The following is a 57,671-nucleotide window of genomic DNA, read 5'->3' as shown; positions in this document are numbered from 1 at the left end:
AGATTTCAAAAAGGTTATTCAAACAGGTGAAAATTTGGCCAATCGTGAAGGGTTTTATGCTGTTACAATTGCTTCATTAGCCAAAGAATTAGATGTTCGCCCTCCGTCTTTGTATAATCATATAAAAGGGTTAGAAGAGCTGCGCAAAGAACTGGCTTTAAGCGGACTGCAGCAGCTACACTATCTTCTAAAAAGTGCTGTTGAACATGCTTCTGCAGAAGACGCTGTTTATCAGCTAAGTAAAGCGTACGTTTCATTTGTAAGAAAGTCTCCCGGAATATACGAAGCAACGGCAACGGTGGCACCAACGATACAGGATGAAGAAGTACAAAAAGCATCTGATAACATCGTATTTTTAGTGCTGGAGGTGTTAAAACCGTATCATCTTCCGGAAAGTGAAGCCCTTCATGCTGTTAGAAGTCTCCGCAGCATTTTACATGGATTTTCTTCTTTGGAGCAAAAAGGGGGATTTGGCATGCCGTTGAGTACTGATGAGACACTAGATTTTTTAATTCGTACGTTTGTATTGGGGCTACACCGGTATGAACAGACTCCATAAATTTCATTAATGCCACTAAGCCTAACGCTTTAATGGAAATTGAAAAAAAACAGAAAGAATGATAGATTACAAATAAAGACATTTATTCCTATTGTTTTAGGGTTGTTACTGATGAAGCAGGCAAAACCTAAGCTGCAAGGACAGAAAAGGTAGTTTCTGTTTGTTGCTGTTTAGGTATTTTTTGCTTTTGTTTAAAATAACCAGCTCTTTTAATTTATTTTATAAAGGGGAAATCTTCTGAGAATGGAGAGAAACAAACATGCTTAATTCAAGAATGATCGTCATATTAAGAGAACTAATGTCCGTACAGTCTACATTATCAACCGTTACGAGCGAATATTTAGCAACAGTAAATCAGGTATCTTCTCGAACTATTCGAACGGATATAAAACAGTTAGATGACATGTTGTCTCAGTACGGGGCCAAAATTAAATCAGCTCGAGGGACGGGATATGAACTTAGCGTTTTAGATGAAAAACAATTTCATCAGCTATTAAAAGAACTTTCGGCTAATCAATTATTTGATTCAACTTCTATTCCAACCGTTCCTGATGACCGCGTGCATTATTTAATTAAAAGACTGCTGCTAGCAGACGGATATTTGAAGCTCGAAGATTTAGCAGACGAGTTATATATTAGCAAATCAACGGTTCAAAACGATTTAAGAGATGTTAAAAAACAGCTGTGTAAGTATGATATTCTTTTAGAAAAACGTCCTAACTATGGCTTGAAAGCTAAAGGGGACGAAATGAAAATGAGATTTTGTATGTCTGAGTACATATTTAACCGAAAAGATAAAGAAGTAGATATGGTATACAATGAAATATCCATCCTGCCCCAAGAATCAATCTTAACGATTAAAGCCCACATTTTAAATCAAATAAAACGATACAATATTATGGTTTCAGATATTGGATTAAATAATTTAATCATTCATTTAGCAATAGCTTGTAAGCGAATACAAGAAGAAAATTTTATCTCTTTGTATTCAGAAGACTTGCTTGAAATTATGGAGCATAAAGAATATGAAGTAGCAGCTGAAATTGTGAGGGAAATTGAAAAGGCATTCAAGATTCGTTTTCCGAAATCAGAAACAGCGTATATCGCCATTCATTTGCTAGGTACAAAAATGCTCAACAGTAGCAATCATGAAGACAAAGAAGTGAAGCAGTTTATTGCCGCAGATATTTATGAATTAACAGCGGCTATATTAGAAGCAATTGAAAAAGAGCTTCATTTAGGAATTAGTGAAGATTCAGAGTTGATTCTTGGCATGAGTTTGCATTTGAAACCGGCTATCAACCGCTATAAATATGGAATGAATCTGCGAAACCCGATGCTTGAAGGAATTAAGAGTCATTACCCTCTTGCTTTTGAAGCTGGAATTATTGCCGGGAAGGTTTTAAAAAATCGCCTTGAAATTGACATGCATGAAACGGAAATTGGCTATTTAGCTTTACATATTGGAGGGGCCATTGAACGTCGGAAAATTATCAATCAGCCTAAGCGCTGTTTGATTGTATGCGCATCGGGAGTAGGGAGTGCCAAGCTATTATCATATAAGCTGCAGGCTACGTTTGGATTAAATCTTACTATTTTAGGAACAACTCAGTATTATAAGCTTCACCAAATGTCGCTGCACTCTTTAGATTTTATTGTTAGTACCATTCCAATTCCAGAGGATTTCCTGTTCCTGTAGTACAAGTAAGTACAATTCTAGGAAACAATGATTTTAAAAAAATTGAATGTTTAATGAAGAATAAACCGCAGTCTTCGTTAGAATACACGAAAAAAGAATTAGTATATTTACAGCAAGAATTTCAAACAAGAGAAGAAGTGCTTCATTTTTTAGGAGAGAAATTAACTCATCTAGGACTAGTTCCTTTTCAATTTATAGAATCTGTTTTTGAAAGAGAAGCTGCATCCCCAACAAGTTTTGGCAATCTCGTTGCGATTCCGCATCCTATGGTTCCTCAAACCGATACGACGTTTTGGGCCATTTGCACGTTAAAAAAACCGATTATGTGGGAAGGAAATCTTGTGCAATTTATTTGTCTTTTAAGTGTAAAAGCGAATAATCAAGGCGATTTGCAGAAGATGTACAGTTTGTTGGTTCGCGTTGTGGATGACAAGCAGGTCGTGCAGCGCTTAGTAAAGTGCAAGGATTATGAGGAGTTTATAGAGGTATTTATGAAAAATATTAGATAAAAGAAGTCCAAGAGAGGGGCTTCTTCTTTTATCTGAATGTTCAAACATAATTTTTCCGTTACTAACGGAAAAAGGTTGTGTATAAATGTAAGCGCTTTTATTTTAAGATAAAACTATCAACAAAACAGATAGCAAAATAAAAAAACGGGGGAATGACAGATGAATATTCTATTATGTTGTGCAGCTGGAATGTCTACAAGTTTACTAGTAACAAAAATGGAAAAAAGTGCTCAGGACCAAAGCACGGAGTATAAAATTTGGGCAGTTCCTGGTGACTCTGTTCGCAATCATATTGATCAAGCAGATGTACTGTTATTAGGACCTCAAGTGCGCTACTTGCTGCCGCAGCTTAAGAAGCTAGGTGAAGAAAAAGGAGTGCCAGTTGACGTTATAAATCCTGTTCACTACGGAACGTGTAATGGAGAACAAGTGTTAAAATTTGCAGCTCAACTAGTTTCAAAATAGGAGTGTGGACTACATGAGCAAATTTAATAGTATGCTTGAAAGCAAAGTAATGCCTATCGCCGGAAAAATGGCAGGTCAACGCCATTTACAAGCACTTCGAGACGGTATTGTTCTAACAATGCCGCTCATTATTATCGGTTCCGTATTTTTAATACTATCGAATTTACCGATACCAGGTTACAACGACTTTATGGCAGGGATTTTCGGAAAAGAATGGGCCACAAAAATGGCGTATCCAGTTGGAGCTACATTCGATATTATGGCGCTGCTTGCTTGTTTCGGAATAGCCTATCGATTAGCTGAAAAATATGGAGTAGACGCTTTGTCCGCAGGTGCTATTTCACTTGCTGCCTTTTTACTTGCTACTCCGTATAAAGTGTCGTTTCTCCCAAGCGGCGCTAAAGAAGCTATTTTAGTAGACGGCGGAATTCCAACCGCTTTAATGGGAAGTAAAGGACTTTTCGTAGCAATGATTGTCGCGATTCTCTCTACGGAAATTTACAGATGGTTTATTCAAAAAGATATTGTCATCAAGATGCCTGATGGAGTTCCACCCGCTGTTGGAAAATCGTTTGCCGCTCTTATTCCTGGCTTCACGGTAATAGCATTTATTTGGATTTTACGTTTGTTAGTAGAACAAACGCATTTTGGAAGTCTGCATAATATCGTTGGAGAATTGCTTGGAAAGCCTTTAGGTGTGTTAGGCGGCAGTTTAGGCGGTACGCTAGTTGCCGAGCTTGTTATTATGCTCATGTGGTCTTGTGGACTTCATGGAGCGAATATTGTCGGTGGAATTATGGCTCCAATTTGGTATGGAGCTATGGATGAAAACAGAATTGCATTTGCTAACCATGAAGTATTACCCAATATTTTCACACAGCAGTTCTTTGACATTTGGATTAATATCGGAGGCAGCGGAGCGACACTAGCTCTAGTCGTTGCCATGATTTTAAAAGCGCGCAGTCAACAAATGAAGCAGCTTGGTAAATTAGGAATAGGGCCAGCTCTTTTTAATATCAATGAGCCGATTATCTTTGGACTTCCGATGGTGATGAATCCAATGATGCTTATTCCGTTTATTATTACCCCTCTTGTGACGGTAGTAGCAACCTATATTGCCATGTCGACAGGACTGGTAGCAAAACCAGCAGGTATTGCGGTTCCTTGGACCATGCCTCCGATTATTTCTGGCTATTTGGCCACAGGAGGAAAATTATCGGGTGCAGTTATGCAAGCTATTAACATCGGCATTTCTGTTTGCATTTATTATCCTTTCTTTAGAATGTGGGATAAACAAAAATTCACTGAAGAACATGGTATACAGCCTGCAGTTGAAGGGGTACCAAGTGATACACAGAAAGATATTGTGTGAGGAGGGATAAAGAATGGAAAGCGTTCAAGAATATATTTTTAAATTAATCTTACACGGTGGAAACGGCAGAAGTTCAGCAATGGAAGCGATAGCGGCTGCCAAAAAGGGAGATTTTTCAGAAGCGCGTGAAAAGCTTACACAAGCTTCTGAAGAATTAAATGCTGCTCATCATATCCAAACGTCGTTAATTCAAGGAGAAATTAGAGGGGATAGCACAGAAATTTCTCTGCTCATGATTCATGCTCAAGATCATTTAATGAATGCGATGACGGTAAAAGAAATGGCTACTGAATTTGTAGATTTATATGAAGCAATCAAAATTTCTGGGGGGATTACATTATGACAAAAGGTATTAAAATTGTAACGATTGGCGGAGGTTCAAGCTATACGCCTGAACTAATAGAAGGGTTTATTAAACGATATGATGAACTTCCAGTTCGAGAACTGTGGCTAGTAGACGTGGAAGAAGGAAAAGAAAAATTAGAGATTGTTGGAAATTTAGCGAAGAGAATGGTGAAAAAATCAGGTTTGCCAATCGAGGTTCATTTAACGTTAAATCGAAGAGAAGCACTAAAAGATGCGGATTTCGTAACAACTCAATTTCGCGTTGGCTTGTTAGATGCACGAGCGAAAGATGAAAGAATCCCGCTTAAATACGGGGTGCTCGGTCAAGAAACAAACGGACCGGGAGGATTATTTAAAGGACTTCGCACCATTCCCGTTATTTTAGATATCTGCCGTGACATTGAAGAGTTATGTCCAGAAGCTTGGCTGATTAACTTCACAAATCCTGCTGGCATGGTAACAGAAGCTGTGCTTCGCTATAGTAACATTAAAAAGATTGTAGGACTTTGTAATGTGCCAATCGGAATGGAAATGGGGATTGCTAAGCTGCTTGATGTAGACCACTCTCGCATTCGAATTGATTTTGCTGGTTTAAATCACATGGTCTACGGATTAGATGTATATGTAGATGGTGTAAGTGTCAAAGATCAAGTTATTGATTTATTGAGTGATCCAACTAACAGCAGCTTTGTGAAAAATGTAGCAGGACTTGGATGGGAGCCAGAATTCACAAAAGCGCTAAATGCGTTAACGTGTCCATATCACATGTACTATTATAAAACGCGTGAAATGGTAGAAAAAGAGCTTGTTAATTATGAAAAAGGTGAAACCAGAGCAGAAGTCGTGAAACAGTTGGAAAAAGAGCTGTTTGAACTGTACAAAGATCCTAACCTAGACATTAAACCGCCTCAATTGGAACAGCGCGGAGGTGCTTATTATAGTGATGCAGCGGTTCGATTGATTACATCCATTTATACGGATAAAGGCGATATTCAACCTGTAAACACAGTGAACAATGGCGCTATTGCAAGCATTCCAGCTGATTCTGCTGTAGAAGTAAGCTGTATCATTACAAAAGATGGTCCAAAGCCAATTTCAGTCGGCAATGTCCCGTACCTGTCCGCGGTCTTGTTCAAACCATTAAGTCATTTGAGCGGATTGCAGCTGAAGCAGCAGTGACAGGAGATTATGACAAAGCTATTTTAGCATTAACCATTAATCCTCTTGTTGCTTCTGATAAACTAGCTAAACAAATCGTCGATGAGATGTTAGAAGCTCATAAAGATTACTTGCCTCAATTTTTTAAAACGGTTCAAGCTTAAAGTCAAGCTGTTCGAATACAGTACGTATTCGAACAGCTTTTTTGTATAAAAGATATCTATTGTTTTTACTCTTTTCCATTTATACTAAGACACAAGACTCAGGGGGGATACAGCGTGAATAGGAAGAGAGAAGAACTAAATAGTATTGATGAAATAGCGGATGGAGAATTAAAAACTATTTTTGATATTTCTCATGATGCTATTTATATGTCTGATGGAGAAGGAAGAACATTAAAGGTAAGTTCGGGGTGTGAAAGGATATGGGGATACAAGGAAACAGAGTTGCTTGGAAAAACGGTTTATGAGTTAGAAAAAGAGGGGGCATACAGTCCATCGATTACGAGGCTTGTGTTAGAAAAGAAAGAAAAAGTATCAATGATTCAAGTTACAAAGTTGGGAAGGCGATTAAAAGTAATAGGTGCACCAATAAAAAATACGAAGGGGGACATTATTCGAGTCGTTAATATTTCAAAAGATATTACGGAACAGAACCAGTCTTTACAAAACGAAAAAAAAATTGCTCCATTTGAACATCTTCCTCAGGGTCAGATGGAAAGGTTGAATAACAAAAAGGTAAAGCAGATGTACATTTTGAGCGAAAACGAAGAAATGAAAACAGCGGTTTCTAGAGCTGAGAGAGCAGCTTTAGTAGAATCTAGTGTGTTAATCCATGGAGAAAGTGGAGTTGGTAAAGAAACCATGGCATATTTCATTCACGAGCGTAGTCCACGGAACAAAGGGCCGTTTGTAACAGTTCGTTGTGGTGCAATTTTATTATCTAATATAGAAAAGGAGATTTTTGGGCAAGGGGAGGGAATAGGAGCAATTGAAAAAGCCGGCGGCGGTACGGTTTTTTTAGATGAAATTGATTTATTGCCTTTGCCACTACAGCTGAAGTTATCTTACCTCGTAGAACAGCAATTAACATCCTCATATACTAGTGCTCGGTTTATTACGGGGACTTCAACTAATTTAACGGAAAGTATAAAAATAGGGAAATTTAGAAAAGAGCTGTATTATCAGCTAAGTATTATCCCTATTCAAATACCTCCGCTTCGAAACAGAAAAGAAGATATTATTCCATTGACGTTACATTTTTTAGAGAAAATTAATTTCTTGTATGAAAGTAAGAAAAAGCTACATCCTAGGCTGTTGAAAAAACTACAAAACTACTACAGCTGGCCAGGAAATGTTCGAGAGCTTAAAGCGTTAGTAGAGCGATTATTTGTATTAACAGAAGGAGAGTGGATTCAAGAAGAACAGTTAATGAGTGACATACTAGTAAGTGCAAAAAATGAAAAGAAAATTGAAATTCATGAGCTAATGCCTTTAAAAGCCGCGGTTCATTTAGTAGAACAAGAATTGCTGAGAAAGGCTAAGAAGAAATATAAATCCACTACACAAATAGCAAGAGCGCTGGGCGTTAATCAGTCTACAATTAGTAGGAAGCTAAGCCGCTTTTAATCGAAATAAAATGCCTATGCAAAAGTGCATAAATTATAAAAGGAGGGAGATAAACTCTGTAACTATCAAATTTTTATAAGAAATACGTTCACAAAAACTTATGCATAGACGCATAAGTTTCTTTTTTTATGAGATTGAATTTTCAGAAAATAATTGATATTAATAATAAAGTAGAGCAGTTTTATAGGCAGCATATTTTTCGTAGGGAGTGAGGAAAATGAGAGGAAAGTACAGATATTTTATTATGGGTATGATCGTATTTATGACCGTAGTGAATTATATCGACCGAGGTGCTATATCGTATGCACAAGAAGCAATTATAAGCGAGTTTAACCTAAATCCTAAAACATGGGGAGGGATATTAGGCTATTTCGGATATGGTTATATGTTTGGTGCATTATTTGGCGGAGCGTTAGCTGATAAGAAAGGACCTAAATTTGTATGGATTGTAGCAGGTATGGCTTGGTCCGTATTTGAAATAGGAACGGCTTTTGCTGGTGAAATAGGGATGGCCTTGTTTGGTGGGTCTGCTATTGCTGGATTTGCTGTTTTCCGGGTTTTATTTGGATTAGCGGAAGGGCCTACTTTTTCAACCATTAATCGTACAATGGCTAACTGGGCAGCTCCGAAAGAACGAGGATTTGCTGCTTCTATCGGATTACTTGGTACGCCGCTTGGTGCACTGTTAACTGCTCCAATTGCAGTAGCCCTGCTGTCTTTTACAGATTGGAAAACGATGTTTATTATCCTTGGGTGTATTGGTCTTGTATGGATTACGATTTGGATTAAAGTATTTACTAATCAGCCGGAAGAAAATAAAAGAGTTTCTCAAGAAGAATTAGCCGAAATACGATCCAATCAAGGTTTGCTAAAGTTTGAGAAAGAAAGTGGACAGAATGAAGAAACTGTTCCTTGGTATCACTTCTTTAAAAATCCTACGTTAGTCATGAACGCTATCGGTTACTTTGCTTTTCAATATGTGAATTTTTTAATTTTGACTTGGACTCCTAAGTATTTGCAAGATACATTTGATTTTCAATTAGGGTCACTATGGTATTTAGGTATGATTCCATGGACAGGAGCTTGCATCACCGTGCTGTTAGGAGGGAAAATATCTGATTACTTACGAGAAAAAACAGGAAGCCTGCGCATAGCAAGGTCTGGATTAGCCGTTGTCTCTCTATTTTTTACAGCTCTCTGTTTTATTTTCATGCCTACGGTTAACAGCGTAGCAGCAGTACTGACGCTAATGACAATTGGAAATGCATTTAATTTCTTGCCCAACTCTGTGTATTGGACAGTAATTATTGATACAGAGCCGTCAAAAGCAGGAACGTTTGGTGGTGTTACGCACTTTTTTACAAATATCGCCACGATTGTAGCACCGACATTAACAGGTGCGTTAGTAGCTGCTAGTGGATACGGAGCGATGTTTACTGCAGCTGCCGTAGCCGCTGTTGTTGGAATGATAGCCATGATTTTTGTGAAGCCAGGAAAGCGTATTATTAAGCCTATCATTCCTGTTAAACAAAGTAGCTAACCTTATATCATAGTAAAAAGAGGAGGCATATACTTATGCATTCAGATTCTATTTTAAACATGGATATAACAACGTTATCCTTAAAAATAAAAAATAAAGAGATCTCTCCGGTAGAGATTACAGAGTGCTTACTAGATCGTATTAAAGATATTAATCCTGCTTTAAATGCTTTTATAACGATAAACGAAGAGGCAGTAAAGCAGGCGAAAATAGCAGAAAAAGAAATTATGAATAACGAGTATAAAGGAGCGCTTCATGGTATTCCAATTGGCGTTAAAGATCTTGTATACACAAGAAATATGAAAACGACGATGGGTTCTAAAATTTATCAACATTTTACGCCGGATTATGACGCAACCGTGGTAGAGAAGCTTCATCATGCAGGAGCGATTACGATTGGAAAACTTAATACACACGAATTTGCGTATGGGCCAAGCGGAGATGTTTCATATTATGGAGCCGTAAAAAATCCGCACGATACGAAGAGGATTTCAGGAGGTTCGAGCAGTGGTTCTGGGGCAGCTGTTTCAGCTGGATTATGTTATGGAGCGATTGGTACAGATACAGGAGGATCTATTCGTATACCTTCATCTGCATGTGGCATCGTAGGGATGAAGCCAACGTTTGGTCGAGTAAGTAAGCATGGTGTTTTTCCACTTGGCGAAACGTTGGATCATGTAGGACCGATGACGCGAACCGTTTCAGATAATGCTTTATTTTTAGAAACAATTGCCGGCTATGATACAAAAGATCTTTATTCAGTAAATAAGCCGACCGAACATTTTAGTAGATTCATTGGTTCTTCTATTTTAAAAAAAACGATTGGCATACCTTCTAATTTTTACTTCGATGCTTTAGATTCAGAAGTTGGGAATGCTTTAAAAGAGGCAGTGAAGTGTTTGGAAGAGCTAGGTGCAAGTGTAAAGTCTATTGAGCTTCCTATGCTGTCACAAGCATCTTGGGCACAGTCGAAAACGATTCAAAGTGAAGCCTATATGGTTCATGAGAAGCGAATGAAAGCGTATAGACAAGACTATCAGCTTCCCGTTCTTGAGAGGCTGGAAGAAAGCCAAAAAGTAACGGGATATGAGTATGCAAAAGCGCAGCAAATTCGCTTACAAGCTCAGAAAGAATTTCAGGACGTATTTGAAAGTGTAGATGTGTTAATTGCTCCGACGCTACCGATTCTACCTCCTTATATGGGAGAAGAAAAAGTAAGAGTTGATAATCAGATGAAGTTAGTTCGTTCGGAGCTCCTTCGCTTAACAGAACCATCTAACTTACTTGGTTTGCCTACGCTGTCGTTACCATGTGGTTATTCTCGTGAGGGGCTACCGATTGGAATGCAGCTCATAGGACCACATTTTGCTGAAGCTGCTCTCTATCAAATCGGATACGCGTTTGAACAACATCGCCATATCCCTACACTAAAATGGAATATTCAAACACAGCCAACGTTAAGCTAAAGAAAAAGGTTCATTTTTGAACCTTTTTTCTGTTTGTTCAGCTAGATTTCTGCCACCATCAATGTAACAATATAAAATAGAAACAGACAGCAAAGGGTGGCTAGAAATGATTCATTTATTAATTATGATGGTAGAACGAGTCGGAGTTATTGTCATTATAGGTTTTTTGCTAGCACATACAAAAGTTTTTCGGCAATTTCTCCGTAAACAGCAAGGTTATAAGGGAAAAGCTGTACTTATTTTTATTTTTTCTCTTTTTAGCATTATTAGCAACTACACTGGAATTGAAATTCAAGGAACGATTATTCGAAATGAAGATTTATTATTAAAAGTAAATCCATCAAGCTCGATTGCAAATACGCGAATTATGGGTGTGGAAATGGGCGGTCTGCTTGGCGGTCCTTTTGTTGGTTTAGGAGTAGGACTACTTGCCGGCGTTCATCGCTTTATGTTAGGTGGGAGTACGGCGTTTAGCTGCGCTGTTTCATCCGTTTTGGCAGGAGTGTTAACTGGATATATCGGTTATGCCTACCGGAAAAAACATCGAACGATTACACCGCGCTTTGCTGCACTTGTAGGCATAGCGATGGAAACGCTTCAGATGCTGATTATTTTATTATTTGCTAAACCGTTTGATTCGGCATGGACGCTAGTGAGTATTATTGCTATTCCAATGATTATTGTAAATGGTACGGGAAGCTATATTTTCTTATCTATTATTCAGTCCATTTTACGGCAAGAAGAACAAATGAGAGCGCTTCAGACACACAAAGTATTATTAATCGCGGATCAAACTCTTCCGCATTTTCGGCAGGGTCTCACTAGTGAATCATGTGAAAATGTTGCAAATATTATTCATCGCTTCACAGGTACGGACGCTGTTTCGTTAACGGATACGCACAAAATTTTAGCTCATGTGGGAGAAGGAATTGATCACCATGTTCCTTCGCACAGTTTAATTACCGGGCTGTCTCACGAAGTGCTGAAGACGGGAAAAATTATGAAAGCAAAATCGAGAGAACAAATTGATTGTCAGCATAAAGACTGCCCGCTTCATGCCGCAATTGTAATGCCGCTTACTTCTCACGGTACTACCATTGGAACACTAAAAATGTACTTTAAAGATGCGAGTGGGTTAAGCCGGGTGGAGGAAGAGCTGGCAGAAGGATTGGCCAAACTTTTTTCAACTCAGCTAGAGCTCGGCGAAGCAGAGCTTCGAAGTAAATTGCTAAAAGATGCGGAGATTAAAGCTTTACAGGCACAGGTGAATCCTCACTTTTTATTTAATGCCATTAATACGATATCGGCGCTGTGCAGACAGGACGTAGAAAAAGCCAGAAAGCTGCTACTGCAGCTAAGCATTTATTTTCGTTCCAATTTGCAAGGTGCAAGGCAACTGCTGATTCCGTTATCAAAAGAGCTTGATCATGTTCACGCGTACTTATCGCTTGAACAAGCCAGATTCCCTAATAAATACGAAATTGACATGTATATTGAAGAAGGACTAGATGATGTCTTGCTTCCGCCGTTTATTCTTCAAGTACTTGTGGAAAATGCCATTCGGCACGCGTTTCCGCGCAAACAAAAACACTGTCGCGTAGAAGTTTATATTGAGACAAAAGATAAATATGTATATGTAAAGGTAAAAGACAATGGACAAGGTATAGACACAAAACGATTGGAACTGCTTGGCAATGAGCCTGTTTTTTCAGAAAAAGGAACGGGGACGGCTCTTTACAATATTAAACAACGTTTACATGGATTGTTTGGAAAAGAAACGACACTGGAGTTTGACGTAACAGAAGGAACAGCAGTTTCGTTTGTTATACCAATTGAATTAAAAAGCGAGGGTATGTAATATGCTGCGAGTACTAATAGTAGACGATGAAATGTTAGCGCGAGATGAATTAAAATATTTACTCCACCGAACGAAAGAAGTAGACTTCATTGAAGAAGCTGAAAGTATCGAAGAGGCGTTGGATAAAATGATGGATGAAAAGCCGGATTTATTATTCTTAGATATACAATTGTCAGATGACAGCGGTTTTGATATTGCGAAAAGACTTAAAAAAATGAAAAACCCGCCTGCTATTATATTTGCAACTGCGTACGATCAGTACGCTTTACAAGCCTTTGAAGTAGATGCAATTGACTATATTTTGAAGCCTTTTGATGAAGAAAGAGTGGTGCAGGCCATTCATAAATATAAAAAAATGCGTGTTCCTCATCACGCTGTTAAAGAAGAAGAACCGATAGGAGAGTCTTCTTCTCAAACGGGAAAGTTAGCGATTTCTGTAGACGATTCAATTGTGTTAGTAAATATAGAGGACATCTTGTTTGTAGGGCTAATAGAAGGAGAAGTTACCATTCAGACCATAACCGAATCCTATCATACTGCAGATACGCTGGCTATGCTAGAAAAAAAGCTCCCTTCTCAGTCGTTTGTTCGTGTGCACCGGGGTTATATCGTCAACGTACATCATATTTCCGAAGTACAGCCATGGTTTAATTCCACGTATAATTTAGTGATGAAAAACGATAAGCGAGTTCCTGTCAGCCGTACATATGCTAAAGAATTGAAGAAGCGTTTAGGAATTTAAGTAAGAAACAGCTTGCTTATGCATTTTAGCAGGCTGTTTTTTGCATTTCAAGGCTCGATTTTTGTAAGTGAGCACAAATATTCGACTCTTTGATTTGAAAACGCTTTCTAATGTGTTTTCATTTTATATAATGAAGTCAACAAACAGAGAGAGGTGAAAGAAATGAGTGCTAAAAAAGTGTATGGCTTTTTAACACAAGCATTTATTTTTTCCGTAATTATGTTGATTTCAGATTTTATTGCAGAGCATTTGCCTTTTCCGATGCCAGCTTCAGTCATTGGACTTGTGCTGTTATTTCTTGCACTCTGCTTGAAGATTATTAAACTAGAGCAAGTTGAATCACTGGGAACGGCTTTAACTTCTTTGATCGGATTTTTATTTGTACCAGCAGGTATTTCTGTTATGAATTCATTAGGTGTTATGCAGCAGTACGGCATTCAAATTTGTTTAGTTATCATCGTGGCAACGATTATTTTGTTAGGCGTTACAGGCTTATTTTCACAGCTTATACTTGGCATGACAAAAGATAATAAAGCAAAAGAAGAAATAAAAGATGTAGATATGAGTGAAAAAACAAAAAAACAGGGCATTGCGTAATATCAATTATAAAGAGACAAGGTGGTTGGAAAGATGAATCCGTATTTTGGAATCGTGGTTTCTTTAGCTGCGTACGGTATTGGAACGTATTTATTTAAAAAGTCAAAAGGGTTTTTCTTATTTACTCCTTTATTTGTGGCAATGGTACTCGGGATTGCTTTTTTGAAACTTGGTCACTTTTCTTATGAGGAGTACAGTAGCGGCGGAAAAATTATCAGCTTCTTTTTAGAACCGGCAACAATTGCTTTTGCCATCCCTTTATATAAGCAAGCCGATAAATTAAAAAAGTACTGGTGGCAAATTCTTTCTTCTATTGCAGTAGGATCAGTTTGTTCAGTAGCGATTATTTTTGCGATTGCTAAAGGTATTCATATGGATGAAGTCGTGATGAAATCAATGCTCCCACAAGCAGCTACAACAGCAATTGCACTGCCATTGTCTCAAGATATTGGAGGGATTCCTGCTATTACTTCCTTTGCCGTTATTTTTAATGCAGTCATTGTATATGCACTGGGCGCATTATTTTTAAAAGTATTCAAAGTGAAAAATCCAATTTCAAAAGGATTAGCGCTGGGAACGTCCGGGCATGCGCTAGGAGTAGCCGTAGGGATTGAAATGGGAGAAGTAGAGGCAGCCATGGCAAGTATTGCAGTCGTTATTGTAGGTGTCGTCACAGTTGCCGTTATTCCACTTTTTGTTCAGCTAGTCATGTAATAAAAGCCTGAAGATGTCAGAAAACCTCTGACTTCTTCAGGCTTTTATTTGTTAATACACCACTCCAAAATGTCGTGATGCGCAGTTTTGGCAGGTTGTATGGTCAAAAAGACTCTCAGGAATGATAAATTCAAAACAAAATTGACATTGTTTGAATTGACTTTGTCTATAAAACATTGTCTCTAAGAAAATAGCTGTAATGTGTTCGGTTATACGCTTATGGGAAAGTTGTTCTAAAGTGGACCACGGAATAGACTGATGCTCTATGTAAATCGGAGAAGAAGTATAGGGTGTATCCCATTGAATGGCTTGATATCCAAACGTAAGGCCATGACGTGCTGCTGATGTAAATATGATCAGGTTTTGATGGAATTCTGGTAGAGGTAATTCTAGTTTTTGATCTTTAAGCGATCTCGTTTTGGAATGAAGGTTATACAATTTAATTTGAAAATGAATCCACTGAGTGGCGTGAACGGTTATTGACATGTTTTAAACCTCCAATTCAGACTCTTTCTTTTATCATAATTGATTCCAAAATAAATAAATAGTAGGCAAAAAGAAGATAACAAAATTTTATATAGAGTACTTATAAAGCGTAGAGAAAGGTAATGCAAGCACAGCATCCTTTTTTCTACCCCTTTTTAAAGCAGATTAATCTTCTATATAAAAGCCTGCTTTCAGCGAAAGGTATCGGCGTATTCATACGCTTTAAACAGATTTTAATGTTAGAAGTTATAACAAGGTTCATTTCTTTTAGAGAAGTTTATGAAATAATAAAAAATGTATATTTTACGGTCTGAATCTATGTGTTGGAGGTTTTTATATGACGAAACAAAAGCTGATAGTAATCGGAAACGGAATGGCGGGAATGCGCTGTGTTGAAGAAATTCTTATTCATTCTCCAGATTGTTTTGATATTACTGTTTTTGGAAGTGAGCCTCACGTTAACTATAATCGAATTTTATTATCAACCGTTTTACAAGGCAGTACAAAGCTTGAAGATATTAACATTCATTCTTTTGCATGGTATAACGAAAATAATATCACTTTATTTAAAGGAGAAAGTGTTACGCACATAGACACCAAGAGAAAAATAATAAAAACAGATAAAAACAGAGAGACGATGTACGACAAGCTTATTATTGCTACCGGTTCGAGCCCGTATATGCTCCCCGTTAAAGGGGCTGAAAAAGAAGGGGTCCTCGGTTTTCGTACCATCGAAGACTGTCGGAAAATGATTGAAATTTCTAAACGGTATAAAAAAGCAGCGGTTATTGGAGGGGGTCTGTTAGGGCTGGAAGCTGCTAGAGGACTATTAAATTTAGGAATGGATGTTCAAGTTATTCATCATTCGGGTTTTTTAATGGAGCGACAGCTAGACAGAGCAGCATCTGCTATGTTAAGAGAAGAATTGGAAAAGCAAGGCATGAGTTTTCTATTAAACAAACATACGGATGAGATTATAGGGGAAAACCGAGTAGAAGGGGTCCGATTTAATGATAACAGCAAAATTGCAGCTGATTTAGTTGTAATGGCTACAGGAGTGAGGCCAAATGTGAATCTCGCTAAAAAAAGCGGAATAGCAACAAATAGAGCAATTATCGTAAATGATTATTTGGAAACGAGCATCCCGGATATCTATGCAGTAGGTGAATGCGCTGAACATCGGGGGATGACATACGGCCTTGTTGCTCCTCTTTACGAACAAGGAAAAGTCTTAGCGCGACACCTTTGCCAAATGAAAAATGAAGGTTATGGCGGGTCCGTTCTTTCCACTCAGTTAAAAATATCAGGAATAGACGTTTATTCGGTCGGAGAGTTTAAGGAAAATCAAGGTGCAAAAGCTATTACGATTTCGAATATGTTAGATGGTATATACAAAAAAGTAGTTTTTCGCGAAGGGAGAATAGTGGGAGCCGTTCTTTTTGGGGATACCAGTGAGGCTATAAAGCTATCACAAATGATTAGTGAAAAAAAGGATTTGTCGCAAGCGGAAAAAGTACAATTATTTCCTTCTCAATATGAAAAGGAAAATGCAGCAGCTTCTATGTCAGTTACAGATATGGTATGTAACTGTAACGGTGTAACCAAGGGAGGTATTATTGAAGCAGTACAGAAACATGATTTAACGACAGTAGATGAAATAAAAAATTGCACGAAAGCTTCTGGTTCATGCGGAGGATGCAAGCCCCTTGTAACAGATCTTTTAACGTATATTCAAAGCGATGAATTTGATGAAAACATTGAACAAAAAACCTTTTGTGCTTGTACACATCTATCAGAAGATGAGCTGGTAAGAGAAATACAGCAATATCAATTTGAAACGGTTCAGCAAGTAAGAGAAATGTTAAAGTTTAAAGACATGAAAGGCTGCTCGTTATGTGAAGGCGGTCTTCATTACTATTTAAATATGATGAATCCTCATTATGAAAATAATCGACATTCTTTATTTACTACGGAGAATGAACAGGCCGTTTTGCTTCATGACGGTACTTATGCAGTGGTACCGCAAATTCACGGTGGTCTGACAAATGTACAGGAATTAAGGAACATAGCAAATGTAGCTGAAAGGTACAACATCTCGAATATTCGTTTAACAAGTGATCAGCGCATTCAACTTATTGGAGTGAAAAAAGAATATCTTTCGTTGATAAGTGAGGAAATAGATAGAGGACTTCAGCAGCTATATGAACGTACAGTTAAAAATGTATCTGTTTATATAGGAAAAGGGACGTGTATTTGTCAGTATGAACCTGCTCTTGCTTTATCAAATGAATTAGACAAACAGCTTGAATACGTAAAGACCCCATGCGATATCAAAATCAGTATTGCTTCTTGTTTTCACATTACAGAGGATGTCACAACAAGTGATATAGGATTAAGAAGAATAGACAGAGGTTGGGAAATATATGCTGGCGGAAGCAGCACAGAAGCCAGAAGCGGGGAGCTGTTTTATGTGGCCGAAACGAACGAAGAAGCGATAGAAATCAGCTGTTCTTTGATTCAATATTACCGTGAAACGGGGAACTATTTAGAAGCTGTCGGCAGCTGGATCGAGCGAGTAGGAATTGTTCATGTCAGAGAAGTTTTGTTTGAGGCAGACAATCGAGAGTATTTAATGAAGCAGCTCAGCTCAGAACGCTCTCGTGCAAGCACATATTTATTATAGGAAAGAAGGGTGACCTACGATGACTGAGATGCTGTTGAAATATTTTCGTGAGCAGCAAAAGCAAGTTGAAACCGAGCGTATCTATAATACGCAGTGTCCTTACTGCAGCATGCAGTGCAAAATGCAGTTAGTTGAACAAACACATGTAAAAAGAAAAACGTATAAAACAATTGGAAGAGACAACCCTACTTCTCAAGGAAGATTATGTATCAAAGGAATGAATGCGCACCAGCATCCTTTGCATAAAGATCGGATTCAATATCCTTTGTTAAAAGTAAACGGAGAGTTTGTAAAGATTTCTTGGAGGGAAGCTCTTGACTATATTAAAGAGCACGTTACAGAGATTCAAGAGAAGAATGGAGCAGATGCGCTAGGTGTTTATGGAAGCGCCTCTATTACAAATGAAGAAGCTTATTTATTAGGGAAATTTGCTCGAGTTGCGTTAAAAACAAAGTATATTGATTACAATGGACGCTTATGTATGTCAGCTGCTGCTTCTGCTGCTAGTAAAACATTTGGCATGGACCGAGGATTTACGAATAGCTTACAAGAGATTCCGTTTACTGAATGTATTATGTTAGCTGGAACAAATATTGCGGAATGCCAGCCAACGATTATGCCTTATTTTGAAAAAGCAAAAGAAAACGGAGCTTTTATTATTGCTATTGATCCAAGAGAGACAGGTACAACTAAAATAGCTGATTTACACCTGAAGCTTAAACCGGGGAGCGACGCGGCATTAGCCAATGGAATCTTGAAGGTCATTATCGAAGAAAATTATCTAGATGAACGATTTCTACAAGAACGTGTTAATGGATTTGAAGAGGTAATGCAATATGTGGCGTCTCTAGAATTTAGTGTCATTGAAGAAAAAACGGGAGTGCCGCTTGAGAAAATGTATCAAGCTGCCCGTATGTTTGGTCAAAGAGAAACAGGAATGATTTTTACTGCTAGAGGGGTAGAGCAGCAAACAGACGGGAGTGCTGCTGTGCGGAACTTTTTGAATATTCTACTTTCTGTCGGGAAAATCGGTAAACCCCGCTGCGGATATGGAGCCATTACTGGTCAAGGAAATGGGCAAGGAGCCCGAGAACACGGTCAAAAAGCAGATCAGCTTCCAGGCTACCGTTCAATCGAAAATCACGAGCATCGGATGTATATAGCAGATGTTTGGAACATAGAGGAGAAAGATCTTCCTAGAAAAGGTGTTTCTGCATATGAAATGATTGAAAAAATTCATGACGGTGAAATTAAAGGGCTGTTTCTGGTGTGTTCAAATCCAACCGTTTCAAATCCAAACGCTAATTTTGTTAAGAAGGCTTTTGAAAAGCTTGAATTTCTAGTGGTAGCAGATCTGTTTGAATCAGAAACGGCAAAATTAGCAAACTTAATTTTACCAGCATCCTCTTATTTGGAAGATGAAGGAACGATGACAAATGTAGAGGGAAGAGTTACATTGCGCGAAGCTAGCTTTCCGCGCCGTGGCGAAATCAAACACGACTGGGAAATACTATGTGAAATTGCTAAAGTTTTAGGGAAAGAGGAATATTTTTCGTTTTCATCAGCTGAAGAAATATTTAATGAACTGCGAATAGCAAGTAAAGGAGGAATCGCGGATTACTCCGGTATTACGTACGAACGATTACGAGCGGAAAAAGGAATTTTATGGCCATGCAGAAGCTTAACAGATAAAGGAACCGAGCGCCTGTTTGAAACACGTTTTGCTCATAGTGATGGAAAGGCGATGATGGTCCCTGTCTCGAATCAAGCTATTGTTCCTAAAGCAAAAATAACGAAAAAATATCCTCTCTATTTAACAACAGGGAGAGTGGTGTCACACTATTTAACGGGTGTACAAACACGAAAAAGTGCATCTTTATCTGCTAGAAATTTCGAATCTTTTATGGAAATTCACCCTTCAACAGCGAAAAAATATGAAATATCGAATCAAGAATTAGTACAAATTGAATCTTCATATGGAAGGATTGTGGTAAGAAGCAAATTTTCAGAGGGCATTCGGCCAGATACCGTATTTGTTCCTTTTCACTGGGCGGATTCTCAAAATGTTAATAACCTTGTTTCTGAGAAATTAGATCCCGCCTGTAAGATGCCTGGCTTTAAAGTAAGTGCCGTGAATATTAGCCCTTCTGTAAAAAGAAGCAGTTATTAAAAATGCTGATGCAAAAAGCCTCTTGCAAAAAGAGGCTTTTTACGTGGAATCAGGCAAGGTGCTTTTGGTTAATACGTACATCTTGTTTTTTGAATCCAGAATAATTCAGTAAGAGACAGAATAGAGCAAAAAGCGCTAGTAAGGAAAAACCGACAACGTAATCTCCGCTTGAATCTTTTATAAAGCCTAGCACAATAGGAGGGAAAAAGCCGCCTACTCCTCCGAATGCTCCTACGATCCCCGTAACAGCTCCAATATTTCCTGTTGAAACAGATGGAACCATTTTAAAAACAGCTCCATTTCCGATACCAAGGGTAATGGCTGCAAGTAAGCAACCTGCGCTGAATAGCGCGAAGGAGCTGATGGTAAAGGCGATAAATAATCCTATTAGCAGCATTCCGGTAAAGACAAAGGTGAGTACTTTTTTTGCTCCGAATACATCCGATAAATATCCTCCAAGAGGCCGTACAAACGTTGCTAATACAACAAAAATAGCTGTTTTCAGCCCGCTGTCTACGGTTGATGCATTAAATTGATCGTGCAAAATGGTAGGGAGATAGATGCTGAATGTGACAAATCCACCGAATGTTAAAAAATAGAAAACGGACAAAAACCACGTTTCTCTAAATTTTAATACCGATAAAGATTCCTGCAACGTTTTAGGAGAAGCAGCAGAAGGGTGGTCTGAAGTTCCTACCCATAATAAAAGAGCCATTAAAGCTACCGCAATTGCTAAACTCCAAAATACCCAAGGCAAGCCAAAAGAAGAAAAGATAAGTGGAATACTAAAGCTTGCTACCGCTGATCCTAAGTTGCCCATCCCGGCAATTCCTAAAATAAAACCTTGCTTTTGAGGTGAATACCATTTAGAGACATATGTAATGGAAATAGCAAATGTTGTTCCAGCCATGCCGATAAAAAATGCCCAAAAGAGCAGCATGGAGTAAGAATGAGTAAAGCCTGCACAAATGGTAGGGAGTAAAAGAGCAAGCATTGTTAACGAATACACTTTTCTTCCGCCGAAGCGATCTGTTAAAATTCCCATCGGAATCCGCATGAGTGAACCTAATAAGACGGGAGTGGCAATTAAGATACTTTTTTCAGCGTTGGTTAATGAATACATCACTTGAATATCTGCGGCGATAGGCGCGAAGACAGACCATACTGAAAAAGCAATAATCATAGATAAAGTCGAGATAAGAAGTACAGATAAGGGCCGTTTAGAAAACATTGCTTAAAAACCTCCTTTTTTATATACAGCGTAAAGCTGTTGCAATATGGTAATTATGATACTATGCTTTCTTTCTTATGTATCATTCTGTGTTAGGCTTTCTTCCGTGGTTTTATGGGAGACCTATATTACTAATAGAAATGGGAGGAAACTTAAAGATACACGAAGTGTTCATAAAAAAACTCTCATCGTCATGCGCAGCGATGAGAGTTTTTTTATCAGTAAAAGTATCGTTTCTTATTCAGCCGTCGCAATTTCTTCTTCTACATCATGGTCTTCTAAATTAGCATTTAGAAATTCACTTGTTTCCGATAAATTGAGATTTAATTTCGTTTTTTTGCAAATTTGAATGGTAACATCCTGAACGGAGACGTCTAAAACATGTCCACCTTCTTTTTTATATTCATCAATAAAGTGCAGGTGATACCCGGGAACACCGATGCCTGAAGAATATTCTGGCGTGTAAAAACCTGCTAGTGTTCCATTTACATCTGAAGATGTAAATGTAGGCTGATCAGCAGCTGCATCTACCATGGAAGGATAGGGTTTCTCTTGCTTTGCAACAGTGCGAGTTTTTACTTCTTTAAACTTCCCGTCAATGCGTACTGCATAGAATAAATTCGGACTGGGAATAAGCTCGTTCATTAAGGTTTCTAGTTGTTCACGGTTCATTTCCTCTTCTACACGATAAGAGATATCTTCATAAAAGGTTGTCATAATGGCAAAAGGTGTTTTTGCATCTTCACTAATAGGTGCGGCTTTCCCATCAGCAATGTGATAAAATTCTCCGTCAAAGGCAATCATTTCACCATCCAGCTGATTAAACGTGCCGATGCCGAAATCACCTTTCTTAGCTAAATCCCTGTATGTGACAACACCGTCAAATACTCCGTCCAATAAAGCAATCATAGTGGAAGTTTGGTGAATCGTTAATTTTTCTTTATTGCTCATTCTTTACTCAGTCCTTTCAGTTAATTTGATCTGGCAGTAGCTGTGTATTTAATTTTTCATTATCTTTATAATCTACAGGCACGTCGATGATAACGGGGCCTTGTTCACGAAAAGCGCTTGCTAGAGTGTCCGAAAATTCTTCTGGTGAGTTCACTCTAAATCCTTTGGCACCAAAACTTTCAGCAAGCGTAACAAAGTCTACACTCCCGAACTCTACCGCAGATTTTCGGCCATATTTAATCTGCTGTTGAAAGCCAACCATATCGTAGGTTCGATCGTTCCAGATAATGTGAACAATTGGTAAGTTTAACCGAACAGCTGTCTCGAGCTCCATAGCTGAAAATAAAAACCCGCCGTCTCCAGACATGGACAGAACTTTTTTATGGGGGCGAACGAGTGCAGCTGAAATAGCCCAAGGCAAAGCAACACCTAACGTTTGCATGCCGTTGCTGAATAGTAAATGCTGAGGTTCATAGGAACGAAAATAACGAGCCATCCATATGTAATGCGAACCAACGTCACATGTGATGGTAGTATCATCTTCAACAAAGTCCTGCAGAGCTTCAATTAACTGTAGGGGATGAAGGTGAGTGTCATTAGAAAACTCGTACTGATCGTCAGGTTGTTCAAGTTTGCTTTTTAGCGTTTTTAAAAAAGAAGCACTTTCTTTTGAACGTATTAAATGTGGGAGTTTATCCGCTAATATGTCGATGGTGCTTGGGATATCCCCTACTAACTCAATTTCCGGCTGATAATGGTGGTCAGCTTGTGCTTGTACATCATCTAAATGAATAATGCTTCTTTGACTTTCTGAGTTCCAAAGAGAAGGAGGGTATTCAATTGGGTCATATCCGATTGTTAAGACGACGTCAGCATGCTTCAATAAGACGTCTCCAGGCTGATTGCGAAAAAGACCTACTCGTCCAAAAAAGTGAGTTTCAAGCTCTCGTGAAACAGCTCCCGCACCTTGGAACGTTTCTACGACAGGAAGGTCATGTTCTGCTACGAGTTGACGGATTGATTCCACTGCTTTAGATTTACTTGCTCTCATACCTAAAAGTAAAACAGGTAGTTTTGCTGTGCGAATAGTGTGTATAGCTTGGGCAACAGCGTCTAAATTAGCAGCGCCAATCGTAGGAGTTTTTAGAAAGGATAGAGTGGAAGCTGATGTTTCGCCATCCATTACATCCTGCGGCAAGCTGACAAAAGATGCTCCTGAAGGAGAAGAAACAGCTTCACGAAAGGCGTCTGTTATCACTTCTGGAACGTTTGCAGCATCTTCTACCTCAACGCTGAATTTGGCGATAGATTTAAATAGTCCTTCATTGTCCATTGATTGATGCGTCTTTTTTAATCGATCTGCTCTTGGAACGGCTCCTGCTAGGGCTACCACTGGATCACCTTCAGAAGTAGCAGTGACAAGGCCAGTGGCTAAATTAGCGGCACCTGGACCTGATGTGACAAGGCAAACGCCCGGCGTACCTGTCAATCTTCCCATAGCAGCTGCCATAAACGCAGCATTTTGTTCGTGGCGGCAAACAATTACTTCCGGTCCTTTTTCTTTCAAAACATCAAATACGCCATCAATTTTGGCTCCTGGAATGCCAAAAATATAAGGCACATTCTGACTTGCTAAACTTTCTACTAGTAAATCGGCGCCTTTTTTTGTTTCGGTAGTATCAGCATTACTCATCATGCATTCTCTCCTTTAAGTTTCTTAAATAAGTTTTAAGGCCTACTGATTGAATACCCAATTTGTATGACAACTAACCAAAGGAAAGGAGAAGGTTTTAATTTTCTAAATAAAAAACTTCCCTAATTAATTAGGGAAGCAGAGATGTACCTATTGCGAATAAAACACATCTGTTTTATCTGTAGGTTTATGGTACTTGGGGGATAGCAAGTGAAAGTCCTACGCGGCTCTTATTTGGTATGGTTAAAAAGCTTTTGGTAACGAACAATTTTTTGATCTAGCTTTTGACTTAATTTTAAGATCTCACCGTGAGAATAGCTGCTTGTTTTCTTAGCTAATTGGTAAATATCTGATTGTAAGGCTCGAATTTCTTTTTCTAACTGTGGTTGCTTCATTGAAATCCTCTCCAAGTCAGAATACTTCTATCTTCTATCTTTTATCTAATAGTATGAAATTCCTTCATATTTGTAAAATGTTTTTTGTTTTGAAAAATATGAAATAGGTAAAGAGCTGCTGACAAGCTTTGTCGAACACTTTTTTTACCTATTTTCAACAAATATGATATACTAAGGCTAGGAAAAATGACAATCCGGAGCGCACGTTCAGTTATTCTTAACAAGCGAATGAATTCTTAGCTTTGACAAGTTTAACTTGTAAGGTGAAGAAATTCATCACATAATCTTATTAAATCTGAACCTTGTTAGCCCGGATGAGGATTTGTCGAAAACGATTCACTAGAAAAAACCTTCGAGACCGCCAACTCGGAGGTTTTTTTATTTTTGTGTATGGGAAGTAAAAAAAAGACATAGACTAATAAAGAAAAAGGTCCTGCACCCATAATCGGCCGTAGTTGATTACACCTTGTCCATTTCTGCAAGGAAGCTGTCTTTTTACTATAGGGAAGTGCCGCCAAACACCATTCCCTAAAGACAATCAGCACACGAGCCTTATGGATGAAGAACCCTTTAGACGATACTTATCGGTGATTACTTATTTTACTACTGGAAAAATAGCAAAATAAGAGCGACTATGGCTCCTAAAAGCTCCACGTAAGCCGTTAGGAGCTGAACATTCTCAGCATCTAGGAAAAATGACTTGAGGATTCGTCTCAGACTATCCACCACCTTTTTTTTCCTTGCGTGAGTTCCCAAGGGAAAGAAAGGGGACGACAGTGCTTCTTTATTTTAACAAAAGTAGGAAATGATAAGTAGATTTATTTGAAGTGTAAATTAAAAAAGCATGTAAAATACATGCTTTTTTAATTTGGGTAAATTTCTTTTATGCGTCCGACTTGTCCATCTGTTAAACGAACTTTGATACCGTGCGGGTGAAAGCTTGAATTGGTCAGAATGTCTTTGACCGTTCCGTGTGTAAGTTTTCCAGAACGCTGATCTGCTTTTAAAACAATGTCGACTTCAATTCCAGGGGCTACGTCTTTTCTATTTTGTCCGTTCATTATACACCTGTTCTCTTTCGCTGATTATTCGTTTTTTTGGTTTGTTGACTCGTCAGCTTTTTGGTTGCTTGATTGGTACTGCCGTTCTTAGCTTTACTTGAAGATTGATTTTTCTTATTAGCAAGCTGCTGTTTGATAGCATCTTGAAGGCTAATTTTCTTTTTAAGTTGTTCTGTCATAAAGGTTCCTCCTGAATACGTACATCGTCTGAAAAAACAAAGAAAGTAAGGGAATGAAAAAGCTGACTATCTAGTCAGCTTTTTTTAATTAGAAACAGTGACTTCTTCTACAGGCTGCATAAGTACAGCTTCTTTATCAGGGTACGTTTTTTCAATATGATGTTCTCCCCAAGAGCATAGTGAATCAAGAATGCTTTTTAAAGACCATCCGTAATCTGTTAAAGAATATTCTACTCGAGGCGGCATTTCATTGTACATTTTTCTAACAATGATGCCGTCTGCTTCAAGCTCACGAAGCTGCTGCGTTAATACTTTTTGTGTAACGCGCGGCATAATTCTTTTTAATTCTCCAGGGCGTTTTGTCCCTTTAATTAAGTGGCAAAGAATAACGACTTTCCACTTGCCTCCAATGACTTCTAGTGCCGCTTCCACTGGAATATTATATTTTTTCACGTTAACAACTCTCCTTGTTCTAGAGATAACGGTTAAATGCATGGTTTCGCATTTTTTCTGATGTTTATCATACCACTATAGCGCAGAATTTTCTAGGTGTAAGCATTTTTTTAGAATACCCAATAGTTCATGACTTTAGTATTTACGCTTATTGTAACCTCCAGGTACCTATATCACTTGAAAGTGCGTACTTTTTCTTTGGTTCTACATCGCTCATAATAACAATTGTTGATGGCCGGTTAGCGAATATATGAAGGGTACCTAAGCTAATCAGCTGTAAGAGAAGCTATTATAAAAAGTTATTATAACGAACAGGAGGCGTTAAGAAGTGAATACACTTTCACAAACACAACAAAGTAAAAAAAGCGGTGCTTTGCCGCTATTAGCGCTAGCTATTAGCGCCTTTGGAATCGGGACAACAGAGTTTGTTCCAGTAGGTTTATTATCATCGCTTGCAGATGATTTAAATATTTCCATTACACTAGCAGGGTTATTAATTTCAGGGTACGCAATGGGAGTTGCATTTGGAGCGCCCGTATTAACAGCATTAACAAGTAAAATGAGCAGAAAATCATTGCTGATGCTATTAATGGTTATTTTTATCGTAGGAAACTCAGTAGCAGCTTTATCAACAAGCTTTGGGCTGCTGCTTATAGCACGAATTATTACTGCATTTTCACACGGGATTTTCTTTTCTATCGGTGCGACTATCGCTGCTGATTTGGTGCCGGAAGATAAGCGGGCAAGTGCCATTGCTTTAATGTTTACAGGTTTGACAGTTGCAACTGTTACAGGTGTTCCACTTGGTACATTTATCGGACAAGCTTTCGGCTGGAGAGCAACATTTTGGGGAGTAGCGTTACTTGGCGTTATTGCCATTATTGCCAGTGCTCTTTTAGTGCCTAAAAACTTAAAAGAAGCGCCGCCGGCAAAGTTTAGTGATCAATTAAAAATTTTGAAAAACGGGCCGCTTTTACTATCGTTTGCTATTACTGCTTTAGGTTATGGCGGAACGTTTGTAGCTTATACGTATTTAGCACCTATTCTTGAAAAGTTAACAGGATACGCACCAAGCGCAGTTAGTATCTTGCTATTAGTATACGGCGTAGCAGTAGCCATCGGAAATACGATTGGAGGAAAAGCTGCGAATAAAAATCCGTTAAAAGCATTATTTTGGATGTTTTTAATTCAAGCCGTTATCTTAGTTATTTTATCGTTTACTGCATCGTTTAAAGTAGCGGGAACAATTACGATTTTTGCCATGGGCTTATTGGCATTTATGAACGTACCTGGACTGCAAGTGCTGGTCGTGAACTTAGCTGAAAAGTATGTTCCTTCAGCAGTAAACGTAGCCTCTGCGCTGAATATTGCTGCATTTAACGTTGGAATTGCTATTGGTTCTTTTGTAGGCGGCCTGATTGTTGATTCCATTGGTCTTGTTCATACTCCTTGGATTGGAGGAGTGATGGTTTTAGGAGCGGTCTTATTAACCGCATGGAGCCGCTCAATAGAAGCAAAAGCAAAATAAAACAGAGATCATCGCCTTTTGCGATGATCTCTTAGCTATAAAAGGAGAGGAAGCAAATGACTACATTTCAACATCATAAGGCGTATCGTCGTATGTACAAGGAGAATGAGTTAACGTTAGGTTTGCATATGCCGCTTGAAAATTATCAGTATGCCACGCCTACGATGGAGAAACAAGTAGAGCTCACGCAGCTTGCAGAACAATATGGATTTACAAGCTTATGGTTCCGTGATGTCCTTCTTCAAGATCCATCATTTGGCGATCCAGCCACGGGTCAAATTTATGATATGCTTATTTATTTGACTTACCTTGCCAGTCAAACAAAAGAAATTGCTCTCAGTACATCTGCTATTGTGCTACCTTTACGCCATCCGCTTCGTGTAGCTAAAGAAATGGCAACCATTGATCAGCTTTTTCCTGAGCGTTTGATTATGGGCGTATCCTCTGGAGACCGTCAAGCAGATTTTCGAGGGTTAGGTATTCCTCATGAAGAAAGAGGAAAGCGATTTGCAGAGGCTTTTCATTATTTAGAAGAAGCGTTAAATAAAGAATTTCCATCTATCCAGTCTGCTTTGGGGTCCATTCAAGGAGCAAATGTTGTTCCTAAGCCAACGAAACGTATTCCAACGATGATCACGGGATACAGCCAGCAAAATATGGAGTGGTTTGCACAGCATGGAGACGGCTGGATGTATTATCCTCGTCATCCGCATTTTCAAGCAGAAGCCATTAAACAGTGGAGAGAACTGGTTGATATCTATCATCCAGGCGTTTTTAAACCTTTTACACAACCTATGCATCTAGATTTGGCAGAAGTTCCAAATGAAATGCCAACGCCAATTCGTTTAGGATTTCGAGCAGGGCGTAATACATTAATTGAGCTTCTTTCTATTTATAAAGAAATAGGAGTTAACCATCTCTTTTTTGCTCTTTTTGATAGTAAGCGTCCGGCTGAAGAAGTCATACATGAGCTTGGTGAAGAAGTGCTTCCGCATTTCCCATCTCATATGTAGCAAACAAAAAGAGGCTGAGACAAAAGCAGTTTACTTAAAGGAAAATCCGAACGATGAATCGTTCGGATTTTTTCATTTATCCAATTCGCTCATCTTTAGATTCCAGATTCCATTGATTTCGTTATGTCTAACTCTCTTTTTATATAGATTTCAAGTTATAGGATATATAAGAAATATGTATTAGAGTTATTGATTCTATGTTCTTTATAATAAAAGTATCCATTATCTCCTTGGGTGATATAAAGTCGAAAGGAGAAACACGATGAGTGTTGCATTTCTATTTCCAGGACAAGGTGCACAATATGCTGGTATGCTTCATGATATAAAAAATAAATGGGGATTAACGACTACGTTTGAAGAAGCAAGTGAGGCTTTAAATCAAGACGTATTATCGTTAGATTCGTCAGAAAAATTAAAATATAATAAAAATGTTCAGATATGTCTTTTTATTGCAGGAGTGGCTACGGCTAGATCGTTTAAAAACAAAGGTTACTCGCCAGACGTGGTAGGAGGGCATTCAATAGGGGCGTTTGGAGCAGCAGTTATATCTGAAGTGTTATCTTTTAAAGAAGCTCTTTTTCTTGTGGGAAAAAGAGGGGAACTGATGGGAAATGCCTATCCTGATGGTTATGGTATGGGGGTTGTAATGGGACTGCGCGAACATCAGCTTCTCTCTATTGTACATGAAATATCCACCGATGCAGCTCCTGTTTACGTAGCGAATCTAAATGCTCCTGATCAAATAACGCTTTCTGGCACCTTAAAAGCAATTGAGGAAGTTCTTGAAAAAGCATCTAAAAAAGGGGCTAGGAAAACCAAAATGCTTCATGTAAAGGTGCCTTCTCACTGTCCTCTTATGGAAGGAGTTTCGAGCGAATTACGAAAAATAATAACGGAAGTGAAAGGAAAAGACCCGATCGTTCCTTTTATAGGTAATTGTAAAGCTCGGAAATTATGGAAAGCTGCTGATATTAAGGAAGATCTGGCAGCGAGTGTTGCCCTGCCCGTCCGTTGGCATGATATGACGGAAGTTATGTATGAAATGGGTACAAGATTATATATTGAAATGGCTCCAGGAAGAGTACTAACGGATTTGACTGCTAAGAGCTTTCCGGAAGCAAGGGCTATTTCTGCAGCCGAATCTACTATGAAATCTGTGTTAATTTTAATGGAGAAAGAAAAAATGTAAGCGCATTAATTTAGGAGTAGAAGAAAGGAGCTAGAACATGAGTGGAATAAAAAAAACTTCAAAATCATGGACAACCCGCCGAGATCAAAAAGCAGCTCGCCTTGCGAAAATAGACCAACTTCTTAAAGGAAAGTTATTGGATAATGAACACATTATTGAAGCGTTAGAATTGCTTATATCACCCGGAGATAAAGTAGTGCTTGAAGGAGACAATCAAAAGCAAGCATCTTTTTTATCAAAGGCGCTGAATGAAGTAAGCGCTGATAAAATAAACGGTCTTCATATGATTATGTCTAGTATTTCACGCCCGGAACACCTCGACATATTTGAGAAAGGAATTGCTGAAAAAATTGATTTTTCGTACGCCGGTGCTCAAAGTCTTCGCGTATCTCAAATGATTGAAGATGGCACGTTGAAAATGGGAGAAATTCATACATATCTAGAGCTTTACGGACGCCTTTTCATTGATTTAATTCCCAATATTGCATTAGTGGCTGCCGATAAAGCGGATGCACAAGGTAACTTATATACAGGAGCAAATACGGAAGAAACGCCGACGATTATCGAAGCAACAGCGTTTAAGGACGGAATTGTCATTGTGCAGGTAAATGAACTTGTTGAAGAACTTCCGCGAGTTGATATTCCGGCTTCTTGGATTGATTGTATCGTCGTGGCCAATCAGCCTTATCAATTGGAAGCTTTATTTACCCGAGATCCTCGTCATATTACAGAGCTCCAAATTCTAATGGCTATGATGACGATTCGAGGTATCTATGAGCGCCACAGCGTACAATCATTAAATCATGGCATTGGCTTTAATACAGCTGCAATTGAGCTTTTGCTGCCTACCTATGGAGAAAAGTTAGGGCTGAAAGGTAAAATATGCAAGCACTGGGCTCTGAACCCTCACCCTACGTTAATTCCGGCTATTGAAAGCGGATGGATTGAGAGCGTACACTGCTTTGGCGGAGAAGTAGGAATGGAACAATACACAGCAGCCCGTCCAGATGTATTTTTTACAGGACGCGACGGCAGCCTGCGCTCAAACCGTGCGATGTGTCAAGTCGCTGGTCAATATGCGGTAGATGCTTTCGTGGGATCAACTTTGCAAATAGATGGAGAAGGAAATTCTTCTACCGTCACATCTGGACGTTTATCAGGGTTTGGCGGAGCGCCTAACATGGGGCATGATCCTAGAGGCCGACGGCATTCTACGTCTGCTTGGTTGGATATGATGAACGATAAGCATGAATTAGCAAGAGGCAGAAAGCTAGTTGTACAAATGGTTGAAACCTTTCAATCAGGAAATGAGCCTGTTTTCGTTGAGTCTTTGGATGCGGTAAATGTAGCTAAACAAGCAAACTTAGCTACTGCTCCTGTCATGATTTACGGGGATGATGTGACACATGTCGTGACTGAAGAAGGAATTGCTTATTTATATAAAGCACAAAGCTTGGAAGAAAGAAAAGCAGCGCTTGAAGCAGTAGCGGGGGTAACGCCTATAGGGTTACGGCACAACCAAAATAAAGTGGAAAGAATGCGCAGAGATGGCTTAGTGGCTTTTCCGGAAGATTTACAGATTCGCCGTACGGAAGCAAAGCGTTCGCTGTTAGCGGCGAAAAGTGTAGAAGATTTAGTAGAATGGTCAGATGGTTTATATAATCCGCCTGCTAAATTTAGGAGCTGGTAAAAAATATGCGTATTCAAGAAGAGCCAAAAACAACTGTGTTTTCTTCATGCCTGATAGCTAAAATGGCAGTTACCGCTTTGGTTGATGAAGCGGTACTTACACCTAAGCCGGGGCTTGTAGATGCAGCAACAACTGGATCTCATCAAGATATGAATATTGAGACGCTTCTAGCCTCTGCTTATGCTTTACAACCGACCTTCTCACAGATTGCATTATATAGTCAAGGAAAGCAGCCGAGTCAGATGCTAAGGGAAGAAATTGCTCGAATTGGACGCGAAGGTGAACAAATTATGTACGCGGCTACGGATGGTGTCAATACACACAAGGGAGCTATTTGGGCATTAGGTCTACTTGCTTCTGCAACAGCGGTTTGCGGTATTCAAGCATCACCTGCATCCATCACAGAAGCTGCAGGAAAAATTGCTCGTTATGCAGATCGCTTTTGTACTCTGCATTCATCTAATGGACTTCGTGTGAAAAAAAAGTATGGCGCAAAAGGAGCGGCTGGAGAGGCGAAGCAAGGATTTCCTCACGTGATTCATATAGGCTTGCCTGCTTTACATAAGGCTCGCAAGCTAGGCATACATGAAACATCAGCGCGGATTGATACTTTAGTAACACTAATAGCCAATCTTGATGATACGTGTATTTTGCATCGTGCTGGTCCAGTTGTATTAGAGGAGGTTAAAATGGCGGCATCCAATGTGTTAGAAGTTGGAGGGGTATCTACATCAATAGGAAAACAGCGGCTGGAAGCGTTAGATCATATTTTTCTATCATCTAACGCTTCTCCAGGTGGAAGTGCAGATTTGCTGGCTGCTGTATTATTTTTAGATCGAATATCTCTTTTTAAAGAATCATAAACGTCTGCAGGGAGGAGTGAGTGGCTAATGGAAACGTTAGTGTTTAAATACAAAGCCGATCGAAAGTTAACTCAGCGCGCACATGTAGGCGTTGTTGGTTCAGGGGATTTAGAAATCTTAATGGTTCCTTCTGATGAAGAACATGCTCACGTATCAGTACGAACAGGAAGTGAAGGGTTTAGTGAAACCTGGAAAGCCGTATTAGATCGGTTTTTTAGTGCTCATATGATTCAAGCGAAAATTGTAATTAATGATTTCGGTGCTACGCCCGGTGTAGTCGCTTTGCGTCTTGCACAAGCTTTGGAGGTGAGTGAAAATGGGAGTGAATAATCAAAGCTTTATTGAGTTAAATGGAAGAGAACGAGCCCAGGCAATCTTAGATCAAGGTACATTTCGTGAGCTGCTCGGCCCTTTTGACGGGATCGAGTCGCCTCATTTACCTAAGCAAAATATTGTTCCTCAAAGCGATGATGGTGTCATCATAGCAAGTGGGCTAATAGCAGGGGAGCCAGCAGTTGTCATTTCAATAGAAGGAGGATTTCAAGGGGGAGGCATTGGTGAAGTATCGGGAGCTAAAATTGCAGGAGCTTTAGAATTAGCTCTTAATAATCACAAAAAAGGTGTTCCTGTTAGACCTGTTTTTCTATTCGATACAGGAGGGGTAAGGCTGCAAGAAGCGAATTATGGACTTTTGTCGATATCTGAAATTGGCTCAGCGGTAGTTGCTCTGCGTGAGCATACACCTGTTGTCGGAGTTATTTCAGGAAATGTAGGCTGCTTTGGAGGAATGTCTATCACTGCTTCACTCTTTAGTTATCTCATTATGACAAAAGAAGCAAGGTTTGGTCTTAACGGCCCGGAAGTGATCGAACAAGAAGCGGGGGTTGAAGAGTTTGATGCAAGAGACCGAAGCTTAATCTGGAAAACGATTGGCGGTATTCAACGCTATGAAACGGGGTTTGCAGATACATTAGCACAGGATGATGTTACTGCTATTCAACGAGCGGTTCAAGAGACGTTTCAAAAAAAAGAAAAAGTAGCTAGTAAAACAGAACAAGTAGATTTTTATAGGCATTTGCTTAGCAAGGTTGATCCTTCAGAAAAAATGGCTCCTTATCAATTTCAAGAATTGTATAAAGCAACAAAAAATGAACATATCCCTTCAGCAGTCTCTTACTCGTTGAACGAAGTTCCAGGTAGCATGCCTAACAGCCGCGGTCGCGTGTGGATTAACGCTTTAATAAATGATGAAGAAGCAGATTTTGAAATTCCTTCCGTTCTTTATAAAGACGCACTGCTAGGAAGAGAAAAGGTCCGATATATATCGGTTGTACCTAATCCTTATAATCGTTTCTTACGTGCACGAAAAGGGGAAGTAGGACTAGATGAAGGATGGGCAATTGCTAAGCACGTTCGTGAAGTAATACAAGAAGATCGAAATCAATCTCCGCGCCCTATAATTGCCATTGTGGACGTACCGAGTCAAGCGTATGGCTATCATGAAGAACTTCTAGGTATTCACTATGCTTGCGCTGCTGCAGCTGATGCTTATGCAGCAGCGCGCTTAGCAGGTCATCCGGTTATTACGTTAATTGTCGGAAAAGCAATTTCAGGAGCATTTTTGGCTCATGGATACCAATCGAATCGAATTTTGGCTTTAAAAGACGAAGGAGTGAATGTTCACGCCATGTCCAAACAGTCGGCAGCGCGCATTACTAAAAGAAGTATAAAAGAACTTGAGGAAGCTTCAAAGAAAGTCCCGTCCATGGCTTATGATATTAAATCATTTGCTTCACTTGGCGCTTTATATGAGCTGGTTAGCGGTATTCAAGCAGAGCAGCCCACAGAGCGCGACGTTCAAATGATTCAAGATATTTTAATTGGAGCAGTAGAAGATGTTCGCTGTGAAGGTGTATACGATTTAAGCAGCCGGCTGCACAGTGAGCAAGCAAGAAAGGAAGGGCGAAAAGCTTCTTTATGGGTAAGAGGTGAGTTGGAAAAACAATGGAATATATAGCTCATGATTTGCTTCAGTTAAAAGAGGAAGCAAAGCTTATCAGTTATACACCTATCCCCGAGTGGGTGGAATATTCATTAGTCAAGGCTCCATTTGTAGTGGTAAGGCGTGCTGTTCACCGAGATAAACTGATACCTATTGGAGTAAGAGGAGAACGAAGGAATCAGCGTTTTGGTGCTTTTTTATCTGAGGAGGCCATTAAACAAACAATTAGGCCGGAAAATCTCGTTTCATTTTTTCAAAACGCCCAGTCTAGAAACATGCCAGCTATACGCGCTTTGGAAGAGGTGGCTATTATTTTTGAAAAATTTGCGTGGGGACCAACCGGCAGTGTAGGGTTCGAGCTTGCAAGCGGTGAAGAAGTTGTCACGACAACCAGTGATTTAGATGTACTTATTCGCCTTTCTTCTTATTTGTCGGTGAAACAAGCGGAAATGATAGTCAGTAAGCTAAAGAGATGCCCAGTTTCTGTAGATGTACAGGTAGAAACAGAAAAAGGAGCCTTTTCTCTAGCGGAATACGCAAAAGGCGAAGAGACGCTGCTTCTGCGTACTGTATATGGTCCTGCCTTAGTAAAACTGAATCAATTAGCATAAAAGACGGATGAGGGATTTGCACCTTTTCCGTCTTTTCTGTCAATACCAGCTTTTTTCTTGGCTTAACAAACGCTTGGCTTCAAGAAAAAATATTTGAATAAACTTTTTGGTGTTAATGCGAATCGGCAAAATTTTAGAATCTCCCTGCAGTTCTTTCATTTTTTTACGAACGGCTGTAAAGTCAAAAAACTTAGAAGCATAATTTTCAAACTTTGGATTTGAAAAATCTGTTAATCCAATAGAAGCAAAGTGATTCAGTGAGTGAGTAACTGCTCGTCTTATTCGCTGTTCACAAGCCTTGGTTTCACGATTAATTTCAATAGAAGACGCGTGAGCTCCCAATTTTTTCTCAGCGACATTCACAAAAATATTTTTTAGAGAAGGGAAATGTTTTTCCACACTTTCTCTTTGGTCATAAGTGTACAGAAACTGTAAAATATCCAGTAAATCTTTTGCACCATTTTCTCCTACAATACCTAATTCGGCTAATAAGAATTTCCCTACATCGTATAGATGGGCTTGTTTCGTTATCGGCTGGCTTGAAGGAGGAGCGTGATGGGCTGTCGCTAAACTATTCAAGGAGGTTTTAATATCATCGATTGATTTCTCAAGAGAGATTCGTTCAATTACTTTTCGAATAACCGTTAAAATTTCAATTCGATTAATTGGTTTTGTAATATAGTATTCAATTCCTAATGAATAGGCTTCTCCTATTAATTCTTTGGACTCTACCTGTGAAATCATAATCATTTTTCCTTTAAATGAATCTTTTAAATGACGGATCGTTTCGATTCCATCTCGTCCTGGCATAAGTAAATCAATAAATAAAATATCAATTTGCTTTAAATTTAACGTAGAGGCATCTAAAAAGCTGCCGTCTACGACTTCTTCTACAACTTCTCCTAAATCCTCATCTTCAATCAGCTGACTGAGCGTTGAACGAATGGCTGAATCATCATCTGTAATACAAAATCGCATAAACTCATCCTTTCTGAATTAGACTACAAAGAGGTATTTGAATGATAAAAATCATCCCTTTATCTCCTTGTTTAGCTTCAATCGTACCTCCAAGTTCTTGAACAATATCTCTTACGTAAGAAAGGCCAATTCCAGTAGAGGGATTTCCAAATTGATCGTATTTTGAGGTGAAACCAGGTTCAAAAATAGCTTTTTCGTACTTCAAAGGCACGCCAGGACCATCATCTTGTACATGAAATTCTACAAATTCAGCTTGTCTATGTACGGATAAAACAATCATTCCCTCATCTTTAATCGCCTCCACTGCGTTTGCTACCAAGTTATTAATGATCGATAAAATTGTGTAAACGTGGTAGCTGAAATGTTCCCCGGTGACAGAGGAAAAAAAGCTAATTTGTTTGTGAAGAGAATCGGCATATTTTTTGTTGATGCGTACGATCAGCTCGATTAATTCCTCTGCTTTCATATAATTTTGGAAACTTTCATTTGAAATTGTTTTAGATAAGCCCGCAAAAATACGCTGGTTGTCTTTTTTTACTTCGTGAATATCTCCGGCAATCCGAAGCGCTTTTTTACTGAGCGATTGGTTAAGCACAGAATGATCTTTTTCCTGCTGATGTAATACACGGTATAAATCGTACGAGGCTTTTGTAATCACTTCTGTATTATGAAGGGTCTTTTTTAAATGAACGGTTTCTTCATAAAGGCTTGTAATAAGCATTAGCATGTGCTCATTTTGTTTGCGAATTTGACGTTCTCGTGACTGTGATTCATAAATTGTCATCATATTAAAAAAGCTAAGTACAATGAAGCTGTGAGCAAAAGCAATAACGGCCATGTCCGATAATGAATCGATATGAATGGTTGTGTGCAAAACGATATACTGCGCAGTTAGTTCGACTATATCAGCAGCTATTTCAATGATGAGTCCAATTAATCCAATCACAATAGCACTATAGTTCATGCGGCTTACTTTAAAAATAAAAAATAAAAGTGCATACGTAAAGTAAAAGAAAAACGTAGGGTAATGCGTATGTGCAGAAGCCGCAAATTGAAAATGATCGAGCGTGATATAATCGAGCATGATGCGAAAGAGAACGACGCTTAAAGCGGTTAACAATCCGCCAGATAAAACGGTTTTTCGTTTTAAAAGCAATAGGAAAAAGAAAAATGTTGGAGCTCCAAATGTAATTCGAAACGTTTCATTTAACGGATAAAATTTTAGCTCTCCCGCCAGCGGAACAGTAATGAGCATGAGCAATAAAATGTACGGATCTTTTCGAATGAAAGATTTAAAATTCAGATAATTACACCTCCTGAAGTGATTCGTGAATTAGTATACATTGTGACAGCGTCCAGCACAATGGAGAAGAGTACCAAAGATAAAAATATAATTCCAAAAAGTTTTGTAGGTTTTTGTATGCTCTCGTAGGTTGCATTGTACATTAAAAACGAAAATGAAATCCCGCTTTATGAAAGCGCTTTAAAATAAAAAGTTAATGAAGTGATGAGGTGATTTTAATGAAACGAGAAATTGAACAGGAAATGTCTTACTTACAGGTCACTGCAAAAGAGCAGTTACACGAGTGGGTAGAGCAAATAAAAGAATTTTCGTCAGAAGGAAAAACGGCTGATTATATCCCCGCTCTGAAAGATATGGACTCGTCTCAATTAGGTATTTGTTTGATTGGTGCTGACGGAACGGTTATCCAGTCTGGGGATTATGAAGCGGTATTTACTCTTCAAAGTATTTCTAAAGTCATTAGCTTTATAGCAGCTTGCTTATGCTGCGGCATTCCCTACGTACTAGAGAGAGTAGATGTAGAGCCAACTGGAGATGCATTTAATTCTATTATAAGACTGGAAATGCATAAACCAGGAAAGCCGTTCAATCCTATGATTAATGCCGGTGCTTTAACGGTTTCATCTCTTTTATCTGGAGAGACGGCAAAAGAAAAACTAAGCTATTTGTTTGATGTAATAACAATGCTTACTGGGAAAACACCACTCATTAATGAAACCGTCTTTGAATCAGAATGGCAAACGTCTCATCGAAATCGTGCGCTTGCCTACTATTTAAAAGAAACAAACTACTTACAAGGAGAAGTAGAAGAAGTTCTAGAGGTTTACTTAAAGCAGTGCTCAATTGAAGTAACGACTGAAGATATTGCGCTGATTGGATTAATTCTGTCATTAGACGGATATCATCCAGTGTTTCACAAACAAGTAATTCCAAAAGAAGTAGCTAAATTAACAAAAGCGCTTATGCTTACATGCGGTATGTATAATGCCTCAGGAAAGTTTGCGGCATTTGTTGGTATGCCAGCTAAAAGCGGTGTATCAGGAGGAATCATGTCATTGGTGCCACCTAATACGAAAAAGCAGTCTCCATTCCCAGACGGATGCGGTATCGGAATTTACAGTCCAGCTATTGATGAGTACGGGAATAGCGTAAAAGGCGTTACGCTGCTAAAAAAAATCGCAAAAGAATGGGATTTGAGTATTTTTTAGTCTATTTACGTACTATTCATTCGCTTCAATAATATAAACACCAAGAGAAAAAACTTTCATGTTTTGCATTTGTTCTACCAAATTTTCTAATGAGGTGATAGGCGTGCAACAAGCAATCGAAAGTGTAATTAGTGTCATCAATGATTTTTTTTGGTCGAATTTATTAATTATTTTACTTGTATCAATCGGTATTTATTTTACGATCCGCTCTCGTTTTTTGCAGTTTCGCATGTTGAAAGAAATGGTACTTGTTTTGAAAGAAGGACGAGCGGCTAAAGATGGGGGAGTCTCCCCGTTTCAAGCTTTCTGCATAAGCATGGCAGCTCGAGTAGGAACAGGAAATATTACCGGTATAGCGATTGCTATTGCTCTTGGTGGCCCGGGTGCTGTATTTTGGATGTGGATTATTGCCATTATCGGTTCAGTATCAAGTTTTGTAGAAAGTACACTCGCTCAAATCTATAAGGTAAAAGGGTCAAACGGATTTCGAGGAGGACCCGCTTACTATATGGAAAAAGGGTTAAATAAAAGATGGATGGGCGGGCTATTTGCTGTACTCATTACACTGTCATTTGGCCTGGTGTTTAACGCTGTGCAGTCTAATACGATTACGCTGGCATTTGAGAACTCTTTCGGAACGAGCCGCTTATTGATTGGGATTATTATGACAGTTATATTTGCGATAATTATTTTTGGCGGGATCAAACGCATCGCCAAGATATCGGAATACATCGTTGTCGTATTAGCCGTTTTATACATTGGAATGGCTCTGTTCATCATCTTTAAAAATATTGATCAAATGCCTGCCGTTCTATCTCTAATTGTGAAAAATGCATTTGGATTTGAACAGGCGCTTGGGGGATCAATTGGTGCAACGTTAATCAACGGAGTAAAGCGCGGACTGTTTTCCAATGAAGCAGGGATGGGAAGTGCTCCCAACGCGGCGGCAACTGCAGTGACGAGTCACCCAGTTAAACAAGGTCTTATCCAAGCATTTGGTGTCTTGACGGACACGCTCGTGATTTGTACAAGCACAGCATTTATCGTTCTCTTATCTCCCGCCTATAAGCAGGGACTAAGCGGCATTGAATTAACGCAAGCTTCTCTTAGTACACATATCGGTTCTTGGGCATCAGGATTTTTAGCTATCATGGTATTTCTATTTGCTTTTAGTACGTTAATTGGCAATTATTATTATGGAGAAACGAATATTGAATTTTTAAATTCAAATAAGATGTGGCTTTGGTCTTATCGTGTAGGCGTTTTAGCGATGGTTATTTTTGGGTCGGTTGCTCAGCTTCAGCTTGTATGGAATCTGGCAGACTTATTTATGGGGATGATGGTAGTGGTGAACTTAATTGCTATTTTTCTATTATCGAAAGTGGCTTTTTCTGCCTTGCATGACTATACTCAGCAGAAAAAGGAAGGGAAAAATCCAGTCTTTTATAAAGATGCATTAGAAAACAATCAGAATATTGAATGTTGGGAAAGAGAATCGACTTCATCCCCTTCTGAAAAAGAGAATATTATCTAAAAAAAGTTCAGCCAGTTGGCTGAACTTTTTTTTATGCGTTTTTCTTTAATTCAGTTTGCGTAGTGCCTTTAGAAAATAATGTTTCTTTCACGCCATTTGTTGCTGCTTTGGTTTTTGCAGCAAAGATTGGATTTAAAATAAAAACTACGAGTAGGTTAGATAATAATCCCCAGAACCCTTCATAAAGGCCAAATGAATTTCCTGTGGCATGAACGGTAAACGTTACAACCAGCCCTACTACTAATCCAGCAATCGTACTTTCTTTCGATTGATTTCTCCAAAACAGGCTGATAACAATAGCCGGGAAGATTTGTACCATGCCGGATACCCCTAGTAACTGTAGGGAAACAAGTGCTTGTGGGAATAATAAACCGAATAAAAGTGCCAGTCCAATAACAACAAAAACCATAGAACGAGTAACCATTGTTAATGTTTTACCCTGTACATTTGGATTAATTAAATCTCTAAATATATTATTTGCAAATAAGTTAGACGCTCCGATAGCCATGATAGAACATGGAATTAATGAAGCAAGAGCAATCGTTGCATAAGCTAACCCTTGGCCAATGCCACCATATGAATATTGAATCAAGGTTAATAATGCTAATCTAGGATCCGTTGTATCTTGAGGTAATACTTGATAAGCAATAAACCCTAAGAAGATGACTAGAATTAAAACAATATTGTAAAGAGGTAAGAAGACAGCATTTTTACGAAGCGAATCTGCACTTTTAGCAGTGAAAACACCTGTAGCAGCGTGGGCCCACATGAATAAAGCTAAAGCAGATACGAGTGATGCTGTAATAAACCATGGAATGCCCTTAGGTCCTTGTGTTGGGATCGTTAATAGCTGAGGTGCATCCTTTGCAACATTGTCAATCATGTTGCCCCAGCTTCCAAAATGCATAATTGGCAGAGAAACAACCATAAATAACATAATCGCCCATACTAAAATATCTTTAATAATTGCCGTATAAGTGGGACCTTTAATTCCGCTGAAAAAAGTATAAAGAGCCACAAGAAAGAATGAAAGAATAACGACAGCTTTTACATTAATGTAGCCAGTTCCTGCAACGCGAAGAGTATCTTGAATACCGCTAAGCTGAAGATCGATATATGGAATAAGCATCAATACACCTACTATGGCAATTAAAGAGGAGAGAAATTTACTGCTAAAACGTTCTCTAGCATAATCAGCAAGTGTAGTAAGTTTGTGCTTTTTAGCAACAGTCCAAAGTTTTGGAAGAAAAAAGTATGAAATTAAAAAGGCTAAAACAGAGTAAGGAATGGCAAAAAATGCGATGCTTCCTCCTTGATAAGCTGTACTTGTAAGACCTAGGAATGTATAAGCAGTATATAAATCTGCTCCTACTAAAAGCCAGACGAGCAGGCTTCCAAAACGTCTTCCCCCTACAGCCCACTCTTCAACGGAGCTTCTAGATGATTTGTCACGTCCTGCTATAAAGCCAATGGCGATAACGACAAGAACAATTGCTGATGTGATTAAAAGTGCGGTTAAATTTCCTTGCATTATTCAATGTCCCCCCAAGATTTTTGTAAACGATAAATGATAAATGTACACACAGGCGTTAAGAAGACCCATAAAAATAACCATAAATGCAAAAGAGGTAATCCAAAAATAATTGGATGAATGTTATTTACAAAAGGTAAAAAAGCGAATTGAGCAATAAACGGAATGATGAATAAAATAAATATTATGAATTTTCTGTTCAATTTTTACTCCTCCTCTAAAATTTATCTAACAATGTTCACTATGATAGCAAGTCTGACATAGTAAAGCAATAAGTTTTTTGAAAATTTCGTTATAAATTACGAAAATTTTTTTAGAAAAACAAAAAAAGGGTATGAGAAGAAGATATTTGAAATGATTAGGGAAGAAAAAGCAGGGGAGAACCTAAGCGCAGTTGCCTTTGAAACAAAAAAAGAACGGAAAAGAAGAAAGGTAGTTTTCTCGATGAGATAAAGTATATTGCTATTGCATTAAAGAAAAAGAATTTGTATGTTCAAATATAGATTTATGGAAGCTATAAAAACGAGCAAATAAAAAAACTAGACAATAAGTGCTTGTCTAGTTCCACCACTCTGTCAATGGTCCTTTGTCGCCATAAACAGGATCTGTTGTAGGAATAGGTACTTGTGCAATTTCATCAAATACGTGAGGGCGATCCGTTTGTTTTCCTGTTCGTAAGTTGTAATCCATGCCCTCTGGATAAGCTCCAACCACTTTAAAATCAGCAGTTGACTGCAGACGCATATGTCCTGTACCTGCAGGGAGTACGAGTACATCCCCAGCATGCACCACGATATTTTCTCCCATATGTCCACCTAGTTTTAAGCGTGCAGATCCGCTAATTACACCTAGTGCTTCATGAGAATTGCTGTGGTAATGGTGAAAATCATATATGCCGCCTACCCAGCTGTTTTTCCAGTTGTGAGAATTAAAAATGCTCTCTACTTTCTCTTTCTTACTAATAAATACGTGTTCATACAACAAAACTGGAAGACGAGGGTGATTTGGAATGGTTCCGTCGTCATCAAAATAAAGAACTTTTACATTTGCATAATTCATAAGCATCCCTCTAACAATCTTTTTTCGTAATTTTCCCTGTTTTTTGCTTGCGTAAACAGAGAAGTTTGCTCGAAGTACTTCATTCGTTGCGAAGTGCATGATATGTAGGTGTTAACGTTTTCCCAAAAGAAGTCTCCCACTTCAAGCGTAGCTAAGTGGTGGGCAGTTTACTTTAGTATCTTTTCTTCATATTGTATATAAGTAAAGGGGCTAGTGCAAGAATTCTATGGATATATAGATGTTAATTCGTATTTTGTAAATGAATAATATATATTAATATAATTTTTAGAAGATGATATGCTCGTGAAGTAAAAGAAACAAATAATAAGCAAGGTTAGAGTTTTAGTTGTTTTTTGTAATTAGGAAGAGATTTTAAGAAGATTTATTCTGAATTTTACGAATAATTCATTACTTTTGTAAAAGTAATGTAAACATTTTTGTGTATTGAGTAATAGTAATGAATGTTATATACTGATAAAAAATATATTCCTATATGTGACTGGCGCAACATGGATGACCATGGGGGAGCATATAGCGTATAAGCCGCGCGCCTGGGCAAACACTTGAGAAAATTTCGCAAGTGTTTTTTTTATTTTCCTAGGGAAGAGGAGTAGATTTGGATGAGCAATATGCAAAGGAAGATGGGAACATTTGCTTTAACCATGACAGGCATAGGTTCGATTATCGGTTCAGGATGGCTGTTTGGAGCATGGAAAGCAGCTCAAATTGCAGGACCCGCGGCTATTTTTTCATGGGTTATTGGAATGGTAGTTATTTTGACCATTGCCCTATCGTACGCTGAACTGGGCGCGATGTTTCCGCAAGCAGGGGGGATGGTTAAATATCCTCAGTATTCACACGGATCATTTATTGGATTTTTGGCTGCTTGGGCTAACTGGATTTCAATCGCTTCAACGATAACAGTGGAGGCTATTGCATCTGTGCAATATATGAGTACTTGGCCGTGGAAATGGGCTCGCTGGACTCATGAATTAGTAGACAATGGCATTTTAACGTCCAAGGGGTTGGCAGTTGCGTCTCTGTTATTATTCATTTACTTTTTTGTGAACTATTGGACGGTAAATCTCTTTGCTAAAGCAAACTCATTTATTACGATTGTTAAATTAATTATTCCTGGTTTAACGGCAGGGGCTTTATTTTTTGCTGGTTTTCATAGCGGGAACTTTTCAAGTGAGCATGGGGTAGCACCTTACGGATGGGCGAGTGTTTTAACGGCAGTGGCAACATCAGGTATCGTGTTTGCATTTAATGGGTTTCAAAGTCCTGTAAATATGGCAGGAGAAGCAAAGTCACCTAATAAATCGATTCCGGTAGCTGTAATTGGTTCAATTTTTATTGCTGGAATTGTATACATTATATTACAAATTGTTTTTATCGGAGCAGTAAGTCCGTCATCAATTGCGGATGGATGGAATCATTTGAATTTTAATTCTCCTTTTGCTGATTTAGCGATTGCGCTTGGAATTAACTGGCTAACAATTGTGTTATACGCAGATGCATTTGTTTCTCCTTCCGGCACAGGTGCTACATATACGGCAACGACTTCTAGAATGTTATACGGGATGCAGCAAAATGGATATTTGCCAAAGATATTTGGTACTCTTCATCCACTTTACAATGTCCCGCGCCCAGCTATGTGGCTAAATTTAGCAGCCTGCTTTTTGTTTCTCTTTTTATTTAGAGGATGGGGTGTCTTAGCAGAAGTGATCTCAGTAGCGACGCTTATCTCCTATATTATGGGCCCTGTAGCGCTTATAACATTAAGAAAAACGGCTTCACACTTTTACCGTCCATTTTATTTAAAAGGGGCATCAGTTATTGCGCCATGCGGCTTCGTTTTTGCTTCTTTGACGCTTTACTGGGCAAGGTGGCCACTTACAGGTGAAGTGATTTTTATTATGGCAATTGGCCTGCCAGTTTATTTTTATTACCAAGCGAAAAATAAATGGGTGGGCTTTAAAAAAGAATTTTTAACCGGGGCTTGGATGCTTATCTATTTAGCGTGCATGATTTTTATTTCCTACATAGGAAGCGAAAAATTCGGAGGCAAAAATATTTTACCTTTCGGATGGGATATGCTAGTGATTGCTTGCGTATCATTAGCCTTTTATTACTGGGGAATTAAAAGTGGCAAATCTAACCGATATATGAAAGAAGCTGAACAAATCAATCAAGAAAATTTTAAATCTAAATAAAAAACACGAGCCGGTGCTCGTGTTTTTATTTAGATGAATGGAGAATTTAGACTTAGTTTTTATCAAAATATTGTAAAAAAATAGATTTTAAGGTTTAAGGATTTACACAGAGGGAACCTTTATTTGGGATAAAGTTCTAAAAAAACAAAATAAAGGGGATTGGACAGCTGTGAAAAAAATGAATGTTTTGGCTTTGGTTTTTGTACTTATGCTAGTATTAGCGGCTTGTAACAGTTCTAAGGAAACGGGAGATCCACTTCGGCTAAAAATAAGGCGATTGAAGCATCTATTGACAGCGCTTCTTATATTTTAGTAGATAGTGATGAAGGAGCTACAAGTGAAGAAAAGGGGCTGTTGAAAGTTGATTTAAAAGTGAAAAATGTATCCAAAAACAGTATATCTTTATCGGATTACGACGGTGTGTATTTATATGAAGGAGATGAACAATTATCTCCAAAAACGGGAGTGAACAGTAGGGAACTTGGACTAGAAAGCAGTTCATCTGACAAGATTGGCGCTGGGAAGCAAAAAAAATTAATGTTCGTCTTTGAAGTCAAAAAAGATAAAAAGTACAAAATTGGGCTTCAGCCAAAATCATCTGATTATGATGAAGAAATTGACGAAGTAACATTAACACTGGATACGAAGAAATACGCGAAAAGCTATAATAAGCTGCAAGACCCAGAAAAAGCTCTGCAAGCTTACACGGAAGTTCTTTACTTAAACAAAGAAAATGTAGATTATGATAAATATGTAACAGCGGACAAAACAGCTGTCATAGAAGAACAGAAAAAAGCGTTTAATGAGGAATTAAAAGGTGCGTTTTCTAATAGTTTAACCGATAAAGCAAAAAAAGATTTTTTTAACATGTATAAAGATGTTTTGAAAGAAAAAGCAAGCGTAAAGACAAATGTGATTGCCAATGCAAATAATAAAGCTGTAGTAGAAGTGGAGTACACTACTGTTAATTTATCAGACTTATATTCATACGTATCGCAGCTTAAGAGAGCATATACAGATGAAACAAAAGATTACGATACAAAACACTCTGAAGAGTTTGCGGCTTCTAAATTCAAAGATATTGTAAATGAATTAGAAACGAAAGAAGGAAGTCGTCCGCTACGAATTTTTATGGTGAAAGGAGATGGGAAATGGACTGTGAAGTCAAGTGACCTATACAGTGACTCTTTAGGTAAAACGTTTGGATCGAGCTACATTCGATAGACAAAAAAGAGGCTAGGACAAAAATAGTTGAGCCCAAGTAAAAAACGAACCATTCATCAATCTGTTTGATGAGTGGTTCGTTTTTTTGCGATGGTGCATATCGTTTTATTTGTTTCGTTCCTTCTAGCAGTTGATTGGAGGGCAAGGCGAAGACTCCTGCGGGAAAAGCGGAACAGGTGAGACCCCGCAGGAGCGTAAGCGACGAGGAGGCTCAGCGCCCGCCCGCGGAAAGCGAAGCCTTGCACGGAAATCAATTGCGGTGTCATAAGCAGTCCAGCTCATGTATCTCATTTGTTCGTCTTTCAATTGGATTTATTTCGTTATGTCTCAACCTCTTTTTTGTTTTCTGTAAATAAATCAACGAGTTTTTTGTAAAGCTAAATTTATCGAAATATGCTAGTATAGGTTCATTCATTCTTTTATTCTTATTATGATAGGCATCAATGGAGGTTCTTACTAATGAAAGCAAATTATTGTAAAGATACAAAGGCCGTTCGAACGAGCCGCATTTTCCCTAATGATATTAATAATCACAATACGTTATTTGGCGGAAAATTAATGAGTGATATTGATATGATTGCGTCCATTTCAGCTTATCGTCACAGTCGTACAGAGTGTGTGACGGCTTCAGCAGACTCTATTCACTTTCTGCACCCTATTACGCCTCAGGATTCTGTATGTTTGGAGTCATACGTATCATGGACAGGTCGTTCATCCATGGAAGTGTTTGTGAAAGTGATTAAAGAAAATTTAAAAACCGGGGAGCGTCAAATTGCAGCTACATCATTTTTAACTTTTGTGGCAATGGATGATGATGGAAAGCCCCGCGCAGTACCGGAGCTTATTCCAGAAACAGAAGAAGAAAAATATCTGTTTCAAACGGGGGCAGATCGTGCTGCCACACGTAAACAAGTGCGTAAAAAAAGCAATGAACTAGCCTCAGTGTTGGATTTAGGACAACCTTGGTAGCATAAAAGAGAGGCTGAAAAGTATTTTAGCTCAAGTGAAAAACGAACCACTGATCAACACGTTTGATTAGTGGTTCGTTTTTTTTGTTATGGTGAACGTAGGTTTCAGCTGTTTCGTTCTTTCTAGCAGTTGATTGAAAGGAGAGGTGAAGTCTTCCAATCAACTGCGGTGTCACAAGCGGTTCAGCTTATGTATCCCATTTGTTCGTCTTAGGATTGGATTCATTTCGTTATGCCTCATCCTCTTTTTTATATTTGATGAATCTTTCCTCCTAATCGAGAGGAGGAAACAAAATTATATGAAATTTATTTTCGTTCATGGTAATATGAATTTAATATAATTTTCTAAAAAGTTTAAAAAGTACAACATTTATAAAGAAAGGTGTCGTGTCTAATGGTAACAGTAGAAGCAACAGAAAGACAAAACAGCAGCACTGCCCTGCGCCGTGACGTAAAATTTCTCGGTCAATTGTTAGGGAAAGTTCTGGTTCATCAAGGTGGAGAAGAACTGCTCAACAAAGTAGAAAAAATACGCGAAGTGGCAAAATCACTTAGAGAAAACAAAGATGAAGCCATCTATAAAGAAATAAAAAATGAAATCGTTACTCTTGAACAGCCGATGCGCGCGCAGGTTATTCGGGCGTTTGCCGTTTATTTTCATTTAGTTAATATTGCAGAGCAAAATCATCGAATTCGTCGCAGACGGGAATATCAGCAGCAAGAAGATTCTATTATGCAGCCGGGTTCATTGGAAAGCGCCGTTGTTTCGCTTAAAAATAATGGCGTGGCGCCAGATATAATTGCTAATTTGCTTCAAACTTTATCACTTGAGCTTATCATCACGGCACATCCAACAGAAGCCACTAGACGAAGTGTCCTTGATATTCATAAACGAATGGCTGAGCTTCTGAAAAACTTGGATAATCCAACGTTAACAAAACGTGAACGTACAGAAATTGAAGAAAGACTGTTTAGCGAAGTGTTGATTTTATGGCAAACAAATGAACTGCGAAATCGCAAGCCAACCGTAATGGATGAAGTATCCAATGGATTATATTATTTTGATGAAACGTTATTTGAAGTGCTTCCTCAACTTCATCAGGAATTGGAAAATTCATTGCAGGAGAATTACCCCGAAGAAAATTGGAAAGTGCCTAATATTCTTCGATTTGGTTCATGGATTGGCGGAGACCGAGATGGAAATCCAAACGTAACTCCTAAAGTAACGTGGCAAACGCTTGTCAAACAAAGGAAGTTAGCTATTCGTAAATATAAAGAGTCGCTTACTCAATTGAGACAAAGGTTAAGTCAGTCTACAAAAAGAGTCGCGGTTTCAGATAACCTTCTTAATTCTATTAATCAAGAAATATCGCTGCTGCCTGAGAAAAAGCGATGGAGAATCAAACACGAAGTATATCGCTGCAAGCTTACGATTATGCTTCATAAATTAAATTTAGTCGGAGAGTCGGAAGCAGGTTATCAAAGGTCGGAAGAACTTTTACAAGATTTGTTTCTCATCAAAGATAGCTTGCAAAAGCATCAGCCTCAAGATTATCAGCTGAAAAGCTTGTGTAAATTAATTCGCCAAGTTGAGCTGTTTGGATTTCATTTAGCAACGCTTGATATCCGTAATCACAGCGGAGAACACGAAGCGGCAATCAAAGAAATTTTCCATGCTGTTTCTTTAGCTGAAGATTATTCAGCGTTAACAGAAGAGAAAAAAGTTGAGCTGCTAGGGAAAGTTCTTCAAGACCCAAGACCTGTGCTATCGTTTGTAGAGAATTACTCTAAAGAAACGCAGCAAGTAATTGAAGTATTTAACATGATACATCGAGCACATAAAGAATTTGGAGAAAGATCCATTGAAGTCTACTTAATCAGTATGACGCAGTCTGCAAGTGATTTGTTAGAAGTCATGGTACTTGCCAAAGAAGCGGGTATTTACCGCCTTCATGCAGATGGCCGCATTGAAAGCAAGTTAAATATAGCTCCGCTGCTTGAAACGATCGATGATCTCACAGCAGGTCCTAAGATTATGGAACAGCTATTTCAATTAGATTTTTATCGAGAGCACTTAAGAAAACAGAAGGATTTGCAGGAAATCATGCTTGGCTACTCAGATGGAAGCAAAGATGGCGGAACGCTTACCGCTAATTGGAAGCTCTACAAAGCGCAGCAGGAAATTCACGATATGGCGAGGAAGTATCAAGTTCGTCTGAAGTTTTTCCATGGCCGAGGCGGCTCACTAGGCCGAGGAGGAGGTCCGTTAAACCGAAGCATTTTATCTCAGCCTGTTGAGACGCTAGGAGACGGTGTTAAAATTACAGAGCAAGGAGAAGTTCTTTCTTCTAGATACTCTTTATATGACATTGCTTACCGAAGCCTTGAACAAGCGGTCTCAGCTCTTCTTACAGCGGCAGCAAATGTTTCTCAAGAAGCTGAACAATGTGATATTCGCACACATGAATGGGAAGAAACAATGGACGAGATTTCAACTGCTTCGTTACGTAAGTATCAAGAGCTTGTTTTCAACGATCCAGACTTTTTAACCTACTTTAAACAAGCTACACCTCTTCCTGAGCTCGGGGCTTTAAATATTGGGTCACGTCCAATGAGTCGAAAAGGAAGTGATCGCTTTGAAGACTTGCGAGCAATTCCATGGGTATTTGCATGGACGCAAAGCAGACAGCTGCTTCCAGCCTGGTACGCTGCAGGTACGGGCTTACAGCATTTAGTAGAGAAATCCGGAGATATACAGCTTCTTCAGCAAATGTATAAAGAATGGCCATTTTTCCGCTCGACCGTCGATAACCTGCAAATGGCTTTAACAAAAGCAGATTTAATGGCAGCAAAAGAATACACAGAAATGGTACAAGATCCGGTTATTTCAGAGAGGATTTTTACCGCTATTAAAAAAGAGTATAATGTTACGAAAGAAATGATTCTTCAAATCACGGGGCAAAAAGAATTAATGGATCATCTTCCTACGATTAAAGAATCTATTAAATTACGAAATCCGTATGTGGACCCTCTAACCTTCTTGCAAGTTAAGGTTATTTCCAAGCTGCGTGAAGATGAGGCTGAAACGTTAAATGAAGAACTTTTAAAAGAAGCATTATTAACGATTAACGGCATTGCAGCAGGATTGCGTAACACAGGCTGATGATACCAAAAGACACCTCAATAAAACAAAAGAGGTGTCTTTTGTTCATTCTTCTCACATAAAGAACTGCCTGTCAGTTCCTTCTCTTTTAAAGAGAACTTCCGTCTGTTAAATAGGCACTGAGAAAAATCAGTGATAAAATAGAGAAGAACTGGTAATATTCTACAAACAAGTGCCAGTGGTGGGGTAACTAGATTGAATATGGAGGACGAGGACAATGGTAAAAAATTCGCAAATCTTCATTGAAGCTGACTCCGAGAATTCTGTATTTATTGGACTGGAATTTTGTGAGTATACACAAAAAATGAATCCTACTTGTTTGTCCAAACAGCATATAAATGTGTTTATTCATCCGGAAGAACTCACTGTGGAATTTAAGAAAACAAAAAGTGATAGAACTATTGATGATTTCCATCTGATGCATATCGTTCCGGTTCATTGCTTTAATTATTTATTATGTTCGATTTCGCAAGGTATTGTTACAGATGTTCAGCTAAAAGCGGTCGGTCATCAAGGAGAAACGTTGTTTGAAGAAAATCTTACATTGAAGTTTCATGAAAAAGCGACGGATTATGAAGAAACGCTCTCATTTTTCAAACATTTAAATCAAGAAATACAAAAACAGACGAAAAAATATACAGCCAGTTATATGAGCTCATGATAAAGAAAGCTGCGGTTTTAAAAACCGCAGCTTTTATTCGTTTAACCGAAAAAATTATGTGAGAGATGCTTACAAAGCAAGAGATTTTTCAGTGGGAAATTGATAAAGTAAAAATAAGAGAAATCAGTGGACAGAAAAGCTTTTAGCGGCTGGCCGCTTTTTATTCAATATGCAAGGGTTAGGTATTGAGATTAAAAAAATAGCGATGAATACGTATTGTTATTGTAGATGAAGTGCTAAGGTCGCTCTATCTGCAATTATGTAGAATCTTCGCGCGCTTATAGTCTGTTTTACGGAACGAAAAAGCTGCGGAATTAGAAGAACTCCTTCTATTTCTGCGGTTTTTTTTATAAACAAGAAATAAATTCACTTATCGTACGGAGGCGATGCAGATGATTAAAGATTTAGTATTGGCTAAGGAATGGCTGCCTGCAGCTTATTCACATGATTTAACAGATCAGCCCTTGCAAGTAACGATTTTAGAAGAGCGAGTTGCGCTGTTTCGCACAACTAATGCCATTAAAGCATTTAAAGATTTGTGCATCCATCGCGGTGCAGCGTTATCTCTTGGGAAAGTAGTAGATGATTGCATTGTGTGCCCTTATCACGGTTGGAAATACGATGGTGCCGGGGCTTGTGTGAAAATTCCTCAACAGCCGCCGGGAAGAGCTATTCCTTCAAAAGCAAAAGCACAGGTATATGATTGCGTTGAAAAGTATGGGATTATATGGGTGAAGATGAACAGCGAGGCAAGTGATATTCCTCTTCCTCAGTATGACGAATACCTTAACTCCGGATTTAAAACGGTTTGCGCCAATCCTCATACTCTGCAGGCAGCAGCTCCTCGTGTCGTAGAAAACTTTCTAGATGTAAGCCATTTGGCTTTTGTTCACGAAGGAAGCCTTGGACACTCGGATTACGCCGAAATTCCTGATTATAAGGTACATTGGAAAGATAACCGATACATTTCTGACGAAATCGCTGTGTACGCAGATGCAGATGGTACGGGTAACTTTGCGACTATTTATTATACTTTTGAAATTCTTCGTCCTGCCGTTGCAAGGTTGAAAAAAGTGAACTATGAAACGGGTGAGATCTTTTCGATGCTGTTTGCGGTTTTACCTGAAGAGGAAAGAAAGTCGACTGTGTTTGCATTGGTTTCTAGAAACTATTCGTTTGATGCACCTGATCAATATTTCCGTGATTTTCAGCAGCTTATTATTGAACAAGATACGAGCATTGTAGAAAGTCAAAAACCCGAAGAGCTGCCGCTTGACTTACAAGCAGAGCTTCATTTGAATCCGGACCGACTGAGTATTGCCTATAGAAGATGGCTCGGTGATTTAGGAGTGACCTTTGGAAGTGACGTAGGAACAAGATTAAAAAAAGCTGCTCAATAAAAAAGAAGAAAGGAGTCTCCTTTCTTCTTTTTTATGTATGTTCACGGATAAGCTGCTGATAGCTATTAAAAAGGGTAGGATATGTTAAGCGGCTTAAGATGACGCAGGAAAGCGTAGCAGACGCTAGGATAGTAAAAACGATGAGCAGCTGGAATTTGACTGCTTGTATCGGATCCGCCCCTCCAATAATTTGGCCTGTCATCATGCCGGGAAGCTGAACGAGTCCAATTGTTTTTTGACTTTCTACAGTAGGAATCATGCTAGCTTTGATTGCAGCATTTAAAATACTATGAATAGCTTGTTTAGGAGTGCCGCCAAGTGCCAGAATCAATTGAATTTCATCTCGCCTTCTATTTACTTCAGCGTCTAACCGATTTAAAAATAAATTGGCCAAAATCATCGAATTTCCAATAATCATACCGCTGACAGGAATGACGTATCGCGGAGTAGCAGGGATAATATGTAGGCCCAGCATAACGCTTTGGGTCAGGATTTCTACAATAAAAAGAGTGACAAATACACGAAAGAAAGCTTTAAATCCCTGCTTTTTTTTCTTTACAACATTTTGGGAAGCGACCGTCAGCATAACGAATAAAATGAGAATCATAAAAGCAGGGTGATTCGCGTCAAAAATAAACGATAAAACATATCCGATCACTAACAGCTGAACGGCTGCTCGAATACTGGCAATGATAATATCTTTTTCGAGTCCTATACGAAAAGATTTTGATAAAAAAAGAGCAATAAAAACGAAAACAATTGTAAAAATCAGTGAAAGTAAACTCATAGAAAGACTCCTTCAATAAATTGTTTTGTTTCAGCTTTTACAGGAGCATGAAAAAAAGTCTCCGTCTTCGCTTTTTCTATAATCACTCCGTTCATTAAAAGCCAGACTTCCTCTCCTAAACGTTTGGCTTGATCTAAGTTATGGGTAACCCAAATAATCGTTTTATTCTGTTCTTTATGTAAATGAGAAATAAGCTGTTCAATTTCATGAGCAGAAGTGGCATCCAAAGCGGAAGTGATTTCGTCTAAAAGTAAAAGGTCAGATCCGTTCGACAGCGTGCGCGCTAATGATAACCTTTGTCTTTGACCACCGGATAAATCTCTTGCATCCTGCTCTAACAAGTCAGGGGAAAGGCCGGTTAAGGCACAAAGTTCTTCAGGCATAATATCCTGTTTTCCATGCAGTTTTTGAACAAGCATCATATTATCTCGCACTGTTCCATCAATAACAGGAGCTGATTGAAAAGCGATGCCCACTTTTTTTCGTAAATCAGAAATATTCCATTTACTAATGTCTTTTCCATATACTTGAATACTTCCTTCATCAGGTGCAGAAAGTAAATTGCACATGGAAAGAAGGGTGCTTTTTCCGGATCCTGATGGTCCTACCATCATGACGAGCGAGCCTTGCATCACTGTACCCGATATGCCTTTTAAAACACTATGTTCTTTATCTTTAAATGTTTTATGAACGTCTGTAAATGTAATGGCAGGTATTGAATTGAACGTGTTCATAGTAACTCCTTTTTCATTCGTTTTGTTTATTGTAGCATAAGCGAAAGTATAAAAAGTTATTGGGCGATATAAAAAAAGCTGTGGAAAACCACAGCTTTTAAACAGTTGTATTCACTTTTTGGCTGGCTTTTAAGGCATAATCTAAATCTTCAAGAAGGTCGTCGATTGCTTCTGTTCCAACCGACAGACGAATGAGTTCTGGCGTCACACCCGAAGCTTTTTGTTCGTCTTCAGATAGCTGTTGATGAGTGGTGCTTGCCGGGTGAATAATGAGTGATTTAGAGTCGCCAATATTGGCTAAATGAGAAAATAACTGAACCGAATCAATTAACTTAGCCGCAGCGTTTTTTCCTCCCCTGACACCAAAGGTTAAAATGGCTCCTTGTCCTTTAGGCAAATATTTTTGTGCCAAAGAATAGGAAGGGTGGGAAGGAAGCCCCGCATAATTTACCCATTCTACTAATTCATGCTGCTCTAAAAATTTCGCTACCTTTAATGCGTTTTCGCTGTGACGCTCTAATCGCAGATGGAGTGTTTCTACTCCTTGAAGAAGTAAAAAGGAATTAAAAGGTGATAAAGCAGCTCCAATATCTCGTAAAAGCTGAACGCGCGCTTTTGTAATATAAGCAGCTTCACCGGCAGCTTCTGTGTATACGAGGCCATGATAACTTGGATCTGGAGTTGTTAAGTCTGGAAATTTTCCGCTCGCTTCCCAATTGAATTTTCCACTGTCTACGATAACACCGCCAATTGCTGTTCCATGCCCTCCAAGAAACTTAGTAGCAGAATGAACGACAATATCTGCTCCAAAATCGATGGGGCGAAGAAGGTAAGGGCTTGGAACAGTATTATCAATAATAAGAGGAATTCCATGTTCGTGGGCAATGTCTGCAACTGCCTCGATGTCTAGCACATTTCCCTGTGGATTTCCAACGGATTCAGCATAAATTGCCTTTGTTTTGGAAGTGATTGCACTTCTAAAATTTTCTGGATTATCGGCGTTTACAAATTTGACGGTAATGCCCAGTTTAGGAAGCGTAGACGAAAAGAGGTTATACGTTCCCCCATATAAACTGCTTGCTGATACAATTTCATCTCCTGCGGAAGCGATATTCAAAATGGAAAAGGTAGTAGCTGACTGACCTGAAGCTACTCCTAGAGCACCAACTCCGCCTTCTAACTCAGCAATTCGCTGTTCAAAAACGTCCGTAGTAGGGTTTACAATTCGAGTGTAGATATAGCCTTGTTCACTTAAATTAAATAAAGACGCAGCATGCTCCGTATCTTTAAATCCAAATGAGCTTGTTTGATAAATAGGTACGGCACGCGAAAAAGTAGCTGGGTCAAGCTGTTGACCAGAATGGATCGCTTGTGTTTCAGGACGAAATGGTTTCTTAGCAGACATTGAAACTCCTCCTTGGATATAAAACTTATAAAAAACATAGGAATAATAAACTTTAATCATAATATACGAATTCTATTGAATGATGTCAAATGATAATTAGAATATTTAGAAAATATAAAAAAGATTAATAATGTAATTTAGCATTAAGACATCTCTTTAATTGTTAAAAATACCATAAAAAATATTAAATGTAAGAAAAATGTAAATTAATTTGTATAATTATGTTAGAATATTAGGTGTTTGAGAGTTTCTTAGAGAGCCAATTTTGCTAGAAGACTTTAAAAATAGTAAAAGGTGGGTCTTAAGAGCTACTAACGAAACAAAATAAAAGGAGTTTGATTATGAGCACAGAAGTCAATGTATCTTCGGAAGTTCAAGAGAAAGGAAAGCCTTCTATTTTTGGTTTTATTACGAGTCCGGTTGTACAGTTTGAGAAAATGAAAAGCACTCCGGTCATCTGGGGACCTCTTTTACTTGTTATTGTTTTAACACTTGCAACAACGCTTCTAGCTGTTTATACCCCTCAAGCGCAAGAGACATTACAGCAGCAAAAAGAAGCTGGGATTGAAGTGAATCCTATATTCAGTATGATTGGCGGAACGGTTGGAGGAGTGATTGCAATAGTTGCTACACTGGCATTCACAAGTTTGATTCTGTTTTTAATTGCAAAGTTAGGAACTGGAAAAACAACGTACCGCCAAATGTTTAGTTTGAATTTGTTTGTTACGTTCATCACAACAATCGGTCAGCTAATTAATACGGGAGTCGCTGCACTAGCACATACTTCAGCGAATGTGACTTCGTTAAATGGAATGGTTGGGGCTAAAGGTGCTATGGGAGGAGTATTTAATTCCATTGAAATCTTTTCTATTTGGGGACTTATTCTGACAGCAGTAGGACTACAAAAAGTGGCGAATGTATCAAAAGCTGCTTCTATTATTACAGTGATTATTTTATTCATCTTAGGAGCGGCTATTTCAGGAGTTGGAGGAGCTGCTTCAGAAGCGCTTAAAGGAGCAGGGTTGTAAATGAAAAAAGGAATAATTATTACAGCTGTAGCAGTTGTTATTGTTGCGGTTATTGGGATTAACGTATATCGTGCACAAAGTGTAAGTGGGAAAGCAATCAATGTTCACGTAGCGAATATAAAGGAAAAAAAGTTAAGAAATACAGTTATGGTTCCGGGTACGCTAAAGCTTGCTGATGAGCAATATGTCTATTTTGATGCTGAAAAAGGCGAGGTTGAACGATTTCACGTAACAGAAGGTTCTCGTGTACAGCAGGGAACCTCTCTTGTAACGTACGAAAGCGATGCGCTTGATTTAGAGCAAGAACAAAACAAGCTAGAAAAAAAATCGAGTCAGCTGCAAATTGACTCAGTAAGCAAACAGCTTTCTAATTTAAATAAAAAACAAAAAGAATTAGAAAAAGAAATGAGTAAGCAAGAAGCGAGAGATCAAATCGACACGGAGCGTACGCAGCTCAATCTCGATTTAGAAACGGCTAAAATTGATTTAGAACGAAACAAACTAGAAGCCAAATCAATTGCTAAAAAAGAACGTAATTTAGATGTAGCGAGTGATATTAATGGGACGGTGCTAGAAGTAGATAAAGAAGCGGTTAATAACACAAGTGACGTTCAAAAACCGCTTATACATATTGGTAATACCGATGAATACTTAGCTACTGGTGTGCTGTCTGAGTACGATGCATTAAAAATTAAAACCGGTCAAGCTGTCAAAATTACATCAGATGTTTTGCCTGATAAAGAATGGGCAGGTAGCGTAAAACAAATTGACTATCTACCTCAGCAGCAGGCGTCAGCAGAAGCCGGCAATGATGCGGCTAATCAATATCCAGTTGAAGTAAAAGTAGATGACCAAGATATCACGATGATTAAGCCGGGATTTAAGCTGCTGCTCGAGATTGAAACAAGCAGTAAAAAAGCTTCATCACTGCCGATAAAAGCAGTTGTAAATGAAGACGGAGAAAAATATGTATACGTAGTGAAAAATAAAAAGGCGGTTCGTAAGGAAGTAAAGCTTGGAGAAACAACAAATAAATTTATTGAAATCAAAAGCGGCGTTTCTTCTAAAGACAAAGTCATTACAAATCCTTCAAAGGACTTAACTGAAGGTGCGGAAGTGACTGTTCAATGATTGAACTTGTAAATATTCATAAAAGTTATCATCTGGGCAAAGAGGAAGTGCCAATTTTAAAAGATATTAATTTGAAGATTTACGACGGTGAGTTTGTTGCGATTATGGGTCCTTCAGGCTCCGGTAAATCAACACTAATGAACATTATCGGATGTTTAGACCGCGCTTCTTCAGGCTCCTATTTATTAAATGAACAAGAAATCTCCACTTATAGTGATGAGGAGCTGGCAAAAGTAAGAAATATTCATATTGGTTTTGTTTTTCAGCAATTTCAGCTGTTGCCGCGTTTAACAGCGGTAGAAAACGTAGAGCTTCCAATGGTATACGCCGGCGTATCTCGTAAGGAAAGACGCGCCAGAGCAGAAGCTGCGCTTGAAAAAGTAGGGCTGAGTGAGCGGATGAAACATTTACCGAGCGAGCTATCAGGAGGGCAAAAGCAGCGCGTTGCTATTGCTCGTTCTATTGTTAACAATCCGACGCTTATTTTAGCA

General features: G+C 38.6%; 50 protein-coding genes, 2 pseudogenes and 1 riboswitch (2 of these 53 only partly in view). Of the genes and pseudogenes, 36 read left to right on the top strand and 16 right to left on the bottom strand.

Features of this window, described 5'->3' with window-relative positions; translation table 11 throughout:
- The 14 genes and pseudogenes from ACXAE4_RS23930 to lrgB all read left to right on the top strand — a co-directional run.
- On the top strand, positions 1-559 hold the 3' portion of the coding sequence (locus ACXAE4_RS23930) for a TetR/AcrR family transcriptional regulator (RefSeq protein ID WP_047751634.1). It extends 20 nt beyond the left edge of the window; the window shows 559 of its 579 coding nt (coding positions 21-579); the start codon falls outside the window, past its left edge; it ends in the stop codon at positions 557-559.
- A 259-nt stretch (positions 560-818) separates the two neighbouring features.
- Positions 819-2,767, top strand: a pseudogene (locus tag ACXAE4_RS23925) (BglG family transcription antiterminator).
- 159 nt (positions 2,768-2,926) lie between these two features.
- Positions 2,927-3,232 carry a PTS sugar transporter subunit IIB gene (locus ACXAE4_RS23920; protein WP_028412318.1) on the top strand — a complete coding sequence of 102 codons (306 nt, stop codon included), beginning with the start codon at positions 2,927-2,929 and terminating at the stop codon, positions 3,230-3,232.
- 13 nt (positions 3,233-3,245) lie between these two features.
- A complete protein-coding gene (celB, locus tag ACXAE4_RS23915) occupies positions 3,246-4,604 on the top strand; it encodes a PTS cellobiose transporter subunit IIC (RefSeq protein WP_098113868.1) in 1,359 nt (452 codons plus the stop codon).
- Between the two features lie 13 nt (positions 4,605-4,617).
- Positions 4,618-4,947 (top strand): PTS lactose/cellobiose transporter subunit IIA, encoded by a 330-nt coding sequence (locus tag ACXAE4_RS23910; RefSeq protein WP_034269415.1) that lies wholly within the window; start codon positions 4,618-4,620, stop codon positions 4,945-4,947.
- A pseudogene (locus ACXAE4_RS23905) lies at positions 4,944-6,118 on the top strand (6-phospho-beta-glucosidase); the annotation flags it as partial. The gene ACXAE4_RS23910 and the pseudogene ACXAE4_RS23905, both read left to right, overlap by 4 nt.
- A 6-nt stretch (positions 6,119-6,124) precedes the next feature.
- On the top strand, positions 6,125-6,271 hold the full coding sequence (locus ACXAE4_RS23900) for a hypothetical protein (protein WP_475237371.1): 147 nt from the start codon (positions 6,125-6,127) through the stop codon (positions 6,269-6,271).
- A 114-nt stretch (positions 6,272-6,385) separates the two neighbouring features.
- Positions 6,386-7,735: a sigma 54-interacting transcriptional regulator gene (locus ACXAE4_RS23895; RefSeq protein WP_098113869.1), complete on the top strand. Its 1,350-nt coding sequence runs from the start codon at positions 6,386-6,388 to the stop codon at positions 7,733-7,735.
- Positions 7,736-7,952: 217 nt separating this feature from the next.
- On the top strand, positions 7,953-9,275 hold the full coding sequence (locus ACXAE4_RS23890; protein WP_098113870.1) for an MFS transporter: 1,323 nt from the start codon (positions 7,953-7,955) through the stop codon (positions 9,273-9,275).
- Positions 9,276-9,310: 35 nt separating this feature from the next.
- Positions 9,311-10,741 carry an amidase gene (locus ACXAE4_RS23885; RefSeq protein WP_289578718.1) on the top strand — a complete coding sequence of 477 codons (1,431 nt, stop codon included), beginning with the start codon at positions 9,311-9,313 and terminating at the stop codon, positions 10,739-10,741.
- Positions 10,742-10,847: 106 nt separating this feature from the next.
- On the top strand, positions 10,848-12,599 hold the full coding sequence (locus ACXAE4_RS23880) for a LytS/YhcK type 5TM receptor domain-containing protein (RefSeq protein WP_475237063.1): 1,752 nt from the start codon (positions 10,848-10,850) through the stop codon (positions 12,597-12,599).
- Between the two features lies 1 nt (position 12,600).
- A complete protein-coding gene (locus tag ACXAE4_RS23875; protein WP_033578087.1) occupies positions 12,601-13,341 on the top strand; it encodes a LytR/AlgR family response regulator transcription factor in 741 nt (246 codons plus the stop codon).
- Positions 13,342-13,503: 162 nt separating this feature from the next.
- Positions 13,504-13,938: an antiholin-like murein hydrolase modulator LrgA gene (gene lrgA, locus ACXAE4_RS23870; protein WP_028412310.1), complete on the top strand. Its 435-nt coding sequence runs from the start codon at positions 13,504-13,506 to the stop codon at positions 13,936-13,938.
- A gap of 33 nt (positions 13,939-13,971) precedes the next feature.
- A complete protein-coding gene (lrgB, locus tag ACXAE4_RS23865) occupies positions 13,972-14,652 on the top strand; it encodes an antiholin-like protein LrgB (protein WP_028412309.1) in 681 nt (226 codons plus the stop codon).
- Positions 14,653-14,703: 51 nt separating this feature from the next.
- On the opposite strand, the gene ACXAE4_RS23860 is transcribed toward lrgB, so the two are convergent.
- Positions 14,704-15,138, bottom strand: coding sequence for a hypothetical protein (locus tag ACXAE4_RS23860; protein ID WP_028412308.1), 435 nt, complete (start codon positions 15,136-15,138; stop codon positions 14,704-14,706).
- A 337-nt stretch (positions 15,139-15,475) separates the two neighbouring features.
- On the opposite strand from ACXAE4_RS23860, the gene nirB reads away from it, so the two are divergent.
- Positions 15,476-17,821, top strand: a complete 2,346-nt coding sequence (nirB, locus tag ACXAE4_RS23855; protein ID WP_289578719.1) for a nitrite reductase large subunit NirB — start codon at positions 15,476-15,478, stop codon at positions 17,819-17,821.
- Between the two features lie 19 nt (positions 17,822-17,840).
- Complete coding sequence (nasC, locus tag ACXAE4_RS23850; protein WP_028412305.1) at positions 17,841-19,991, top strand: assimilatory nitrate reductase catalytic subunit NasC; 2,151 nt, start codon at positions 17,841-17,843, stop codon at positions 19,989-19,991.
- A 49-nt stretch (positions 19,992-20,040) separates the two neighbouring features.
- On the opposite strand, the gene ACXAE4_RS23845 is transcribed toward nasC, so the two are convergent.
- The 7 genes from ACXAE4_RS23845 to ACXAE4_RS23815 all read right to left on the bottom strand — a co-directional run bounded on the left by ACXAE4_RS23845 (position 20,041) and on the right by ACXAE4_RS23815 (position 25,954).
- Entirely contained in the window at positions 20,041-21,222 is a 1,182-nt protein-coding gene (locus ACXAE4_RS23845) for an MFS transporter (protein WP_028412304.1), read from the bottom strand.
- A 237-nt stretch (positions 21,223-21,459) separates the two neighbouring features.
- Complete coding sequence (budA, locus tag ACXAE4_RS23840) at positions 21,460-22,173, bottom strand: acetolactate decarboxylase (protein WP_028412303.1); 714 nt, start codon at positions 22,171-22,173, stop codon at positions 21,460-21,462.
- 16 nt (positions 22,174-22,189) lie between these two features.
- Positions 22,190-23,869, bottom strand: a complete 1,680-nt coding sequence (alsS, locus tag ACXAE4_RS23835) for an acetolactate synthase AlsS (RefSeq protein WP_081732846.1) — start codon at positions 23,867-23,869, stop codon at positions 22,190-22,192.
- A 227-nt stretch (positions 23,870-24,096) separates the two neighbouring features.
- Positions 24,097-24,261 (bottom strand): aspartyl-phosphate phosphatase Spo0E family protein, encoded by a 165-nt coding sequence (locus ACXAE4_RS23830; RefSeq protein ID WP_080754377.1) that lies wholly within the window; start codon positions 24,259-24,261, stop codon positions 24,097-24,099.
- An 863-nt stretch (positions 24,262-25,124) separates the two neighbouring features.
- Positions 25,125-25,322 carry a YwbE family protein gene (locus tag ACXAE4_RS23825; protein WP_013055498.1) on the bottom strand — a complete coding sequence of 66 codons (198 nt, stop codon included), beginning with the start codon at positions 25,320-25,322 and terminating at the stop codon, positions 25,125-25,127.
- On the bottom strand, positions 25,322-25,501 hold the full coding sequence (locus ACXAE4_RS23820; RefSeq protein WP_028412301.1) for a hypothetical protein: 180 nt from the start codon (positions 25,499-25,501) through the stop codon (positions 25,322-25,324). The genes ACXAE4_RS23825 and ACXAE4_RS23820 overlap by 1 nt, the downstream gene beginning before the upstream one ends.
- 84 nt (positions 25,502-25,585) lie before the next feature.
- Positions 25,586-25,954 (bottom strand): winged helix-turn-helix transcriptional regulator, encoded by a 369-nt coding sequence (locus ACXAE4_RS23815; RefSeq protein ID WP_013055500.1) that lies wholly within the window; start codon positions 25,952-25,954, stop codon positions 25,586-25,588.
- Positions 25,955-26,282: 328 nt separating this feature from the next.
- Between ACXAE4_RS23815 and ACXAE4_RS23810 the strand changes: the two genes are divergently transcribed.
- From ACXAE4_RS23810 to ACXAE4_RS23775, 8 genes are all read left to right on the top strand, one after another.
- Complete coding sequence (locus tag ACXAE4_RS23810) at positions 26,283-27,482, top strand: MFS transporter (RefSeq protein WP_014461498.1); 1,200 nt, start codon at positions 26,283-26,285, stop codon at positions 27,480-27,482.
- Between the two features lie 56 nt (positions 27,483-27,538).
- On the top strand, positions 27,539-28,495 hold the full coding sequence (locus tag ACXAE4_RS23805; RefSeq protein WP_475237059.1) for an LLM class oxidoreductase: 957 nt from the start codon (positions 27,539-27,541) through the stop codon (positions 28,493-28,495).
- Positions 28,496-28,757: 262 nt separating this feature from the next.
- The gene (locus ACXAE4_RS23800) at positions 28,758-29,684 is read left to right on the top strand and encodes an ACP S-malonyltransferase (RefSeq protein ID WP_028412298.1); all 927 of its coding nucleotides are present in this window, start codon (positions 28,758-28,760) and stop codon (positions 29,682-29,684) included.
- A gap of 37 nt (positions 29,685-29,721) precedes the next feature.
- Entirely contained in the window at positions 29,722-31,374 is a 1,653-nt protein-coding gene (mdcA, locus tag ACXAE4_RS23795; protein WP_154973544.1) for a malonate decarboxylase subunit alpha, read from the top strand.
- A gap of 5 nt (positions 31,375-31,379) precedes the next feature.
- Positions 31,380-32,237, top strand: a complete 858-nt coding sequence (locus tag ACXAE4_RS23790; protein WP_028412296.1) for a triphosphoribosyl-dephospho-CoA synthase — start codon at positions 31,380-31,382, stop codon at positions 32,235-32,237.
- A gap of 27 nt (positions 32,238-32,264) precedes the next feature.
- Positions 32,265-32,567, top strand: a complete 303-nt coding sequence (locus ACXAE4_RS23785) for a malonate decarboxylase subunit delta (protein WP_028412295.1) — start codon at positions 32,265-32,267, stop codon at positions 32,565-32,567.
- Complete coding sequence (gene mdcD, locus ACXAE4_RS23780) at positions 32,554-34,254, top strand: biotin-independent malonate decarboxylase subunit beta (protein ID WP_033578098.1); 1,701 nt, start codon at positions 32,554-32,556, stop codon at positions 34,252-34,254. Before ACXAE4_RS23785 ends, mdcD begins: the two co-directional genes overlap by 14 nt.
- Positions 34,242-34,850: a malonate decarboxylase holo-ACP synthase gene (locus ACXAE4_RS23775; RefSeq protein ID WP_154973543.1), complete on the top strand. Its 609-nt coding sequence runs from the start codon at positions 34,242-34,244 to the stop codon at positions 34,848-34,850. Before mdcD ends, ACXAE4_RS23775 begins: the two co-directional genes overlap by 13 nt.
- Before the next feature lie 39 nt (positions 34,851-34,889).
- Here ACXAE4_RS23775 and ACXAE4_RS23770 read toward each other — a convergent pair whose 3' ends face one another.
- Together ACXAE4_RS23770 and ACXAE4_RS23765 are read right to left on the bottom strand one after the other, a co-directional pair.
- Positions 34,890-35,828, bottom strand: a complete 939-nt coding sequence (locus tag ACXAE4_RS23770) for a response regulator (protein WP_028412292.1) — start codon at positions 35,826-35,828, stop codon at positions 34,890-34,892.
- Between the two features lie 4 nt (positions 35,829-35,832).
- Positions 35,833-37,083 carry an ATP-binding protein gene (locus ACXAE4_RS23765; protein ID WP_033578101.1) on the bottom strand — a complete coding sequence of 417 codons (1,251 nt, stop codon included), beginning with the start codon at positions 37,081-37,083 and terminating at the stop codon, positions 35,833-35,835.
- Positions 37,084-37,349: 266 nt separating this feature from the next.
- On the opposite strand from ACXAE4_RS23765, the gene ACXAE4_RS23760 reads away from it, so the two are divergent.
- Together ACXAE4_RS23760 and ACXAE4_RS23755 are read left to right on the top strand one after the other, a co-directional pair.
- Entirely contained in the window at positions 37,350-38,339 is a 990-nt protein-coding gene (locus ACXAE4_RS23760; protein WP_028412290.1) for a glutaminase, read from the top strand.
- Positions 38,340-38,442: 103 nt separating this feature from the next.
- Entirely contained in the window at positions 38,443-39,873 is a 1,431-nt protein-coding gene (locus ACXAE4_RS23755) for an alanine/glycine:cation symporter family protein (protein ID WP_028412289.1), read from the top strand.
- 31 nt (positions 39,874-39,904) lie between these two features.
- On the opposite strand, the gene ACXAE4_RS23750 is transcribed toward ACXAE4_RS23755, so the two are convergent.
- The 3 genes from ACXAE4_RS23750 to ACXAE4_RS23740 all read right to left on the bottom strand — a co-directional run bounded on the left by ACXAE4_RS23750 (position 39,905) and on the right by ACXAE4_RS23740 (position 42,562).
- Complete coding sequence (locus ACXAE4_RS23750; RefSeq protein WP_028412288.1) at positions 39,905-41,404, bottom strand: sodium:solute symporter family protein; 1,500 nt, start codon at positions 41,402-41,404, stop codon at positions 39,905-39,907.
- Complete coding sequence (locus tag ACXAE4_RS23745; protein ID WP_013055514.1) at positions 41,404-41,607, bottom strand: DUF3311 domain-containing protein; 204 nt, start codon at positions 41,605-41,607, stop codon at positions 41,404-41,406. Before ACXAE4_RS23745 ends, ACXAE4_RS23750 begins: the two co-directional genes overlap by 1 nt.
- Before the next feature lie 355 nt (positions 41,608-41,962).
- Complete coding sequence (locus ACXAE4_RS23740; RefSeq protein ID WP_080754378.1) at positions 41,963-42,562, bottom strand: cupin domain-containing protein; 600 nt, start codon at positions 42,560-42,562, stop codon at positions 41,963-41,965.
- 386 nt (positions 42,563-42,948) lie between these two features.
- A riboswitch (ZMP/ZTP riboswitch) is annotated at positions 42,949-43,027 on the top strand.
- A gap of 56 nt (positions 43,028-43,083) precedes the next feature.
- Here ACXAE4_RS23740 and ACXAE4_RS23735 point away from each other — a divergent pair.
- The 7 genes from ACXAE4_RS23735 to ACXAE4_RS23705 all read left to right on the top strand — a co-directional run bounded on the left by ACXAE4_RS23735 (position 43,084) and on the right by ACXAE4_RS23705 (position 52,095).
- Complete coding sequence (locus ACXAE4_RS23735; RefSeq protein WP_028412286.1) at positions 43,084-44,679, top strand: APC family permease; 1,596 nt, start codon at positions 43,084-43,086, stop codon at positions 44,677-44,679.
- A gap of 354 nt (positions 44,680-45,033) precedes the next feature.
- Positions 45,034-45,903 carry a DUF5105 domain-containing protein gene (locus ACXAE4_RS23730; protein ID WP_475237053.1) on the top strand — a complete coding sequence of 290 codons (870 nt, stop codon included), beginning with the start codon at positions 45,034-45,036 and terminating at the stop codon, positions 45,901-45,903.
- Between the two features lie 130 nt (positions 45,904-46,033).
- Positions 46,034-46,171: a hypothetical protein gene (locus ACXAE4_RS23725; RefSeq protein ID WP_167387308.1), complete on the top strand. Its 138-nt coding sequence runs from the start codon at positions 46,034-46,036 to the stop codon at positions 46,169-46,171.
- A 191-nt stretch (positions 46,172-46,362) separates the two neighbouring features.
- Positions 46,363-46,872 carry an acyl-CoA thioesterase gene (locus tag ACXAE4_RS23720; protein WP_013055518.1) on the top strand — a complete coding sequence of 170 codons (510 nt, stop codon included), beginning with the start codon at positions 46,363-46,365 and terminating at the stop codon, positions 46,870-46,872.
- Positions 46,873-47,265: 393 nt separating this feature from the next.
- On the top strand, positions 47,266-50,034 hold the full coding sequence (gene ppc / locus ACXAE4_RS23715; RefSeq protein WP_475237051.1) for a phosphoenolpyruvate carboxylase: 2,769 nt from the start codon (positions 47,266-47,268) through the stop codon (positions 50,032-50,034).
- Between the two features lie 217 nt (positions 50,035-50,251).
- Positions 50,252-50,695 (top strand): hypothetical protein, encoded by a 444-nt coding sequence (locus tag ACXAE4_RS23710; RefSeq protein WP_014461480.1) that lies wholly within the window; start codon positions 50,252-50,254, stop codon positions 50,693-50,695.
- 392 nt (positions 50,696-51,087) lie between these two features.
- Entirely contained in the window at positions 51,088-52,095 is a 1,008-nt protein-coding gene (locus ACXAE4_RS23705) for an aromatic ring-hydroxylating dioxygenase subunit alpha (RefSeq protein WP_028412092.1), read from the top strand.
- 31 nt (positions 52,096-52,126) lie between these two features.
- Here ACXAE4_RS23705 and ACXAE4_RS23700 read toward each other — a convergent pair whose 3' ends face one another.
- The 3 genes from ACXAE4_RS23700 to ACXAE4_RS23690 form a co-directional block, all read right to left on the bottom strand.
- Positions 52,127-52,882, bottom strand: a complete 756-nt coding sequence (locus ACXAE4_RS23700) for an ABC transporter permease (RefSeq protein ID WP_154973533.1) — start codon at positions 52,880-52,882, stop codon at positions 52,127-52,129.
- Positions 52,879-53,616 carry an ABC transporter ATP-binding protein gene (locus ACXAE4_RS23695; protein WP_154973531.1) on the bottom strand — a complete coding sequence of 246 codons (738 nt, stop codon included), beginning with the start codon at positions 53,614-53,616 and terminating at the stop codon, positions 52,879-52,881. Before ACXAE4_RS23695 ends, ACXAE4_RS23700 begins: the two co-directional genes overlap by 4 nt.
- 97 nt (positions 53,617-53,713) lie before the next feature.
- Positions 53,714-55,021 carry a homocysteine synthase gene (locus ACXAE4_RS23690; protein ID WP_028412095.1) on the bottom strand — a complete coding sequence of 436 codons (1,308 nt, stop codon included), beginning with the start codon at positions 55,019-55,021 and terminating at the stop codon, positions 53,714-53,716.
- 341 nt (positions 55,022-55,362) lie between these two features.
- On the opposite strand from ACXAE4_RS23690, the gene yknW reads away from it, so the two are divergent.
- The 3 genes in view from yknW to ACXAE4_RS23675 are tightly spaced (each overlapping or abutting the next) and all read left to right on the top strand, a layout consistent with a single transcriptional unit that may run on beyond the window.
- Positions 55,363-56,049 (top strand): YknW family membrane protein, encoded by a 687-nt coding sequence (gene yknW, locus ACXAE4_RS23685; RefSeq protein WP_154989562.1) that lies wholly within the window; start codon positions 55,363-55,365, stop codon positions 56,047-56,049.
- On the top strand, positions 56,050-57,180 hold the full coding sequence (locus ACXAE4_RS23680; RefSeq protein ID WP_289578720.1) for an efflux RND transporter periplasmic adaptor subunit: 1,131 nt from the start codon (positions 56,050-56,052) through the stop codon (positions 57,178-57,180).
- Positions 57,177-57,671: the 5' portion of an ABC transporter ATP-binding protein gene (locus ACXAE4_RS23675; protein ID WP_014461472.1), read on the top strand. It continues 195 nt past the right edge of the window; 495 of the gene's 690 nt are visible here — the first part of the coding sequence; its start codon is at positions 57,177-57,179; its stop codon lies off the right edge, out of view. Before ACXAE4_RS23680 ends, ACXAE4_RS23675 begins: the two co-directional genes overlap by 4 nt.

The sequence above is a fragment of the Priestia sp. ABM2_011 genome (assembly GCF_056158845.1).
The sequence above is the reverse complement of the archived record's forward strand: the minus strand, read 5'-3'. Positions and strand labels throughout refer to the sequence as shown.

What these genes read in the sequence shown, in the direction of transcription:
- ACXAE4_RS23920 (WP_028412318.1), top strand. Translation starts at nt 2,927, where the DNA reads ATGAATATTCTATTATGTTGTGCAGCTGGAATGTCTACAAGTTTACTA.
- celB (WP_098113868.1), top strand. Translation starts at nt 3,246, where the DNA reads ATGAGCAAATTTAATAGTATGCTTGAAAGCAAAGTAATGCCTATCGCC.
- ACXAE4_RS23910 (WP_034269415.1), top strand. Translation starts at nt 4,618, where the DNA reads ATGGAAAGCGTTCAAGAATATATTTTTAAATTAATCTTACACGGTGGA.
- ACXAE4_RS23890 (WP_098113870.1), top strand. Translation starts at nt 7,953, where the DNA reads ATGAGAGGAAAGTACAGATATTTTATTATGGGTATGATCGTATTTATG.
- ACXAE4_RS23885 (WP_289578718.1), top strand. Translation starts at nt 9,311, where the DNA reads ATGCATTCAGATTCTATTTTAAACATGGATATAACAACGTTATCCTTA.
- ACXAE4_RS23880 (WP_475237063.1), top strand. Translation starts at nt 10,848, where the DNA reads ATGATTCATTTATTAATTATGATGGTAGAACGAGTCGGAGTTATTGTC.
- ACXAE4_RS23875 (WP_033578087.1), top strand. Translation starts at nt 12,601, where the DNA reads ATGCTGCGAGTACTAATAGTAGACGATGAAATGTTAGCGCGAGATGAA.
- lrgA (WP_028412310.1), top strand. Translation starts at nt 13,504, where the DNA reads ATGAGTGCTAAAAAAGTGTATGGCTTTTTAACACAAGCATTTATTTTT.
- lrgB (WP_028412309.1), top strand. Translation starts at nt 13,972, where the DNA reads ATGAATCCGTATTTTGGAATCGTGGTTTCTTTAGCTGCGTACGGTATT.
- ACXAE4_RS23860 (WP_028412308.1), bottom strand. Translation starts at nt 15,138, where the DNA reads ATGTCAATAACCGTTCACGCCACTCAGTGGATTCATTTTCAAATTAAA.
- nirB (WP_289578719.1), top strand. Translation starts at nt 15,476, where the DNA reads ATGACGAAACAAAAGCTGATAGTAATCGGAAACGGAATGGCGGGAATG.
- nasC (WP_028412305.1), top strand. Translation starts at nt 17,841, where the DNA reads ATGACTGAGATGCTGTTGAAATATTTTCGTGAGCAGCAAAAGCAAGTT.
- ACXAE4_RS23845 (WP_028412304.1), bottom strand. Translation starts at nt 21,222, where the DNA reads ATGTTTTCTAAACGGCCCTTATCTGTACTTCTTATCTCGACTTTATCT.
- budA (WP_028412303.1), bottom strand. Translation starts at nt 22,173, where the DNA reads ATGAGCAATAAAGAAAAATTAACGATTCACCAAACTTCCACTATGATT.
- alsS (WP_081732846.1), bottom strand. Translation starts at nt 23,869, where the DNA reads ATGATGAGTAATGCTGATACTACCGAAACAAAAAAAGGCGCCGATTTA.
- ACXAE4_RS23830 (WP_080754377.1), bottom strand. Translation starts at nt 24,261, where the DNA reads ATGAAGCAACCACAGTTAGAAAAAGAAATTCGAGCCTTACAATCAGAT.
- ACXAE4_RS23825 (WP_013055498.1), bottom strand. Translation starts at nt 25,322, where the DNA reads ATGAACGGACAAAATAGAAAAGACGTAGCCCCTGGAATTGAAGTCGAC.
- ACXAE4_RS23820 (WP_028412301.1), bottom strand. Translation starts at nt 25,501, where the DNA reads ATGACAGAACAACTTAAAAAGAAAATTAGCCTTCAAGATGCTATCAAA.
- ACXAE4_RS23805 (WP_475237059.1), top strand. Translation starts at nt 27,539, where the DNA reads ATGACTACATTTCAACATCATAAGGCGTATCGTCGTATGTACAAGGAG.
- ACXAE4_RS23800 (WP_028412298.1), top strand. Translation starts at nt 28,758, where the DNA reads ATGAGTGTTGCATTTCTATTTCCAGGACAAGGTGCACAATATGCTGGT.
- mdcA (WP_154973544.1), top strand. Translation starts at nt 29,722, where the DNA reads ATGAGTGGAATAAAAAAAACTTCAAAATCATGGACAACCCGCCGAGAT.
- ACXAE4_RS23790 (WP_028412296.1), top strand. Translation starts at nt 31,380, where the DNA reads ATGCGTATTCAAGAAGAGCCAAAAACAACTGTGTTTTCTTCATGCCTG.
- ACXAE4_RS23785 (WP_028412295.1), top strand. Translation starts at nt 32,265, where the DNA reads ATGGAAACGTTAGTGTTTAAATACAAAGCCGATCGAAAGTTAACTCAG.
- mdcD (WP_033578098.1), top strand. Translation starts at nt 32,554, where the DNA reads ATGGGAGTGAATAATCAAAGCTTTATTGAGTTAAATGGAAGAGAACGA.
- ACXAE4_RS23775 (WP_154973543.1), top strand. Translation starts at nt 34,242, where the DNA reads ATGGAATATATAGCTCATGATTTGCTTCAGTTAAAAGAGGAAGCAAAG.
- ACXAE4_RS23770 (WP_028412292.1), bottom strand. Translation starts at nt 35,828, where the DNA reads ATGCGATTTTGTATTACAGATGATGATTCAGCCATTCGTTCAACGCTC.
- ACXAE4_RS23765 (WP_033578101.1), bottom strand. Translation starts at nt 37,083, where the DNA reads ATGCTCATTACTGTTCCGCTGGCGGGAGAGCTAAAATTTTATCCGTTA.
- ACXAE4_RS23760 (WP_028412290.1), top strand. Translation starts at nt 37,350, where the DNA reads ATGAAACGAGAAATTGAACAGGAAATGTCTTACTTACAGGTCACTGCA.
- ACXAE4_RS23750 (WP_028412288.1), bottom strand. Translation starts at nt 41,404, where the DNA reads ATGCAAGGAAATTTAACCGCACTTTTAATCACATCAGCAATTGTTCTT.
- ACXAE4_RS23740 (WP_080754378.1), bottom strand. Translation starts at nt 42,562, where the DNA reads ATGCACTTCGCAACGAATGAAGTACTTCGAGCAAACTTCTCTGTTTAC.
- ACXAE4_RS23735 (WP_028412286.1), top strand. Translation starts at nt 43,084, where the DNA reads ATGAGCAATATGCAAAGGAAGATGGGAACATTTGCTTTAACCATGACA.
- ACXAE4_RS23720 (WP_013055518.1), top strand. Translation starts at nt 46,363, where the DNA reads ATGAAAGCAAATTATTGTAAAGATACAAAGGCCGTTCGAACGAGCCGC.
- ppc (WP_475237051.1), top strand. Translation starts at nt 47,266, where the DNA reads ATGGTAACAGTAGAAGCAACAGAAAGACAAAACAGCAGCACTGCCCTG.
- ACXAE4_RS23710 (WP_014461480.1), top strand. Translation starts at nt 50,252, where the DNA reads ATGGTAAAAAATTCGCAAATCTTCATTGAAGCTGACTCCGAGAATTCT.
- ACXAE4_RS23705 (WP_028412092.1), top strand. Translation starts at nt 51,088, where the DNA reads ATGATTAAAGATTTAGTATTGGCTAAGGAATGGCTGCCTGCAGCTTAT.
- ACXAE4_RS23700 (WP_154973533.1), bottom strand. Translation starts at nt 52,882, where the DNA reads ATGAGTTTACTTTCACTGATTTTTACAATTGTTTTCGTTTTTATTGCT.
- ACXAE4_RS23695 (WP_154973531.1), bottom strand. Translation starts at nt 53,616, where the DNA reads ATGAACACGTTCAATTCAATACCTGCCATTACATTTACAGACGTTCAT.
- ACXAE4_RS23690 (WP_028412095.1), bottom strand. Translation starts at nt 55,021, where the DNA reads ATGTCTGCTAAGAAACCATTTCGTCCTGAAACACAAGCGATCCATTCT.
- yknW (WP_154989562.1), top strand. Translation starts at nt 55,363, where the DNA reads ATGAGCACAGAAGTCAATGTATCTTCGGAAGTTCAAGAGAAAGGAAAG.
- ACXAE4_RS23680 (WP_289578720.1), top strand. Translation starts at nt 56,050, where the DNA reads ATGAAAAAAGGAATAATTATTACAGCTGTAGCAGTTGTTATTGTTGCG.